The sequence below is a fragment of the Pseudomonas sp. HB05 genome (assembly GCF_016756915.1).
In the GTDB taxonomy this organism is placed as follows: domain Bacteria; phylum Pseudomonadota; class Gammaproteobacteria; order Pseudomonadales; family Pseudomonadaceae; genus Aquipseudomonas; species Aquipseudomonas alvandae.
Window position 1 is genome coordinate 57,672 of sequence record NZ_JAESPG010000027.1, and the last position, 40,514, is coordinate 98,185.

Genomic DNA, 40,514 nt, shown 5'->3' on the forward strand with positions numbered 1-40,514 from the left:
GTCGCACAGGGCGGCGTATTGCTGGGCCAGCTCGTCGGCGTTCTTTTTCTCGCCTTTGTTGAAGCGCACGTTTTCGAACAGCACGACGTCGCCAGCCTTGACGTCGACACCGCCCAGGTAATCGGCCACCAGCGGCACATCACGGCCCAGGGCCTTGCTCAGGTAATCGGCCACAGGCTTGAGGCTGTTTTCCGCCGAAAACTCGCCTTCGGTCGGACGGCCCAGGTGCGAGCAGACCATCACGGCCGCGCCTTTTTCCAGGGCCAGCTTGATGGTCGGCAGCGAGGCCAGGATGCGCGCGTCGCTGGTGACAACACCGTCCTTGACGGGGACGTTGAGGTCTTCGCGGATCAGTACGCGCTTACCTTGCAGATCGAGGTCGGACATCTTCAACACGGTCATGGGTCGCAATTCCTGGGTAACTGTTTAGAGAGCAGGTTTATTGGAAGCTGTTTGCAGGTAATGCTCGGCAACGTCCAGCATTCGATTGGCAAAACCCCATTCGTTGTCGAACCAGGCCAGGATATTCACAAGCCTCGGCCCGGAAACGCGGGTCTGGCTGGCATCGACGATGGCCGAATGCGGGTCGTGGTTGAAATCACAACTGGCGTGAGGCAACTCGGTGTAGGCCAGGAGGCCTTTGAGCGGGCCACTGGTGGCGGCTTCGCGCAGGATCCGGTTGACCTCGGTAGCGTCGGTATCGCTCACGGTCTGCATCGTGATATCGAGGCAGGACACGTTGACCGTCGGCACCCGCACGGCTTTGGCCTGAATTCGCCCGGCAAGTTCCGGCAACAGCCGTTCAATGCCACGCGCCAGACCAGTGGACACCGGAATCACCGATTGGAACGCCGAGCGGGTACGCCGCAGGTCCTCATGGTGATAGGCGTCGATCACCGGCTGGTCGTTCATTGCCGAGTGGATCGTGGTGATGGACACGTACTCCAGGCCAATGGCCTGGTCCAGCAGGCGCAACAGCGGCACGCCGCAGTTGGTGGTGCAGGACGCGTTGGACACCAGCAGCTCTTCACCGGTCAGGCAGTCCTGGTTCACGCCATAGACAATGGTGGCGTCGACGTCCGCCTCGCTGGCCATCGGCTGGGAAAACAGCACCCGTGGCGCGCCCGCGGCGATGAACCGCTGGCCATCGTCGCGAGTGTTGTAGGCGCCGGAGCATTCAAGCACCAGGTCGACGCCCAGGGACGCCCAATCGATGCCTTCGGGGGTGGCGCTGCGCAGGACCTTCACGCAGTCGCCATTGATATGCAGACAATCGCCCTCGACCCGCACTTCGCCGGGGAACCGGCCATGGGTGGAGTCAAAGCGTGTCAGGTATTCGATGCTGGCCATGTCGGCCAGATCATTGATGGCCACGATCTCGAACCCAGCCTTCGCCCCTCGCTCGAACAACGCACGCAAGACGCAACGACCAATGCGGCCGTAGCCGTTGAGTGCAACTTTGTAGGGACGCGGTTGGGGCATGGGGGTTCTCTGATCGGGTGAATCAGTTAAGACCAGCATTGTCTGCACCACCGCTATCGCGAGCAAGCTCGCTCCCACAGGGTCGGTGGAGATCCTTGTGGGAGCGAGCTCACTCGCGATGGCGTCAGCACAGACAACCTTTTACAGATCAGTCTTCCAGCAGCTCTTCAGCCTGCCCCAGGATGTTCTCCAGGGTGAAGCCGAATTCTTCGAACAACGCTGGCGCAGGAGCCGATTCGCCGTAGGTGGTCATGCCGATCACGCGACCTTCCAGGCCCACGTACTTGTACCAGTAATCGGCGTGAGCGGCTTCGATGGCGATGCGCGCGCTGACCTGCAGCGGCAACACCGCTTGCTTGTAGCCGGCGTCCTGGGCGTCGAAAACGCTGGTGCATGGCATGGACACCACGCGCACGTTGCGGCCCTGCTCGGTCAGCTTGTCGTAGGCCTGGACGGCCAGGCCGACTTCCGAACCGGTGGCGATCAGGATCAGTTCAGGCTCGCCGATGCAGTCCTTGAGCACATAGCCGCCACGGCTGATGTCGCCGATCTGGCCGGCATCGCGGGATTGGTGTTGCAGGTTCTGGCGAGAGAAGATCAGCGCCGATGGACCGTCGTTGCGCTCGATGGCGTACTTCCAGGCCACTGCCGACTCCACGGCGTCACATGGGCGCCAGGTGTCCAGGTTCGGCGTGCAGCGCAGGCTCGCCAGTTGCTCGATCGGCTGGTGAGTCGGGCCGTCTTCGCCCAGGCCGATGGAGTCGTGGGTGAACACGTACAGCACGCGCTTCTTCATCAGGGCCGACATGCGCACGGCGTTGCGGGCGTATTCCATGAACATCAGGAAGGTCGCGCCGTAAGGCACCAGGCCGCCGTGCAGGGCTACGCCGTTCATGATCGCACTCATGCCGAACTCGCGAACGCCGTAGTACATATAGTTGCCGCTGGCGTCTTCGGCCGTGACGCCTTTGCAACCTTTCCACAGGGTCAGGTTGGAGCCTGCCAGGTCGGCCGAACCGCCCAGCAGTTCCGGCAGCAGCGGGCCGAAGGCATTCAGGGTGTTCTGGCTGGCCTTGCGGCTGGCGATGGTTTCGCCCTTGGCGGCAACCTCGGCGATGTAGGCAGAGGCTTTCTCGGCGAAGTCGGCCGGCAGCTCGCCGCTGAGGCGACGGACCAGCTCGTTGGCCAGCTCAGGGAATTCAGCGGAGTAGGCAGCAAAGCGCTGGTCCCACTCGGCTTCGGCCGCGCGGCCTTTTTCCTTGGCGTCCCATTCGGCATAGATGTCGGCCGGGATTTCGAACGGACCGTGCTCCCACTTCAGCGCGGCACGGGTCAGGGCGATTTCCTCGGCACCCAATGGCGCGCCGTGGCAGTCTTCCTTGCCCTGCTTGTTCGGCGAACCAAAACCGATGGTGGTCTTGCAGCAGATCAGGGTTGGCTGAGCGCTCTTGCGAGCAGTCTCGATGGCGATCTTGATTTCTTCCGGGTCGTGACCGTCGACGTTGCGGATCACCAGCCAGTTGTAGGCTTCGAAGCGCTTGGGCGTGTCGTCGGTGAACCAGCCTTCGACTTCGCCGTCGATGGAGATGCCGTTGTCATCGTAGAAAGCAATCAGCTTGTCCAGGCCCAGGGTGCCGGCCAAAGACGCGACCTCATGGGAAATGCCTTCCATCATGCAGCCATCACCCAGGAAAACGTAGGTGTGGTGGTCGACAACGTTGTGGCCCGGGCGATTGAACTGCGCGGCCAGGACTTTTTCCGCCAGGGCGAAGCCCACGGCGTTGGCCAGGCCTTGGCCCAGCGGGCCGGTGGTGGTTTCCACGCCAGGGGTGTAGCCGTATTCCGGGTGGCCCGGGGTGCGGCTGTGCAGTTGGCGGAAGTTCTTCAGGTCATCGATCGACAGGTCATAACCGGTCAGGTGCAGCAACGAGTAGATCAACATCGAGCCGTGGCCGTTGGACAGCACGAAGCGGTCACGGTCGGCGAACGAAGGGTTGCTCGGGTTGTGCTTGAGGTAGTCGCGCCACAGCACCTCGGCGATATCCGCCATACCCATGGGGGCGCCGGGATGGCCGCTGTTGGCTTTTTGCACGGCATCCATGCTGAGGGCACGAATGGCATTGGCACGCTCACGACGGCTGGGCATCGCTGATCTCCTGGGTTTTGAATAACGAAACTGAAAAAAGGCGAGCATTTTCCCTCACCCACCCGCCCCGGGGCAATCAGATACTCGTCCAAAGGCGATATTTGCGGTGGATAAAGTCGCATTGGCCAGGTGAAACCTTTCCGCTGATGGTGGGTAGAGTCAAGCACGCACTTGGAAGTGCCATTTATCGAGCAATATCAAAACTTTTTGATATTGACCTTGCGATGCGCCAGACCCGTCACTAGACTGCCGACCTATGAATTTACGCGTGCCTTCCATTCGCCATGATGACAGCGATGAGCTGGCGGCCCTTTGCAAGGCCGGCGGCGATCCGTTGCGGCTGAATGTATTGCGCGCCTTGGCCAACGACTCGTTCGGCGTACTGGAACTGGCGCAGATCTTCGGCATCGGCCAATCCGGCATGAGTCATCACCTCAAGGTCCTGGCCCAGGCCGACCTGGTGGCGACACGTCGCGAAGGCAATGCGATTTTCTATCGGCGCGCCCTGCCCCACACCGAGCTGCTAGGTGGCAAGCTGCACGCCACGTTGCTCGAAGAAGTGGACGAGCTGGACCTGCCGATGGATGTGCGGGAGCGCATTGCCCAGGTCCACGGGCAACGCGCCGCCGCCAGCCAGGATTTTTTCGCACGGGTGGCGGAGAAATTTCGCGCCCAGCAGGATTTGATCGCCGGGCTGCCGCAATACCGTGACAGTGTGGTGGCGCTGCTCGATAAACTGAGTTTCGGACAGGCTGCCACGGCGATAGAAGTCGGTCCCGGCGACGGCGCTTTCCTGCCGGAACTGGCGCGACGCTTCAATCAGGTCACCGCGCTGGACAACAGCCCGGCGATGCTAGAACTGGCCCGCCAGGTGTGCGAACGCGAATCCCTGGCTAATGTCAGCCTGCAACTGGCCGATGCCCTGAACGGCGTCAGCCTGCGGGCCGATTGCGTGGTATTGAACATGGTGCTTCACCATTTTGCCGCACCGGCCGACGCGCTCAAGCACATGGCCAACCTGCTGCAACCGGGCGGTAGCCTGTTGGTGACAGAGTTATGCAGCCACAACCAGAGTTGGGCCAAGGAGGCCTGCGGAGATCTCTGGCTGGGGTTTGAACAGGACGATCTGGCCCGTTGGGCCACCGCTGCGGGCCTCGTGCCCGGGGAAAGCCTCTATGTAGGCTTACGTAATGGTTTCCAGATTCAGGTCCGCCATTTTCAGCGGCCGGCTGGCGACACTCACCATCGGTAACTTGTAGGAAAACATCGAGATGAGCGAATACTCCCTTTTCACCTCCGAGTCCGTGTCTGAAGGGCATCCGGACAAAATCGCCGACCAGATTTCTGATGCGGTGCTGGACGCCATCATTGCTGAAGACAAGTTCGCCCGCGTGGCGTGCGAGACTCTGGTGAAAACGGGCGTGGCGATCATCGCCGGCGAAGTCACCACCTCGGCCTGGGTCGACCTGGAACAGATCGTTCGCGACGTGATCCTCGGGATCGGCTACAACAGCTCCGACGTCGGCTTCGACGGCGCGACCTGCGGCGTGATGAACATCATCGGCAAGCAGTCCCCGGACATCAACCAGGGCGTTGACCGTGCCAAGCCGGAAGATCAGGGCGCTGGCGACCAAGGCCTGATGTTCGGCTACGCCAGCAACGAAACCGACGTGCTGATGCCAGCACCGATCACCTTCTCGCACCAGTTGGTCCAGCGCCAGGCCGAGGCCCGCAAATCCGGCCTGCTGCCTTGGCTGCGCCCGGACGCCAAGTCGCAAGTGACTTGCCGTTACGAAGGCGGCAAGGTCGTCGGCATCGACGCGGTCGTGCTGTCGACCCAACACAACCCGGAAGTGTCCTACAAAGATTTGCGCGAAGGCGTGATGGAGCTGATCGTCAAGCACGTGCTGCCTGCCGAACTGCTGTCCAAGGACACCCAGTTCCACATCAACCCGACTGGCCAGTTCATCATCGGCGGCCCAGTGGGCGACTGCGGCCTGACCGGTCGCAAGATCATCGTCGACAGCTACGGCGGCATGGCCCGTCACGGCGGCGGCGCGTTCTCCGGCAAGGATCCGTCCAAGGTTGACCGCTCGGCGGCGTACGCCGGTCGGTATGTCGCCAAGAACATCGTTGCCGCCGGCCTGGCCGAGCGCTGCGAGATCCAGGTTTCCTACGCCATCGGCGTCGCCCAGCCTACGTCCATCTCGCTGAATACCTTCGGCACCGGCAAGATTGGCGACGACAAGATCATCCAACTGGTGCGCGAAGTGTTCGACCTGCGTCCATATGCGATCACCACCATGCTCGACCTGCTGCACCCGATGTACCAGGACACCGCAGCCTACGGCCACTTCGGTCGCACGCCGCAGACCAAGACCGTGGGCGACGACACCTTCACCACGTTCACCTGGGAAAAAACCGACCGCGCCGACGCCCTGCGCGCCGCTGCTGGCCTGTAACACCGGCGTATAAAGAAAAGCCCCTGGCGACTCGGTCGCCAGGGGCTTTTTCATGCCCTGAAGATCACCACAAAGGCTTAGCGCAATATTCAAGCCCGCCGTGCCACCAGCAAAAACGCCGCACTGGCGAGCAGCCCCGCACACGCCCGATTGAACAAGCGCTTGCCGCTCGGCCGGGCAAACAATCGCCGCGCATAAATGCCCATGTAGCAATACAAGCCGATCGCCACGCATTCCAACGCCAGGAACAGCCCGCCCAATACGGCGAACTGCTGAGCGACAGTGCCAGTACGGTCAACGAACTGCGGCAGGAAAGCGGTGAACAACAGAATCGCCTTGGGATTGCCGATTGCCACCAGGAACTCCTGCCGCGCCAGGCTGGCCATGCTCATGGAAACGGTCGTCGCCTCGCCGCTGGCTTCAGGCTGCGCGCGCCACAACTGCACGGCGAGGTAGAAAAGATAACCGGCGCCCACAAGCTTGATGCCGAGGAACAATAGCTCCGAGGTGTGCAGCACCGCCGTCAGCCCCACCGCCGCCAGGGCAATCATGATGGCAAACGCCACCAAACGACCGATGCCGCCGCTGCACGCCTGGACAAAACCATAACGCGAGGCATTGCTGATCGACAGCAGGTTGTTCGGGCCCGGCGCCATGTTCAGCGCGAAGCAGGCCGGGATGAAGACAGCGAGGGTCGTCAGGTCCATCGGTTGCACTCCTGGCAGAGCGGATCAAGCGTCCATTCTGCACCACTCATCGATGGGTTCAAGGGACAGTTGCACAGCCAAAGCGGCCAGGATTGTACCTTCGGCACTTTGCCCCCAGGCTTCGCAAAACGCGGTAACGCTCTGGGTCTCGCAACTTTACGCACAGTGGCTAGCCTTCAGGAACTCAACCAAGCAAGGATGCTTCAATGCCACCGTTTTTTTATGCAATCGCCGGTCTTTTATTCATCGCCGTACCCGCAATGGCCACGCCTTGTCCCAACTGGCCCACGGAGCGTGCCCACGCCGAGGTCGCCGCCCTGCAAAAGCAAATCGACACGTGGGACGACAGCTATCACCGCCTCGGCCAATCCCAGGTGGCCGACGAACTCTACGATCAGTCCCGCACGCAGTTGAGCCAGTGGCGCAGTTGCTTCAGTCTTCCGGCAATCGATAATCCCCTGCGCTCAGCGGGCGGGACGGTGCGACACCCGGTCGTCCATACCGGCCTGGAGAAACTCAAGGATGCCGAAGCCGTCGGTGCTTGGCTGCACGGTCGCGAAGACGTCTGGGCCCAACCGAAAGTCGATGGCGTGGCGGTGACGCTGGTGTATCGAAAGGGCCAGCTGTATCAGGCGATCAGTCGCGGCGATGGCGTTCTGGGCCAGGACTGGACCGTTAACGCGCGAAAGATCCGCGCCATCCCCCAGCGACTGCGCCAGCCCCTGGACCTGGTCGTCCAGGGTGAGTTGTACTGGCGCCTGGAGACTCATGTCCAAGCCGACAGCGGCAGCGTGAATGCCCGCGCAACCATGGCGGGCCTGATGGCACGCACCAACCTGACGATACACGACGGGATCTATATAGGCCTGTTTGTCTGGGAATGGCCTGAAGGGCCCGACACCCTGAGCGAGCGGATGGCCGCGCTGGGTGAGCTGGGCTTCGCTGATTCCCTTGACTACAGCCAACCTGTCCGGGACCTGGCCGATGCCGAACGGTGGCGTAACCACTGGTATCGCACCCCGCTGCCATTCGCCAGCGACGGGATCGTTCTACGCCAGAGTCGCCGCCCTCCCGCCGACCGCTGGCAGGCCCGGACGCCGTTCTGGAGCGTCGCCTGGAAATACCCGTACGCCCAAGCCATGGCTGAAGTCCGCAAGGTCAACTTCAAGATCGGTCGCACGGGACGCATCACCCCGTACTGGAACTTGAACGCATCCGGCTTGACGACCGATGGATTCGCCGGGTGAGCGTCAGCTCCCTCCAGCGCTGGGAAGAGATGGACATTCGCCCCGGCGATCGGGTCGCCATCAGCCTGGCCGGCCTGACCATTCCGCGCCTCGATGAGGTCGTGCTTCGCAGCCTCGAACGCCAGGAAGTCAACCCACCTGCGGCAGCCGACCATCATTTCCTGAGTTGCTGGCAACCGACGCCCGGCTGCGAAAGCCAATTCCTCGCGCGCCTGGACTGGCTCAGCGGCAAGAATGGCCTCGCCCTGCCCCACGTCGGCCCCGGCACGTGGAAAAAGCTACTGGCCGCCGGTCAACTCGACGGATTGCTGGATTGGTTGACCCTCGATGCCGCCGAGCTTGCTACCATTGCCGGCTTCGGCGAACGCAAAAGTGCCCGTCTGCTTGCCAGCCTCGACAGCGCCCGGCAGCGGCCCTTTCGTCAATGGCTCAAGGCCCTTGGCTTGCCGCCCACTGCAAATGCGCGGCTGGACGGACCGTGGCAAGCGCTGGCCGAACGCAGCACTGAACAATGGCAAGTCGAAGCCGGCATCGGGCCGGGACGCGCCGCGCAACTGAGCGCTTTTTTTCGCGACCCGCAGGTGCTGGCCTTGAGTGAGATATTACGCACCGCCGGGGTCGATGGTTTTTAATCCGCCCCCCACGGTTGAACCCAAGGGGCGACTACGCGTTCCAACTGCACACCTGTACCGACCGCCCGCGAGTTTTTATGGAGTTGTTATGAATTTCCTGCCTCCTGTTGCCCTGCTGGTGCTATGCAGCGCCATGGCCACCTTTTCATTGGCGGACGAGCAAACCCCGGAGCTCACCGGTTGCGCAGCCAAACGCCAAGGCATCATCAATCAGATCGAACTGGCCAAGTCTCGGGGCAACCAGGACCAGCAGGCGGGCCTCGAAACGGCGCTGGACGAAGTCACGACCCATTGTACGGATGCCTCCCTGCGCAAGGAGCGGGAGAACAAAGTGCTCGAAGCCAAGCATGAAGTCAGTCGTCGCCAGGCCGATCTGGACAAGGCCATGAAAAAAGGCGACGCGGAAAGGATCAACAAACGCAAGGACAAATTGGCAGCGTCCCGCAAGGAATTGCAGGAAGCGGTGGATGAGTTGGATAAGTAGGTTCTAGCTGCAAGTTTCCAGCGGCAAGCTGCAAGTTCAAAGCGCCACACTTGCAGCTTTCAGCTTGACGCTTGCAACTGCTTCACAATCAATGATCCCGAAACTCTTTATGGCAGGCACTGCACGCATCTTCGACCTTCTGCACCGCTGGCCCCAGGTTGCTGGCTCGGTAGGGCTGGACCTTGCTGACAATCACCAATTCACCAGTGGCGGCTTCCAGGCTGCGGGCAAGCTCCTGGAAGCGCGCCTGTTTTTTCCAGACCTCATCCGTGGCGCTGGTATGGTCTTGCTCACGTACTGGCGGAAAATGCTTCCAAGGCTCGTGGGACAGCTGATCCAGCTTTACCGCACCCTCGGCAAAACGCGCGCCATCGAACGGGACGCGGCCGCGCAGCATGCCGCCCAAGTCTTCATTGGTCTTGAGCATCTGTTTGAAGATCGCCTTGCGCTGGCCCAGGGGAGAGTTGGGATCGACACCGCCACAAGCGGATAGCAGCAGGCAGGCCAGTACGGTCATGGACAATCGTTTTACGAACATTTCGGCCTCGGGACAGGAAACGGCCGTCAGTATCCTCGGGTCATTGGCAAAGGCCAATGGCCCTATCAACAATAGGGGTTGTCGAGCGCCTGAAAACGCTGGATGACCGCAAAGGAAATTTCATGAACAGCCGCATCAAGCCCTGGCACAAAGGCCTGGCATTGACCCTACCGCTGATGGCATTACTGACTGGCTGCAATCGCGGCGAAAAAGTCGAAGAGCCCCAGACGCACGCCGTCGCGACGTATGCCAGTGCCACTTGGGAAGCGCTGCCAGCGGTATCCGATGAGGACCTGCTGGCCGGCTTCGGTGCCTGGCGCAGCGCTTGCACCCGACTCAAGGCGGACGCAACCTGGGGCCCAACCTGCGCGGCTGCCGCCAATGTGCCGCAGACCGCAAAGGCCGTGCGCAATTTCTTGAAGCAGAACCTGGACGTCTTTGGCCTGCGCTCGGGCGATAACAGCCCCAATGGCCTGATTACCGGCTACTACGAACCGGTCTACCCTGGCAGTCTCACCCAGACCGCGAAGGCGAATATTCCGGTCTATGGCGTACCGGACGACATGATTATCGTGTCCCTGGACAGCATTTATCCTGAGCTGAAGGGCAAACGCCTGCGCGGGCGCCTCGAAGGCCGGGTGCTCAAGCCTTACGACGATGCCGCCGCCATCGAAACCAAGGGCGTGAAGGCGCCGGTTATCGCCTGGCTGACGGACCCGATGAACCTGCAATTCCTGCAGATCCAGGGTTCGGGACGCATTCGGCTTGATGACGGCCGCCAGGTGCGCATCGGCTATGCCGACCAGAACGGCCACCCGTATCGACCCATTGGCCGCTGGTTGGTTGAGCAGGGAGAGCTGAAAAAGGAAGACGTGACCATGGGCACCATCAGCGCCTGGGCCAAGGCCAACCCCCACCGCATTCCTGAATTGCTGGGCAGCAACCCCAGCTATGTGTTCTTCAACCGCAACCCCGACAGCAACGAAGGCCCGCGAGGCTCGTTGAACGTCCCGCTCACCGCCGGCTACAGCGTAGCGGTAGATCGCAAGGTCATTCCGTTGGGCAGCCTGTTGTGGCTGTCCACCACACGCCCCGACGGCAGCGCCTTGAACCGCCCCGTCGCCGCCCAGGATACGGGCGGGGCCATTGCCGGTGAAGTGCGGGCCGACTTGTTCTGGGGCACGGGCGAAACGGCCGGGCAACTGGCGGGGGACATGAAGCAACAAGGCCAGATCTGGATGCTCTGGCCCAAGGGCATGGCGTTGCCCCAGGTGCCGCAGGTGGCGAATGCGGTGACCGCAGCCCCCTAGGAATGTGTTGACTGTGCGGGCCATTTCGCGAGCAGGCTCGCTCCCACAATGGGTTTCGATGAATACAGATTTTTGTGCATACACTCGATCCAATGTGGGAGCTAACCTGCTCGCGGAGAGGCCAGCACCGGCGCGTTCATTCAAATACCAGGCTCAGACCGAAACAAAGAAGAAACTCAGCACCAACCCCACCCCCACGAACCACACCAGCGAACGCAGGACCGCCCAGTCGGCCAGGTAGCAAATGATGTAGAGCAGGCGGCTGGTGATGAACAGCACGGCCAGCACGTTGATAGTCACCAACTCGGCATTGCCGGCCAGATGCGCGACGATCACCGCCGCTGCGAAAAAAGGTGTGATCTCGAAGCTGTTCAGTTGCGCGGCGTATGCACGCCGGGGAGCGCCCTCGAGCGAGTCCAGGAAATCCCGCGGATCGTAGTTATCCCGTAGCCTGAACCGCCCGCCCGCCTTGGCGATCGCCACACACAGGTAAGGCAGCAGAAAGGCAATCAACACACACCACAGCGCAACCGTCATGACGCAGTTCCTTCTTTGAATTTATGGGAAATCGAGAGTCGGCCATTGTTTAGAATTTCATGACCAGCATGCCAACCAGCACCAGCCCGCAGGCTAAGAGTCGCGGCCGGCCGAAAGGTTCTTTCAGGTAGCGCATGCCGAAGAGCACCACCAGGATCACGCTGATCTCCCGCAGCGCCGCGGCTTCGGCGATCGAGCCCAATTGCATCGCCCATAGCACCAGAGCGTAGCTGAACAATACGCAGAACCCGACCGCCAGCCCCAAGCGCCATTGTTCACGCCAGAACAGCATGAACGCCGGTCGTTTGCCGACCAGCGCCAACAGAGGAAACGGCCAGGCACTGAGCAGCGTGATCCAGACCAGGTAATCCAGCGGATGAGGCCAGCGGCGCAGGGCCTGGCCATCGATGAAGGTGTAGCCGCCGATGCACAGGCCGATCAGCGCGACCACCGGCAGCATCGACCAGGGCAACCGCTCGCCACCACCGCCCTGCCACAACAGGCACAGCATGCCGAACGGTATCAGCAGGATGCCGATGATCTGTTGCGTCGTCAGGACTTCACCGGCAAACATCAGCGTCAGGGCCAGCACCACGAGCGGAGAGAGGCCGCGCATCAAGGGATAGACCAGCCCCAGGTCACCGACCCGATAAGCCTGGATCAGCAAATAGCGATACAACAGCTCGAATGCAGCCGACGCCAGGATCCATGGCCAGATTTCCAGCGGCGGCCATTCCACGAAGCCCACCGCCAATGCCCCGAACAGCAACGCGACAGTGTCCATGCACGCCACCACCAACAACCGCTCGCCACTGAACTTGATCAGCGTATTCCATGCCGCATGCAACAGCGCCGCGACCAATACCAACACCGTTGCCAGCACGGCACGCTCCTTGATTCCGCCCGTAGAATTGACTCGCGATCCTTCAACAGCTGTTTATACTGCACGCAACCACGCCGCACTTCAGTTGCGCATAGATCAATACCAATAATTCTGCCTGCCGCCCGTTCGATCGAACCAAGGCGCCGGCATGCGTATGCCTGATCCGAGCGTCAAGACTACAGACAGAGACCTTGCGCATGCCACTTGCTTTGCTTGCTTTGGCCGTCGCCGCTTTCGGCATCGGCACGACTGAATTCGTCATCATGGGGCTGCTGCCCGATGTCGCCCGTGACCTGGCCGTGAGCATTCCCCAGGCCGGGTTGCTGATCACCGGTTATGCCCTGGGGGTGGTATTTGGCGCACCGATCCTGGCGATCGGCACCGCGAACATGCCGCGCAAGGCCACGTTGCTGGGCATGACACTGATGTTCATCCTCGGCAATGTGCTGTGTGCCCTGGCCCCGAACTACACCACGCTGATGGCCGCCCGGGTGATTACCGCTCTGTGCCACGGAGCTTTTTTTGGTATCGGCTCGGTGGTGGCGGCCGGGTTGGTGGCGCCGAACAAACGGGCCCAGGCCATCGCGATGATGTTTACCGGCCTGACCTTGGCGAACGTCCTGGGTGTTCCCTTGGGCACGGCGCTGGGCCAATACGCGGGTTGGCGGGCGACGTTCTGGGCGGTTTCGGTGATTGGCATCATTGCCGCCGTTGCCCAATGGGTCTGGCTGCCCAGGGAAATCCCCATGGACAAGGCCAACCTCGCCAGCGAATTCAAGGTACTCGGCAAGGTCAATGTGCTGCTGGCGCTGGGCATGAGCGTGCTGGCCTCCACCAGTCTGTTCAGCGTGTTCACCTACATCGCGCCGATCCTGCAGGACATCACCGGGGTCAGTCCCCACGGCGTCACCGTCATGCTGCTGTTGTTCGGCGTTGGCCTGACGGCGGGCAGTTTCCTCGGCGGACGCCTGGCCGACCGGCGCCTGCTACCGTCCCTGGTGGGCATGGCGCTGGCCGTGGTGCTGGTGCTTGCCGCGTTCAGCCAGACCAGTCAATCGGTGATTCCGGCGGCGATTACTCTGGTGCTGTGGGGCATCTTTGCCTTCGCGCTGTGCCCGATCCTGCAACTGCTGATCATTGACCAGGCCCACGAGGCACCGAATCTCGGCTCGACCCTGAACCAGAGCGCCTTCAACCTCGGCAATGCCGCCGGCGCCTGGATCGGCGGGCTGGTCGTCGCCAGCGGTGCCAACCTTGCCGATCTGCCGTGGACCGGCGCGCTGGTGGGCGGGCTCACCGTACTGGCAGCGCTCTACTTTATTTATCGCCAGCGTCGTCAGGGCGCCGTGGCAGGCTTTGCCGACTGAGGGGCGTATTGGTCTCGCTGCGCACCTGCGCATGGCTGATCAGCGCGAAGATGAAACTGCCACCGATGATGTTCCCCGCCAGGGTGGGCGCGGCGAACACCATCCAGAAATCTTCCCAGGACAACTGGCCAGCGAATACCAGATACGACACCTCGGCTGAACCGACCACGATGTGGGTGAAATCCCCGAGCGCCATCAAGTAGGTGATCAACACGATGATCAACATCTTGGCGCTTTCCATGGACGGAATCATCCACACCATGGTGGCAATCATCCAACCGGAAATGATGCCCTTGGCGAACATCTGGCCGCTGTCGTTCTCCATGACCTTGCGCCCGATATCCAGGAACGCCAAGTCGGTGCGCTGATCGAAAATCGGCAGGTGCAGCATCACGTAGGCCACCAGCAACGTACCGCACAGGTTGCCCACCAGCACCACGCCCCATAACCGGAACAATCGACCGAAATTGCCCAAGGTTGGCTTGCTCATGATGGGCAGCACAGCGGTCAGGGTGTTTTCGGTAAACAATTGCTGACGCGCCAGGATCACCGCCAGGAAGCCCGCGCAGTAGCCAAAACTGGCGATCACCTTGAAGCCGTCGTGGTCGGGCAGCCTGGAGTTGAGCAGTCCCATCGCCATCAGCGACAATCCCATGGTCAATCCCGCCGCCAGGGCCGACCACCACAGTGCCGCGACGCTGCGCTCCAGCTCCTGGTTGCCCTGGGTGCGAATGATCTCGTGCAGAACCGCCGCCCGCGGCGGCTGGTTGCGGTCGACCTCGTGCTGTTCCTCTGCCGAGAGGTCAGGGGTCTTGCCGTCTTCGTGAGTGTCCATACAGCTCCTGAACCGGTGGCGTGATGTACCTACGACACACGGCATCCGGAGCTGTTCAGTGATGCCGGCAAATCACAGGCGCCTGCAGAACCGCCTTCGCGAGCAGGCTCGCCCCCACAGAGTCTCCGTTGGCGTTCAATGCGGGCGAACCTGCTCGCGAGGAGGGGCGCGCCGCCGACGTCACTCGACGGTATCGTCCTTGAACTGATCCTTGACGTACTTGATCTCGGTCCTGCCGTGAGGGGCCGGCAGGCCGTCTTCGCCGAGATTGACGAAGACCATTTTCTCCACCGTCAGGATGCTCTTGCGGGTGATCTTGTTGCGCACTTCGCACGTCAGGGTGATGGAGGTGCGACCGAACTCGGTGGCGGTGATGCCCAGTTCGATGATGTCGCCCTGGCGCGAAGCACTGACAAAATTGATTTCGGAAATGTACTTGGTGACCACGCGCTGGTTACCCAGCTGGACGATGGCATAGATGGCCGCCTCTTCGTCGATCCAGCGCAACAAGCTGCCACCGAACAGCGTGCCATTGGGGTTGAGGTCTTCGGGCTTGACCCATTTGCGGGTATGGAAATTCATGATCACTCCTGGACGTCTGGCCGATGAATGCCCGCATCATGGCAGACGAGGCGCGCGGGCTCTACGTCGCCGCCCCTATAACGATCATCGGCAATTTCGATTTGCCGACAGAAACCCTTTGGAAGATCCGATTAGGCCGTTATAATCGCCCCCGTTTCATCGGCCCACGCTTTGGGCCGCTCCCGCCACCTGTCCGAGGGGCGCTGCAGCAGGCTCGACCTGTCAGGCTCGGATGGGGCGTTGCCCGTACGGGGCTCCTCGTACAGGCACTAAACGCACAACGGCGCCCATTCGCATACATTACGAATGGAGGCTCTTCATGAGCGCTGTTATCACGCCTGCCGCTTTTACCGACTACAAAGTCGCCGACATGTCCCTGGCTGCCTGGGGCCGTCGCGAAATCATCATCGCCGAATCCGAAATGCCAGCCCTGATGGGCCTGCGTCGCAAATACTCTGGCGAACAGCCATTGAAAGGCGCAAAAATCCTCGGCTGCATCCACATGACCATCCAGACCGCCGTGCTGATCGAAACCCTGGTTGCCCTGGGTGCCGAAGTGCGCTGGTCTTCCTGCAACATCTTCTCGACCCAGGACCAGGCCGCTGCCGCCATCGCCGCCGCCGGCATCCCGGTGTTCGCCTGGAAAGGCGAGACCGAGCAAGAGTACGAGTGGTGCCTGGAGCAGACCATCCTCAAGGATGGCCAGCCATGGGACACCAACATGATCCTCGACGACGGCGGCGACCTGACCGAGCTGCTGCACAAGAAATACCCGGCCGTACTGGACAAGGTCCACGGCGTGACCGAAGAAACCACCACCGGCGTACACCGTCTGCTGGACATGCTGGCCAAGGGCGAGCTGAAGATCCCGGCCATCAACGTCAACGACTCGGTGACCAAGAGCAAGAACGACAACAAATACGGCTGCCGTCACAGCCTCAACGACGCCATCAAGCGCGGCACCGACCACCTGTTGTCGGGCAAGCAAGCGCTGGTGATCGGCTACGGTGACGTGGGCAAGGGTTCGGCCCAGTCCCTGCGCCAGGAAGGCATGATCGTCAAGGTGTCCGAAGTCGACCCGATCTGCGCCATGCAAGCCTGCATGGACGGTTTCGAGCTGGTTTCGCCGTTCATCGACGGGATCAACGACGGCACCGAGGCCAGCATCGACAAGGCCCTGCTGGGCAAGATCGACCTGATCGTGACCACCACCGGCAACGTCAATGTCTGCGACGCCAACATGCTCAAGGCCCTGAAAAAGCGCGCCGTGGTCTGCAACATTGGTCACTTCGACAATGAAATCGACACCGCTTTCATGCGCAAGAACTGGGCATGGGAAGAAGTGAAGCCACAGGTCCACAAGGTTCACCGCACCGGCGCTGGCAGCTTCGACCCACAGAACGATGACTACCTGATCCTGCTGGCCGAAGGCCGCCTGGTTAACCTGGGCAACGCCACCGGTCACCCAAGCCGCATCATGGACGGTTCGTTCGCCAACCAGGTCCTGGCCCAGATCTTCCTGTTCGGCCAGAAATACGCCGACCTGTCGCCAGCCCAGAAGGCCGAGCGCCTGACCGTGGAAGTACTGCCGAAGAAACTCGACGAAGAAGTGGCCCTGGAAATGGTCCGCGGTTTCGGCGGCGTGGTCACCAAGCTGACCAAGCAACAGGCTGACTATATCGGCGTCACCGTCGAAGGCCCGTTCAAGCCGCACGCTTATCGCTACTGATCGGTGCTATTGCCTGCTCTCCTTGTGGGAGCGGGCTTGCTCGCGAAATAGGTTCATCATTCAACATTGATGCGCCTGACACTCCGCCTTCGCGGGCAAGCCCGCTCCCACATTGTGCTGCGCAAGGTCTCCAAGCCCACGAGTTTCCAAGGATATGACCATGTCCCAAGACCGTCGCTACAGCTTCGAGTTCTTCCCGACGAAGACCGATGCTGGGCATGAAAAGCTGATCGCCACTGCTCGCCAGTTGGCAAGCTACAACCCTGATTTTTTCTCCTGCACCTACGGCGCCGGCGGTTCGACCCGTGACCGTACGCTGAATACCGTGCTGCAGCTCGAAAGCGAAGTCAAAGTCCCTGCCGCACCGCACTTGTCCTGCGTGGGTGACAGCAAGGACGACCTGCGCAGCCTGCTGACCCAATACAAGGCCGCAGGGATCAAGCGCATCGTAGCCCTGCGCGGCGACCTGCCCTCGGGCATGGGCATGGCCAGCGGCGAGCTGCGCCACGCCAATGAACTGGTTGAGTTCATTCGCGAAGAAACCGGCGAGCACTTCCACATTGAAATCGCCGCCTATCCGGAGATGCACCCCCAGGCGCGCAATTTCGAAGACGATTTGCGCAACTTCGTGCGCAAGGCCAACGCTGGCGCCAGCAGCGCAATCACCCAGTACTTCTTCAACGCCGACAGCTATTTCTATTTCGTCGAGCGCGTTCGCCAGATGGGTGTCGAGATTCCGGTAGTGCCGGGAATCATGCCGATCACCAACTACAGCAAGCTCGCACGCTTCTCTGACGCCTGCGGCGCGGAGATCCCCCGCTGGATCCGCAAGCAACTGGAAGCCTACGGCGACGACACCGCCAGCATCCAGCGCTTCGGTGAAGAGGTCATCACGCAGATGTGTGAACGCTTGCTACAGGGCGGCGCACCGGGGCTGCACTTCTATACCCTGAACCAGGCAGAGCCTAGCCTCGCGGTGTGGAACAATCTCAAGCTGCCGCGTTAAAGCCAACTTGATGTGTACGCAAAGGCCCTGGCACAACCAGGGCCTTTTTTGATCCCGTCCAAGCAAAGCCCCAGCCCGCGTGCCAGAGCGCTCTAGCTATTTGACAGGCTCTCGTCGTAACCTCCGGTCATGCCTGTAATCGCCCGTTTAACGACACTTCTTCTCTTGTGCCTGAGCTTCGCTGCCCAGGCCGAGAAATTGCGCATTGTCACCGAACCCTGGGCACCCTATGTCTACGAGGAAAACGGCAAGATCCTCGGCTTGGACTATGAAACAACAGCCATCGTCTTCAAGCGCCTGGGCATCGACGTCGAATGGCAGTTGCTGCCCTGGAAGCGCTGCCTGGCGATGCTGGAACAGGGGTTGGCGGACGGTGCGCTGGACATCTTCCACAGCGACGAGCGCGACGCCCTGCTGCTTTACCCCAGCGAACCGCTGTCGGACGTCGAGTTTGTGATGTTCTATGCCAACGCCCGGCCTCATCCATTCCGTACGCTCGATGAACTCGATGGACTGACCGTGGGGACCTCGCCAGGCTATCTGTATAGCCAGGCCTTCAGGGAATCGTCCCGGTTCAAACGGGAGACTGCGCCCACTCACGAAGCCAACTTCGGCAAATTGCAATTGGGTCGGATCGACCTGCTCATTACCGACCGCCGGGTGGGCCGGCATGTGCTCAAGGCGCTGCAACTGGGCGACCAGATCACGGAGAACCCTTTGGTCGTCAGCCGTCAAAGCCAATACCTGGCGGTACGGCGCAAGGCCGGCATGGATTTGCTCGTGCAACGCTTCGGCGCTGAACTCAAGCGTTTCAAGCATGAGCCGGCCTACGCCGAACTGAGTGCCCGATATGGCGCAGGCTCCAGTGCCAACGTTGCGCCGCGCGACACCGTGCCACGCTGAAATACGCCGTTGAGCAGCAGGAAAGCAGCGCACGGCGATTGCTCTGTTATACTCCGGCCTTCCCGCCAGGCTCACGCCCGGACGCCCGGTCTTGCAAAAGGCATCCCGACACCGCTACAGCGCAGCTTCCAGCCCGCGCGAGCCCTGTCCGGACCCGCCTTTCAGACCCGGCAGGACCGGACGGGATGAGGTCTTCGATCGACCATCATTCGCGCCAGGCAAGACTATCCCATTGGGCCAGGCCCTCACTAAAAACAGGATTACTCATGTCCTTTGCTTCCCTCGGTCTCTCCGAGGCTTTAGTCGGCGCCATCGAAGCCGCCGGCTACACCCAGCCTACCCCGGTGCAACAGCGGGCCATTCCCGCCGTGTTGCAAGGTCGCGACCTGATGGTCGCCGCACAGACAGGTACGGGCAAGACCGGCGGTTTCGCCCTTCCGATCCTGGAACGGTTGTTCCCGAACGGTCACCCGGACAAATCCCAGCGTCATGGCCCGCGCCAACCGCGCGTACTGGTCCTGACGCCTACCCGCGAACTGGCGGCCCAGGTCCACGAGAGCTTCAAGGTCTACGCTCGCGACCTGAAATTCGTCAGTGCCTGCATTTTTGGCGGTGTCGGCATGAACCCGCAGGTCCAGGCCATGGCGCGCGGCGTCGACGTGCTGGTGGCCTGCCCCGGTCGCCTGCTGGACCTCGCCGGCCAGGGCAGCGTCGATCTGTCCCACGTGGAAATCCTCGTGCTGGACGAAGCCGACCGTATGCTCGACATGGGTTTTGTCCATGATGTGAAGAAAGTCCTGGCCCGCCTTCCAGCCAAGCGCCAGAACCTGCTGTTTTCGGCGACCTTCTCCAAGGACATCACCGACCTGGCCGGTAAGCTGTTGCACAACCCGGAACGCATCGAAGTCACGCCGCCGAACACCACGGTCGAGCGCATTGAACAACGCGTATTCCGCCTTCCAGCCAGCCACAAGCGTGCCCTGCTGGCGCACCTGATCACCACCGGCGCCTGGGAACAGGTCCTGGTTTTCACCCGCACCAAGCATGGCGCCAATCGCCTGGCCGAATACCTCGACAAACACGGCCTGCCCGCCGTCGCGATCCATGGCAACAAGAGCCAGAACGCTCGTACCAAGGCCCTGGCCGACTTCAAGGCCGGCGAAGTGCGCATCCTGGTGGCCACCGACATCGCCGCACGCGGCCTGGACATCGATCAGTTGCCTCACGTCGTCAACTTCGAGTTGCCCAACGTCGATGAAGACTATGTGCACCGTATCGGCCGTACTGGCCGGGCCGGTCGTTCGGGCGAAGCGATTTCCCTGGTCGCGCCGGACGAGGAAAAGCTGCTCAAGAGCATTGAGCGCATGACCAAGCAGAAGATTCCCGACGGCGACCTGATGGGCTTCGATGCCAGCACGATCGAGGCCGAGAAGCCTGAAGTGCGCGAGCGTCCGGACGTCCGCAACCCGCGTAACCCAAGAGGCCCGCGTGGCGATGGCCCGAATGGCAGCGGTGGCGGTCGCAAGGACAAAGGAAAAGACAAGGGCAAGGAAAAGCCGGCCAGCAACGGTCGCGGCGAACGCCCGGCCCGCGAACAGAAACCCCGCGAGGGCTCCCCGGCCCGCGAACAGAAACCCCGCGAGGGCTCCCCGGCCCGTGAGCAGCAGCGCCCGGCACCTCGCGCCGCATCTGATCGCGCCCCAGACGAGTTCCTGGACGACGATATCGACAATTTCGGCAACCGCGTCGACTACGTACCCCAGCAGAAACCGGCCGCAGGCCGCGGTCGCCGCCCAGGCGCCCCGGCACAAGGCGCAGGTTCAGGCGCACCGCGCAATGGCCAGCCCCAAGGGCGCCAGAACGGACCGCGCAACAGCAATGGTTCGTCCACCGGCACCCCACCGGCCAAGCGCAACGGCCCGCGCAACGGTGCGCCACGTGACGGCCAGGCCCGTCGTGAAGACTCCCGTCCACGACGCCCAGCCCGTGGCGACGACCAGGCTCGCCAGGAGCCCGCGGTGCAGAACCCGCGTGGCAACCAGCCGAAAATCATCCACAAGGAATCGAAAACCGATCGTTTCCCGACGCCTGAACAGCTGGATCAACTGCCAAGCCGTCCGCGTGGCGAAAAACCGGCCTTGCTGACACGCAATCGCTGAGTTTTCCCAAGCCATGAAAAATGCCCCGGGTCTCGCGACCCGGGGCATTTTTTTTGGCCCGACACACTTCCAAATGTGGGAGCGAGCTTGCTCGCGATGGCGGCAGTCCTGTCACATTAAGGTTGGCTGATGCACCGCTATCGCGAGCAAGCTCGCTCCCACAGGGTCCTTTGTATCACCCGGAACCCGGTGCAATAAAAAACGCCCCTGGCCGCAAGACCAGGGGCGTTTTTTCGTCAGACGCGAACGTTACTTCGCTTTGACACCCTCAAACGAGATGTACAGCTCAACGGCGTCGGATTGCGGACCCAGGTCCATCATTTTTCCGAAGTCGGAACGCTTGATGGTGGTGGTGCCCTCAAAGCCAGCGCGGTAGCCGCCCCATGGATCCTTGCCCTCACCCAGGAATGTCGCTTTCACCACGATTGGCTTGGTGACGCCGTGCAAGGTCAGATCACCCGTCACGTCGGCAGTGTCCTTGCCGTCGGCGTTTTTACCAGTGGGCTTGACGCCGGTGGATACGAATTTGGCGTCAGCGTATTTGGCCACTTCCAGGAAGTCTTTGCTGGCAATGTGTTTGTCGCGCTCGGCGTGGTTAGTGAAAACACTGGCGGTACGAACGTTGAACTCGATCTTGCTGGCTTCAGGCTTGGCGGCGTCGAAGCTGAACTTGCCGTCGATGTCCTTGAAGGTACCGGTGATGTAGCTATAGCCCAGGTGGCTGATCTTGAAATCAACGAAGGCGTGCTGGCCTTCCTTGTCGACCACATAGTCGGCAGCCATGGCCTGGCCGGCGGACAGCAGGGCAGAACCGATTGCCAGGGCGGCGAGCGTCTTTTTCAACATGCTTTCTATTCCTTTGGAGTCGAGGTTGAACATCAGGCTTGGCGCCCCAGCATGCGCTTGAGGGTCGCGTCACGGTCGATAAAGTGGTGTTTCAATGCTGCCAACGCATGGAGGCCGGAAAAAATTACCAGCGCCCATGCGAGGTACAGGTGGATCTGGCCGGCGACGTCTGCCTGGTCGGGCAGTCCGGACACCAGCGCGGGCACTTCAAACAGACCAAACACCGAGATCCCGACACCGTCTGCGGTGGAAATCAGGTAGCCGGCGATCATCACGGCAAACAGCCCGAGATACAGTGCGCTATGGCCAACCTTGGCGCCTACGCGGGTGAGACGACCATAGGTTTCCAGGGTCGGTGGCGGTGGGCTGACAAAACGCCAGAGCACTCGCAGCACCATCACCGCCAACAGCACCAGGCCGATGCTCTTGTGCAGCTCCGGCGCGTCTTTGCGCCAGGAACTGTAGTAATCCAGCCCGACCATCCACAGGCCCAGCGCAAACAACCCGTACACCGCCAGGGCAACGGCCCAATGCGAAACGATGCTGACCCAGCCATAGCGAGAAGAAGAGTTGCGTAGCTGCATTGCTCATATCCTGTAAAAACTTCGACCAAGACTAGCGAGTTATCTATCGATTTAAAGCGGAAATTTTCGCTTTGAAATATCGAGAAATACGATCATCAGTCTGGGAGGGGTGCGTTAAGGAAAGATTAAAGCGGATGCGTTGCGTGGTGGCGAGGGGAAGCGGGCATGGATCCCGCACGGTGGAAGGGGCTCATCGCGAATGCTGTTCATTTTGAGGGCTTCGGTAAACCCGTGGCGAGGGAGCTTGCTCCCTCGCCACGGGGCCATCGTTTCTCTTGAATGAACCCGAATAAAAAAACGCGGCCCACGGGCCGCGTTTTTTTTACACCTGAACGTTACTGAGCCTTGGTCTCAGTAGCCGTCGCAGGTTTGGCCGCCGGCTTCTTCACCGGCTCGGCCTTTTTCGCCGGAGCCTTGGCCGGGGCTTTTTTAGCCGGTGCCTTGGCGGCCGGTTTTTTCGCCGCTGGCTTGGCCGCCGCTTTCTTGGCCGGCTCGACTTTCGCCGGGGCAGGCGCGGGTGGTTCTACCGGGGCCGGCGCTGGAGCAGGTGCGGGCGCAGGAGGCGGGGCTACCGGCTCGGGTGCCTTGACCGGCTCCGGCTTCTTGTCGTCATCCGAGCCACCGAACAGGTTGCTGAAGAAGTTGCCCTTCTTCGCCGCCACCGCGCCAGCGGCAGCCGCCGCGGCCGGGGCGACCTTCGGTGGTTCGAAGGATTTGCCTGCAGCCAGGTCTTCAACCTGGCTGGCGGCACGTTGACCGCTGCGCAGCGCGCCTTCCAGCGTGCCTGGGTACATGGCGTCGGTGTGTTCACCGGCAAAGGCTACGCGCTGCAAGGGCTTTTCCCACAGGCGCCAGTATTTGCTGATCTGGCCCGGACCAAACGCCAGGTACGCGCCGCCCATGGACGGGTCGGTGCTGTAGCGACGAATTTCATAACCGGTGAACGCACCACGGGCCTGCGGATAAAACGCGTGCAGGCGGATCAGCACCTGGTCGACCATCTGCTTGTCGCCGAAGGCCTGCATCACCCGGGCGTTGTCGCCGGACAGGTTGATGACCACGTTGGCCCCGCCCTTCAGGGCCGGCTCGATCCACATCATGCCCAGGCCGGTATTGCTGTAGATCTCGCCCGACATGCGCGCCTTGCTGTCCCAGACCGGGGTCTTGAACTTGAGCATGATCTGGTCGCGCCAGCCATAGTTGGTGCCTTTGATCGCGCCTTGGTGCTGGGCGTCCAGGGCCGGGGTCAATTGGATCTTGTTCAACGCCCGCAGCGGCACCGCGAGTACGACGTAGTCAGCCTGGTAGCCGACGCTGCCGACCTTGACGGTGACGCCGTCCTTGTCCTGGGAAATGGCCGAAACCGGGGAGCCGGTCTTGATTGTTTTCAGTTGCTTGACGAATGCCTGGGCCAACACCGGGCTGCCCCCGAGCAGGCGCGAGGCGCGCAGGTCACGGTCGGACACGCCGCGATAGACGCGGTTCTGCTGGGCGAAATACAGCAGAGAGAGGCGCGACGGTTCGTCATAGCGCGTACGAATTTCCTGGTTGACCAATTGCCGCGCGGTGGCAGGCAGTTGCAGGCGGTCGAGCCAGTTGGACACGGTGATCTGGTCGAGCGCATGCAGCGTGCTGGTGGCCGCCGGGTTCAGCGGATCGTCGATGGAGCGCGCCAATTCGTCCAGGGTGGTCTCGTAGCGCTTGAGCGCTTCGGCGGTGGCGGGTTGCTTGGTCGCCAGGTCAGCGGCGGTGAAATAAGTGCCGTCGATCAGGTAACTCGGGGTACGCACGAATTCCGGGGCCGGGGTGGTGCTCAGCTTGAACGTCGAAACGTATTTATTCAGCACAGGCTGAGTCTTTTCGTTGCCGATCCACTCACTGGTGGCCATGCCCGAACGGCCGCCCAGGCTCGGCTTGGCTTCCAGCAGGGTCACGGCCCAGCCCTTGTTCTGCAGCTCATAGGCCGCCGTCAGTCCGGCCAGCCCACCGCCAATGACGATGGCCGTCGGTTGCTTGTCCTTGGCCAGCGCCGAAACGCTGAACAGCCCTATCATCACCAGCGCACAGGCGCGCAGCCAACCAGCAGACATTCAGCGAACTCCGGAATAAAGCGTAAGAATTTTCGATTTTTCGAGCCAGTCGGCTCTCGGTCTTTCGAGCCAGTCGGCTCAGGAACGGCGAAGAATACGTCAGCCATCAAAACGCCGCCAGCGACGTCTATCGCCTGGCTCAAAGTAGCGACAACGACACAATGGGTTGTCCGCCGGGCCGCCATTGCATAGGCTTGCGCGATTGTTTTGCCCGCGCCCGCCGCGAGCCGCCTCGAGGAGACTGTACATGGGCCTGAATAACCAGTGGATGCAACGCGATCTCGCGGTACTGTGGCACCCCTGCACCCAGATGAAAGATCACGAACAGCTGCCGCTGATCCCTATCAAGCGCGGCGAAGGCGTGTGGCTGGAAGACTTCGAAGGCAAGCGCTACCTCGACGCGGTGAGTTCGTGGTGGGTCAACGTATTCGGCCACGCCAACCCGCGCATCAACCAACGCATCAAGGATCAGGTCGATCAGTTGGAGCATGTGATCCTCGCCGGCTTCAGCCACCAGCCGGTGATCGAGCTGTCCGAGCGCCTGGTGAAGATGACGCCCGAAGGCCTGACCCGGTGCTTCTACGCCGATAACGGCTCGTCGTGCATCGAAGTGGCGATGAAGATGAGCTTTCACTACTGGATCAATCGCGACCAGCCCGCCAAGAAACGCTTCGTCACCCTGAGCAACAGCTACCACGGTGAAACCATCGCCGCGATGTCAGTGGGCGACGTGCCGTTGTTCACCGAGACCTACAAGGCGCTGCTGCTGGACACGATCAAAGTGCCGAGCCCCGACTGTTATCACCGCCCCGAAGGCATGGGTTGGGAGGAGCATTCGCGGAATATGTTCGCCGCCATGGAGCAGACCCTGGCCGAGCACCACGACACGGTGGCGGCGGTGATTGTCGAGCCGCTGATCCAGGGCGCCGGCGGCATGCGCATGTATCACCCGGTGTACCTGAAGCTGCTGCGCGAGGCCTGCGATCGCTATGGCGTGCACCTGATCCACGACGAAATCGCCGTCGGCTTCGGCCGCACCGGGACGATGTTTGCCTGTGAACAGGCCGGTATCACACCGGATTTCCTTTGCCTGTCCAAGGCTTTGACCGGCGGCTACCTGCCGCTGGCGGCGTGCATGACCACCGATGACGTCTACAGCGCGTTCTACGATGACTACCCGACCCTGCGCGCCTTCCTCCATTCCCACAGCTACACCGGCAACCCGCTGGCCTGCGCCGCTGCCCTGGCGACGTTGGATATTTTCGAAGAAGACAACGTCATCGAAACCAACAAGGCGCTGGCCCAACGCATGGCGAGCGCCACCGCGCACCTGGCCGATCACCCGAACGTTGCGGAGGTGCGCCAGACCGGCATGGTGCTGGCCATCGAGATGGTCAAGGACAAGGCCAGCAAAACCGCTTATCCGTGGCAGGAGCGCCGTGGCCTGGCGGTGTTCCAGCATGCCCTGGAGCGCGGCGCGTTGCTGCGGCCGCTGGGCAGCGTGGTGTATTTCCTGCCGCCGTATGTCATCACGCCGGAGCAGATTGATTTCCTGGCTGAAGTGGCCAGTGAAGGCATCGACATCGCCACCCGGGACAAGGTCAGCGTGGCAGTGCCGAAGGACTTCCATCCGGGCTATCGCGATCCGGGCTGACGCTGCGATGAACGGTTGGAACACTGTTGTGGCGAGGGGATAAATCCCCTCGCCACAGGTTTAACTATTTAGAGATTCGAAATGAGACTGTCCCGCTTCTTCATCGACACCCCCCTGAGCCTCGGCGATCACGAATTGCCCGAAGCCCAGGCCCACTACATCGGTCGGGTGCTGCGTATGGCCGAGGGCGATGCGGTGCAGGTATTCGACGGCTCCGGCCAGGAATTCCGCGGCACCTTGGCCGAGGTCGGCAAGAAACGCGTGCGCGTGCAACTCGACGAGCAGTTTGCCGGACAGCCTGAATCGCCCCTGCGCATCCACCTCGGCCAGGGTCTGTCCCGGGGCGAACGCATGGACTGGGCGATCCAGAAGGCCACTGAACTGGGGGTCAGCGAGATCACGCCGATCTTCACCGAGCGCTGCGAAGTACGTCTCAAGGACGAGCGCGCCGACAAGCGCCTGCTGCATTGGCGCCAGGTGGCGATCAGCGCCTGCGAGCAATGTGGGCGCTCCACCGTGCCGGTGATCCATCCGCCACTGTTGCTGGCCGACTGGTTGAAGCAGGCCGAGGCCGAATTGAAGCTGGTGCTGCACCCGGTGGCCGATCCACTGGTCAGCCATGCCAAGCCTTCGACCCTGGCGTTCCTGATCGGTCCCGAAGGCGGGTTGTCGGATGCCGAAGTCGAGCAGGCCAAGACCGCCGGCTACCACGCCGCCCGCCTCGGCCCCCGCGTGCTGCGTACCGAAACCGCGCCGGTGGTGGCGTTGGCGGTGGCGCAGCAGTTGTGGGGGGATTTCTGAGACTCCGCGACCACTGAAGATCAACTGTGGGAGCGAGCTTGCTCGCGATTGCGGTGAATCAGTCGACACTTGCACAGGCTGACCCACCGTTATCGCGAGCAAGCTCGCTCCCACAGGAATCATCGGTGCAGCGCGATCACTGCACCGGCTCACTCGTCGGCTTGGCAATGATCGCCTTCAACTCGCTGGTCATCGGGAATTCCAGGTTCAAGCCCTTGGGCGGGATCGGCTGCTGGAACCAACGCTCATAGATCGCATTGATTTCCCCTGACTTGTACAGGTCCGCCAGGGTCGCGTTGACCAATGCGAGGAATTGCGGATCGTCCTTGCGCACCATGCAGCTGTAGATTTCCCGCGACTGTTCTTCCCCGACCACGACCCATTTGTGTGGATCGCGCGCCTTGGCCCTTTCACCGTAAAGCAGCGCGTCGTCCATGTAGAAAGCCGCTGCACGCCCGGTCTCGAGCATCTGGAAGGCTTCGCCGTGGTCCTTGGCACTGATGACGAACATGTCGACCTTGTTGTCCTGGTTGTAGCTCTTCAGGAACCGCTCGTTGGTCGTGCCGGCGGTGGTCACCACATTCTTGCCGCGCAGGTCGGCGAAGCTGTGGATGCCGCTGTCCTTGGCCGTCAACAGTTGGCCCTTCACGTAAATGAAACCGTAGGAAAACGCCACTTGCTTCTGCCGCTCGGCGGTCACGCCGGTGGAACCGCACTCCAGGTCCACGGTGCCGTTCTGCACCAGCGGGATGCGTGTCTGGGACGTGACGAGGTTGTACTTCACGTTCAGTTGCGGCAATGCCAATTGTTGCTGGATGCGCGCGACAATCTTGCCTGCCAGCTCCACCGAATAGCCCATCGGCTTGCCGCTGTTGTCCGCGACGTAGGAAAACGGCACCGAAGCGTCGCGATAGCCCAGGGTGATGCTCTTGCTGCTGGCGATCTTGCCCAGCGTGCCGGCCGGCGGCGCTTCATTGGCGAATGCCGCAGCGCTCAGCAGCAGGCTCAGGGTACAGCCGATCAACGTGATTTTTTGCATTGTTATTCTCCGTTGCGGGTGGGTCAGGCGGCGCGGGGCGTGAGGCCTCGCATGTCGATGGAAGGTGTACGTTGGCGGATCAGCTCACTGAGCAAGCGGCCGCTGCCGCAGGCCAGGGTAAAGCCCAAGGCACCATGGCCCAGGTTGAGCCACAGGTTGCGGTAGCCGGTGGCACCAATCAGGGGGACGCCGCTGGGCGTGGCCGGACGCATGCCCGCCCACTCGATAGCGCGTTCGTAATTCCCGGCCAGCGGCAAGGTGTCCATCGCCTGGCGCCGGATAAGGGCCAGGCGCCTGGGGTCCGGTGCCGGGTCGAAACCGACAATGTCGACCATCGCCGCCACCCTCAATTGTTCACCGATGCGAGCGTAGACCACCTTGCGGTCATAGTCGGTGATGCTCAGCTCCGGCGCCCGGTGCCGCGCCTCGATCGGTACCGTCAGGCTGTAGCCCTTGAGGGGATACAGCGACAATCGCAGCCCGGGTAATGCGAGCGCTGCGCTGCGATGACCCGCGGCGATCACCAAGGCGTCTACGTCCAGGCGATGTCTGCCCAGGTCGATTGCCTGCACCGTGCCATTGGCATGATGGAGAGCGGTCACCGCACGCCCTAGCAAAAACTCGCAGCGCCCCGAAGCCCGGAGCCGCGCCGCCAATTGCAGGCAGAACGCATGGCAATCGGCGGCCTCCTCGTCCGGCGTATAGATCCCGCCCACGAACGGCACGTCAGCCAGTGCCGGCTCCAGGCTCGCGCACTCCTCGGGGCCCAGTACTTGTTGATGATCAAGGTCAGACAGGCGCCGGCGGGCGTGCTCGAAATGGCCGGCATTTCGAAACGTCACCAACTTGCCGTTGCGCCGCCAGTCGAAGCCGTCGAGGCGATCCTCTTCGCGCCAACTCTGCAATGTCGCCTGGCTCAGCAACGCCAGGCGCAACAGGTGCTCACCGTTGCGGCGGTTGACCGAGGTCCGGCACGCCCCGATGAATGCCGCCATCCAGCGCCATTGGCCCGGGTCGAGGCGCGGGCGCAACTTCAGCGGCGAATCCGCGCGCAACATCCAGCCCAGGGCTTGCCACGGCACCCCGGCATCCGCCAGCGGCGTGACGTAGCGATAGGACAACTGCCCGCCATTGGCGAAGCTGGTTTCGCTGCCCAACGCGTCCCGAGCTTCGACAAGCGTGACGTCGACGCCTTCGCGAACCAGTGCATAGGCCGTCGCCAGCCCGATCACGCCGCCACCGATGATGCAAACCCGCTGAGCCATGTCCGTCTCGCACCTGTTTCGAATGGCCCAAGGTTAGGATCGGATGACAGCGCTCGAACAATGAATAAAGATGGGTCTCCTATAAACAAAGGTTATGGACTCGCCATGCGCCTTCGTCATATCGAGATTTTCCAGGCCATCCGCCAGACCGGCTCCATCAGCGGCGCCGCGCAGTTGTTGCATGTCTCCCAGCCGGCGGTGACCAAGGTGTTGCAGCATGCCGAGCAGCAGTTGGGCTTTGCGCTGTTCCTGCGGGTGCGCGGCAAGTTGCAGGCCACGCCCGAAGCGCTGGAGCTGGAGCGCGAAGTAGACAAGGTCAGCGAAAGCCTGCAAGGCGTGCGGCGCCTGGCCCAGAGCCTGCGCCGCGAGCCGGGGCACAGCCTGCGGATCGGCGCCACGCCGGCCTTGGCGCTGTCATTGCTGCCGACGGCGATTCATCAATGGACCCAACGTTACCCAGACATCATCTGCGAGTTATCCAGCGCCCACAGCCGCGAACTGACGCAGAACCTGCTGATGCGCGAAATCGACGTCGCCCTGACCCTGCAACCGCCCGATCACCCCGGCCTCAAGGCCCAGCCCCTGGCCAGCGGGGTGTTGGTTGCCCTGGCCCCCAGCGGCCATTGGCCCGAGGCGGCGATCGGCACGCCCATGCCGTTGCAGGCCCTGGCCGGCGCGCCGTTGATCGGCTTGTCCAGCACCGACCCGCTGTCAGCCAGGCTGGACGGCTACCTCAAGTCGGTGGAACCACCGCCACGCGTCAGCATTTCCGTACAGACCTATTCACTGGCCCGGGCCATGGTCGAATCCGGCGCCGGGCTGGCGGTGATCGACCCGTTCACGGCTTTAGGCGCTTCGCGCTCCTGCACGGCCATCCGGCCCTTGTCGCCGCCGCTGCCCATTTCCCTCTACGCGGTGACCCGGGCCAACGAGGCCCCGGTCCATACGATGGGCGCCCTGTTGGAGATCTTCGCCAGCCAGGCCAAGGCGCAACTGGATCGTCTGTTTGCGAGTGCTCAGAGCACGTAGAACAGGATCGCCACGAAATGCAGCAGGCTGCCAGCGATGACGAACAGGTGCCAGATGCCATGGGCATGGCGCAGGCGCTGGTCGAGGGCGAAAAAAATGATGCCCACCGTGTAAAGCACGCCGCCCGAAGCCAGCCAGGCGAACCCGGCGCTGCCCAGCGCCGCCAGCAACGGCTTGACCGCCACCAGGACGATCCAGCCCATCACCGCATAAATGACGATCGACAGGATCCGTGCTTCGGAGCGTGGCTTGATTTCCTGGAGGATGCCGATCACGGCCAGCCCCCAGACGATCCCGAACAAGGTCCAGCCCCACGGCCCGCGCAGCGTCACCAGGCAGAACGGCGTGTAGCTGCCGGCGATCAGCAGATAGATCGAAAAATGATCGACCTTTTGCATGATCGCTTTCTTGCGCCCACGCACGCTGTGGTACACCGTCGAGGCGCTGTACAGCACCAGCAAGGTGAACCCGTAGATCGCCACGCTGACGATCTTCCACGGATCGCCCGCCATCCCGGCAATCACCAGCAACCACACCGCGCCAATAAACGCCGCGACCGCCCCCACCAGGTGCGTCCAGGCGTTGAGTCGTTCCCCGTGATACATCCAATCCCACTCCATATTCCGAAACTGGCGCCAAGGCTCAGGCTTGGCGGGGCAAAGTGCAATGCCTTGTTCTCAAACCTGAAGACATCTTTGTGGCGAGGGGATTTATCCCCGCTGGGCTGCGAAGCGGCCCCAAATCCTGTCACCCCGGTGTGTCAGGCCGGTGGCATTCAGATGTATTGGGGCCGCTGCGCGGCCCAGCGGGGATAAATCCCCTCGCCACAGATTAACCCTCCAAAAAGAGTCGATTGGGGCACAATCAGCCCATACGAATAAGAGTCCGCCCCCCCCATGCTGATCGACGAAGAATTGACCCTGAAGAAACTCGAGGTGTTCCTGGCTTTCATGCGCACCGGCAACCTCGCGCGGGCGGCGGCCGAGTTGCAGACCAGCAACGTCAGCGTGCACCGGGCCATTCATTCGCTGGAGAGCGCCTTGCGTTGCCCGTTATTCAAGCACGAGGGCCGCAACCTCACGCCCTTGGAAAGCGCCTATGTATTGGAAGAGCGAGCGCAGAAACTGATCCAGGACGTGATCGAAAGCGTGCGCCTGACCCGCGAGGCGGCGGGTTTTTCCGCCGAGCGCTTCAAGCTTGGCTCGCTGTACTCGCTGACGGTCAAGACCGTGCCGCAGCTGATCATGGGCCTGAAGATCCGCCGCAGCGAACTCAATATCGACCTGATCATGGGTTCGAACATCGACCTCCTGTACAAGCTCAAGAACATGGAAGTCGATGCGATCCTGGTGTCGCTGGACGACAGCGTCAACGACCCGGACTGCGAACAGATCCAGCTGTTTTCCGATGACATCTTCCTTGCCACGCCGGCCGACTCACCCTTCGCCCAGCGCAGCGAAGTCGACCTGGCCGAAGTGCGCGACGAAACCTTCATCACCCTGACCCAGGGCTTCGCCACGCACCAGGACAGCAATCGGGTGTTCAAGCAGGCGGGGTTCGAGCCGAAGGTGGCGATGCAAGTCAACGATATCTTTACCCTGCTGAGCATGGTCAGCTCCGGGGTGGGTTATGCCCTGCTGCCGGGCAGGATCGCGGCGGTCTACGAAAACCGGGTGAAACTGATCCCGTTGCAGGAAAAGTACCGGTTGCAGCAGCACATCGGTGTGGTGTTCCTCAAGGCCAAGGAACGCGACCCGAACCTGCTGGCGCTGTTGGCGGAGTGCCGGATGTATGCCAATCGCCAGGTTTGAAACCTAGTTGTCCCCAATCGCGAGCAAGCTCGCTCCCACAGGGACACGCGGTCAACTGTGGGAGCGAGCTTGCTCGCGATGGCGACTCTCCTTTCAATAAGGATTCAAGCCCTACCCCATCAACCCCCGCATGATCAAAAACAACAACGAAGGCCCCAACAAGCACCCAAGCGCCGTATAGAACGCAGCCGTCAGGCAGCCATAGGGCACCAGCTTCGGATCGGTCGCCGCCAAGCCACCGGCCACGCCGCTGGACGTGCCCATCAACCCGCCGAAGATCACCGCACTACGCGGGTTGTTGAGGCCGATGAACGGCGCCACGAACGGCGTCGCCACCATCACCAGGATCGCCTTGATCAGCCCGGCGGCAATGGACAGCGCCATCACCTCGGAACTGGCGCCAATCGCTGCCCCGGTCACCGGCCCGACGATATAGGTCACCGCCCCGGCGCCGATGGTGGTCAGGCTCACCGAATCGGTATAACCGAAGGCCATCGCCACGCCGACACCGGCAATAAACGAAGTCCCGACCCCGACGAACAAGGCCAGCACGCCAACGAAACCGGCGCGCTTGAGTTCTTCGATACTGACGCCGAACGCCGTGGCGACGATGGCGAAGTCCCGCAGCATCGCACCGCCCAGCAGACCAATCCCGGACAGCAACGGAATGTCCACCACGCCCTTCTGCCCGCCCGTCATGGCCCCGCCGATGTATGAGAGCACCAGCCCCAGCAGGATGGCGATGGCCGAACCGTGCAAGCGACCTTTGGTGAACGTATTGCTGATCCAGTAGGACACCCACATCGTGATGCCGACAATGGCGAAACCGCTGATCAGGCCGTAGCCGGTGATGACTTTCATCATGGATTCGTACATGGCGGTCACCCTACCGTTTTCACGGACACGTTGGATTGAGGGTCCTTGTTGCCGATGCGCACCAGCACCGGCACCAACGCAAAGGCAATCACTACCGCCAGGGTTCCGGCCAGGATCGCCATCGGCCCGCCCTTCAACGCGCCATAAACGTTTTGCTGCGCCGCCATCGCCACCACGATCGGGATATAGATGGCGCTCCAGAATTCCACGCCGGCTTCGGACTTGCCCTTGAACAGGCCGCGCTTGCTCAGGTAACTGCCCAGGCCGATCAACAGCAGCATCGCAATGCCGACGCCACCGACGTTGGCCGGCACGCCAATCAGCTTGCCCAGCAGCTCACCGATGAAAATACCCGCCAGGGTACAAAAGGCCAGAAACGCCACACCGTAGATAATCATTGTCGTAGTCCTCAAAATGCATCGTCGAAGTTGTTGTTTTTGTGCTTCGCCAGCTTGAGTCGGTGTCTAGGGTTGGCGGAGTCCCTCCTCATGCAGCAGCGCTTGCAGCGTGTCGAGCCGCGCGCCGTCGAACGCCATGACGGTACCTTGCTCGAACACCCGGCGCGCCAGCCCGGTCAGCACTGCGCCGGGCGGCAATTCGATTTGCAGGCGCACGCCACGCTCGTAGGCGCTCTGCACCGTGCCGCGCCAATCGACGACCCGGCACATGTTGAACGCGAGATCGTCGCGCAACGCATCGGCCTTGATCACCGGACGAGCGCGGCTGCCGCTGAGATAGCCCAGCGCTGGTGCCTTCAACGGCACATCGGCGAATGCCTGGGCCAACGTCCGCGCCGGAGCCTCCAGCAACGGGCAATGGGATGGCACGCTCACCGCCAGTCGGCAGGCCTTGCCAGCGCCTTGCCGCCGGGCCTTCTCGGCGACGAGGCCCATGGCTTCGTCGCTGCCGGCAATGACCACCTGGTTGTCGGCGTTGATATTGGCCAGGTAAACCGGCGTTGTTTCACTGTGCACCTGCGCCAGCAAGGTTTCCACGGCGGCGAGGTCCAGGCCGATCATCGCCGTCATGCCGTAGCCTTGCGGGTAGGCCTGCTGCATCAGTTCGCCACGCAAGCTGACCAATCGCAGCGCATCGGCAAAATCCAGCGCACCGGCCACGACCGCCGCCGGATACGCGCCGATGGACAGTCCCGCGACGTAATCCGGCGCGAGGGCCTGCTCCAGCAGTCGACGAGCCGCCGCCACGCCGGCGATCAGCAGGCACAGCTGCACGGCGCGCGTCGATTGCAAGGCCTCGGCACTGTCCAATCGCAAGACGTCTTCATCCAGCACATCCCCCGCCTCGTCGAGAATCAGCGGCGCCAAGCCATGGAGCATGCCCACGCGCTGCGCACCCTGGCCGGGGAAGACGAAGAGGCTGCTCACGCGACCTGCTCCAGCGAAGATTGCCAAGGGTCATTCACCAGGCGCGCCTGGGTATCATCCTTGAGCAAGACCCGCCGCGATGAACCCGCCCACTCGCGCAGGGCCACGGCGCCGCAAGGCGTTTGCAACTGCATGTCCACGGCGCAGACCGAGGCATCCAGCAGCGCCAGCACTTCCTTGGCCTGGAGACGACCCAGACGCCGCGGCGTGCGCAGGATCAAATCCAGGTCGCTGCTTTCATGCAGCGCCTCGACCCCCGTGGCAAGCTCGAACCCAGCGCTGCCGCCCACACCCCAGGTCCAGCCACTGGCGTCGAGCAATGGCCGGAGCTGCGCCAGGGCGATCAGTGCCGGCAGGTCACGACGGGATTCGACACGGCAAAGCTCTTCCGGGCGCACCCGGCGCTGCACCGCAACCAACGGCATCGACGTGGCGTAACGCTGTTCGCGGGAGCGACCGCGCACGCCCACCGCGACATGCCCAGGCGAGGAAAGCGCACGGCGCACCACCACCGGTTGCCCGAGGTCCAGCGACTCGACGGCCCAGCCCGGCGCATCCGCAGGCAACTGCGAGGCAGTCATCCCCCAGAGCAGGTCATGGGCCAGGAACGTGCTCACCACTGCGCCCTCAGCAATTGGCGAACGGTGCTCGAAGCGGCGCGATGGGTCGAGCCCAGGCGATTGGTCAAATCCCGAGGTGCACCAGCCAGGTCATTGATCGCTTGTTGCAGGCAATCAATCACCCGGCCCAGATCCGCCGCCGTCGGCTGCTCGATCTGTTCCACCGACAGGGTTTCCCAGAGCAGCCCCAGGCTGGCGTAGCTGTCGATGTCATAGGCCATCGGCGGCACGCTGGCGGCCAGGGCTTCGAGTTCTTCGACACTGCGCAGGGTCACTCGCGCCGCCGAGGCCTTGCCCATGGCATGAACCATCACGCCCGGGTCGCGCAGGGCGATCAACCGGTTGGCCTGGTAGCCGTGGGCGAGGAACGCACCGGACATCGCCTTGCCCACCAGCAAGCCAATCACCGGATGCCCGGCCAATCGGGCGCGGGCATAACTGTCCGCCGCGCCGGCCAGCGCCTGGTGAATGCCGAGGGCTTCTTCGCGACGGCCGTAAGCCTGGCTGGGCACGTCGACTATGGCGACCAGCGCACGTTTGCGCGGCGCATTGCGGTCGGCTTCAATGGCATCGTCCACCGCCTTGGCGAGGCCCCAGCCTTCGAGCAAGCCGACTTCGCCGTTGCGTGCTCGAGGAAAACGGTTGGCGGGATCGGCCACCACGGCGAACAGGCGCGCAGTTTGTTCGCCCAGTTGGACATCGGCGACTTTCAGCGAAGCCGGCAGGCCGGCCAACGCCTCGGTACCACCGCTCAGGGCCTCGAACCAGCGCAGGCCTCTCAATGAATACGAAGTCATGGACGTTCTCCCTGATACAGCTGGCGAACCGCTGCCGGTTCGATTTGCACTTCGGTGTCCAAGCGGGCCAGGCGTTGCAGGAACAGTTCGGCCTGACCGCTGCGATGTTTGTCGGGCACACCCAAGTGCAATAGTTCTTTGACCTGCTGGCGAATCTGCGCGACGTCGTCGGCAGCGTATCGGTCCACCAATCCAGTGGCGTAACGCTGTTCGCCGCCGGTCAGGCTCCAGATGAACGGGCGATCGCGGGAGTCGTATTCTTCGAGGCCGGCTTCCTGCTCGATCACCTGAGGGCCGTTCAGGCCCAGCCGTGCTTCCTGGGTCACCAACAAGTAACTGCACAACCCGGCTGCGATCGACATGCCGCCAAAACAGCCGACGCTGCCGGCGACCACGCCCACCACTGGCTGGTACTGGCGCAGGTCGACGATTGCCGAGTGAATCTCGGCAATCGCCGCGAGCCCGAGGTTGGCTTCCTGCAACCGTACGCCGCCGGTTTCCAGCAGCAACACGGCGCGGGTCGGAATACCGTTGCGGTTGTCTTCAGCAGCCAGCTCCAGCGCCCCGGCGATTTTTGCCCCGCCGACTTCACCGAGGCTGCCACCCTGGAACGCGCCTTCGATGGCAGCCACGACAACCGGCAGACCGTCGAGGTTGCCCTTGGCGATCACTACGCCGTCGTCGCTCTGCGGCACCACGCCCTGGCGTAGCAGCCACGGCGACATGACGCGCTGGAACGGATCGAGCAGTTCACGGAACGTTCCCTTGTCGAGCAAGGCCCTGGCCCGTTGCCGGGCACCGAGTTCGACGAAGCTGTGCTTGTTGAGCAACGCTGCGCTGTTAGTCATGGCCGATCTCCTCGAAACCTTGCTCCAGGCGCAGACGCACCACGCCGGGGGTGGCGCCGAAATCATGGATGTCGATGCTCATTGCCGGCGGCGTCTGGCCGTCGAACATGCGGGTGAACAAATGCTGCCAGCGTTGCTCGCTGCCGTTGACCGAGGTCTGCACGTGGATGGTCAATTTGCCCGCCAGTCCCGGTTCGATCAGCACTTCCAGGTCGCCCGAACCGACGCAACCCACCAGCGCCCGGCCCCGTGGCGGCTGCCCGGCGGGGAATTCAAAGGATAAGATTTCCATCAGCAAGCTCCTGGGAAGAGGCCATCGCCGCGTTCGATACGGTCGAGAAACAGGCAGGCGGCGAGCAAGTCGGCAGCACCGCCGGGCGAGGCGTTCAAGGCAATCAGTTGTTGGTCCAGCGCATGAAGTTGGCGACGACCGCCCAGGCTCGCACTGCCACCGGCATCGAGCACCGCTTTGGCGCCGTGCTGCATGGCCTGCAAACCGGCTTCGCCAGCGCGGTAGAGCACGCAGGTGTCGGCCAGGGTGGTCATGATTGCCAGCAAAGCATCGAGCCGGGCGTTCTGTTCGCCCGCACCCGCCGCGCGACTGCGCTTGAGTTGCGGCAGGCCCAGGCCGGTCACCGCCGGGAATGCCAGTTGCGCTTCCTCCCGGGCACCGCGCACGCCGTAGCGTTGGGCGACCTGGGCGCCATGGCTGAGGGGTTGCGGTGCATAACGGTCATTGAGCAAGGCCAGGCGTGCGGCACGTAAAGTGACGGCACTGGCAACACTGGATTCAGCTTCCAGCGCCGCCGCCGCTACGAGCAGGCCCAAGGCCCAGATTGCGCCACGGTGGGTATTCACGCCGCCCGTGGTCACCAGCATCGCGGCTTCACCTTCCCGGCCGATCCGGCCGAGGGCTTCGCGCAGTGGCAGGCCGATCTCGCCGCAGTCGAGGGCGGCCTCGGCCATTTCCTTGAAAGCCGGCCACAATGACAACGCCGAAGCGTGCATCAGGCCCAGGTGCAAATCGGTGTGGGCACCGCTGCCGCGACGGTCCACCAGCGCCGGTTTCGGCGAGAGGTCGGCCTCGTCGATCAACGCGTCCACCGCGAGGTCGGCCAGACGTTCAGCCAGGGAGATTGGCTTGGGTTGCAGATTTAAGGCGCGCATTTACCAGCTCCTGAACTTGGCGGGCGGGTTGTAGAGGCCACCGGACCACTCCACCAGGTCGGCCACGCTCTTGGCCGCGAGCAATTCGCGGGTGGCGTCGGTGCGGCGGATTCCGAGGTCTTCGGGCAAGGCGATCAGCCCTTCGCGGCGCATGCGCGCGGTGTCTTTCGGATCATGGCGCAAGCCGATGGCCGTCACTCCGGCCACGGCGGCGATCATTGCCTGGCGCTCTTCGAGAGAGCGGGCCTTGTACAGGTAGGCGATGCCTTCCTCGGTCAGCAGGTGGGTAACGTCGTCGCCGTAGATCATGATCGGCGCCAACGGCATGCCGGCTTTCTTCGCCACGTCCACCGCGTCGAGGGTGTCGACGAAGGTCGGCTTGCCGCCCTCCTGGAACGTCTCGACCATCTGCACCACCAGCTTCTTGCCGCGTTCGAGCAACGGCGCTTCACCGTCACCGTGACGCATATCGAGCCAGGCCGGCGTGCCGTGACGACGACCGCGCGGATCATGGCCCATGTTCGGCGCCCCGCCGAAGCCGGCCAAGCGGCCCCGGGTCACGGTGGAGGAATGACCGTCGCCGTCCACTTGCAGGGTGGCGCCGATGAACAGGTCCACCGCGTACTGCCCGGCCAGTTGGCAGACCATGCGGTTGGAGCGCAGCGAGCCGTCATGGCCGGTGAAGAATACGTCGGGCCGGGCGGCGATGTAGTTTTCCATGCCCAATTCGGTGCCGAAGCAATGCACACTTTCGACCCAGCCGCTTTCGATGGCCGGAATCAGCGTCGGATGCGGATTGAGCGTCCAGTTGCGGCAAATCTTGCCTTTCAGGCCGAGGGATTCGCCGTAGGTCGGCAGGATCAACTCGATGGCGGCGGTATTGAAACCAATACCGTGGTTGAGGGACTGGACGTTGTGTTTTTCGTAGATCCCGCGGATCGCCATCATCGCCATCAGCACGTGTACAGGCTTGATATGACGCGGGTCGCGGGTGAACAGCGGCTCGATGTAGAACGGCTTGTCGGCCACCACCACGAAATCCACCCAGGACGCCGGGATATCCACACGCGGCAGCTCGCTGACGTCGTCCACCAATTGGTTGACCTGGACGATGACGATGCCATCGCTGAAGGCCGCCGGCTCGATCAGCGCGGGCGTGTCCTCGGTACTCGGGCCGGTGTAGATATTGCCGGCGCGGTCGGCCATGAAACCGGCCGAGAGCACGACGTTGGGAATCAGGTCCACCACCAGCCGCGCATAGAGCTCGATGTAGGTGTGGATCGCGCCGATTTCCAGCAAGCCGTCTTCCAGCAATTGGCTGATGCGCAGGCTCTGGGTACCGGCGAAGGAGAAATCGAGCTTGCGGGCGATGCCGCGTTCAAACAGGTCCAGGTGCTCGGAACGACCGACACTGGGCATGATCATGTGCAGATCGTGCAGCTTTGACGGATCGGCCTTGGCGAGGGAGCGGGAAAGGAAATCCGCCTGCTTCTGGTTATTGCCCTCCAACACCACGCGGTCGCCGGGCAGGATCAAGGCCTCCAGCGCCGCAACGATTTTATCGGTGGGCAACACCACGCCATCGGCAAGGCCCTTGACCAACGCCAGGCGCCGCTGCTTTTCGCTGCGCCGCCGCGTCCATCGCGAGTCGGGGGATATTGTTGTTGTCATGACCACTCCACGGGTTCGCTGTCGTGGAGGTCACATTAGGAGTGTTGTGGCGCGGGCATCAATCAAGCTCGACGGCGGATCGTTACGGTGGGAGTAACGAATTCCTGAGCGGGTACAAATTCTTGTGGAAGCGAGCTTACTCGCGATGACGATGGGTCAAGCATGCTGACTGTTCTGCCACCATCACGAGCAGGCTCGCACCACAGGAGTCCATGTGATTACAGCGAATTAGCGAAGCAGCCTCAAACCAACGCCTTTCATAAACAACCGCTGGTCGAATTGAGGCTTCAAACTGTCAGTCCTGACAGTAGCCAACCTGCCAGTTACAGCGCCGAATAGGCTGCGCCGCGATCTTTAATGTCCGGTTTCTTCGGCAAGGTCAAAAAAGCGCTGACTGGAGAGAAACACCATGAACGACAACGAATACGGGCACGACTTTGAAGATGGAAAACGCAACGGCTGGGAAAATGATATTGGCTCCCTGGATGGGACGCTCAAGTCGGAACAAGACCCAGGCGGCAAGAAGAATACCTTCTGGTCCGGCAAGCTGGAATACAGACCCCCATCAACGTTTCAGCCATCTCTCGCCAAGATGTTTACCTTTCCAGAACCAAAGCAAGACAAAGGTTTTCTTCTCACATCCTTCAGATACCGCGTTCACCCACCGGAGGCGGGGGAAGCAGAAACGATCAGAGTCATAGTTACTGCAAACGTATCGCTGGGCTTTTCCGCTTTTTGGATATATCCGAGCACGCCAACCGGTACGTGGCTCCCGAGTGATCTAATTGCGGTTTCCTACTCTGGTACCGGGGCCCATGTCGTGATCGGTACGGATTTCGGGGAGTCTGGTGTGTCCCGTAAGCTGGACATCGATGACATCAAGGTCGAGCGGGTTCCCGATAAATAGACAATCACGAAAGGTCGCCTGGCTTTGCAGGTTTTTACCCAGGGGGACCCGTTCCCCCGTCGCGGTTTTTGGTAACCCGATATATCAAGTTGAATAATTACCTTGTGGGAGCGGG

Annotated in this window: 37 protein-coding genes, 2 pseudogenes and 1 riboswitch (1 of these 40 only partly in view); of the genes and pseudogenes, 15 read left to right on the forward strand and 24 right to left on the reverse strand. The window is 62.2% G+C overall.

Features of this window, described 5'->3' with window-relative positions:
* The 3 genes from JMN22_RS21465 to tkt form a co-directional block, all read right to left on the reverse strand.
* Positions 1 to 402, reverse strand: partial view of a phosphoglycerate kinase gene (locus tag JMN22_RS21465; RefSeq protein WP_198796856.1) — the 5' end (the start) only. Its footprint begins 762 nt before the window's first position; 402 of the gene's 1,164 nt are visible here — the first part of the coding sequence; it begins with the start codon at positions 400 to 402; its stop codon lies off the left edge, out of view.
* Between the two features lie 24 nt (positions 403 to 426).
* Positions 427 to 1,482: an erythrose-4-phosphate dehydrogenase gene (epd, locus tag JMN22_RS21470; protein WP_030137857.1), complete on the reverse strand. Its 1,056-nt coding sequence runs from the start codon at positions 1,480 to 1,482 to the stop codon at positions 427 to 429.
* Positions 1,483 to 1,630: 148 nt separating this feature from the next.
* Positions 1,631 to 3,628: a transketolase gene (gene tkt / locus JMN22_RS21475; protein WP_030137858.1), complete on the reverse strand. Its 1,998-nt coding sequence runs from the start codon at positions 3,626 to 3,628 to the stop codon at positions 1,631 to 1,633.
* Positions 3,629 to 3,884: 256 nt separating this feature from the next.
* On the opposite strand from tkt, the gene JMN22_RS21480 reads away from it, so the two are divergent.
* Both JMN22_RS21480 and metK read left to right on the forward strand, forming a co-directional pair.
* Complete coding sequence (locus tag JMN22_RS21480) at positions 3,885 to 4,880, forward strand: ArsR/SmtB family transcription factor (protein ID WP_030137859.1); 996 nt, start codon at positions 3,885 to 3,887, stop codon at positions 4,878 to 4,880.
* 19 nt (positions 4,881 to 4,899) lie between these two features.
* On the forward strand, positions 4,900 to 6,090 hold the full coding sequence (gene metK / locus JMN22_RS21485; RefSeq protein WP_030137860.1) for a methionine adenosyltransferase: 1,191 nt from the start codon (positions 4,900 to 4,902) through the stop codon (positions 6,088 to 6,090).
* A gap of 89 nt (positions 6,091 to 6,179) precedes the next feature.
* Here the strand turns inward: metK and JMN22_RS21490 are convergent, their stop codons facing one another.
* Entirely contained in the window at positions 6,180 to 6,797 is a 618-nt protein-coding gene (locus JMN22_RS21490) for a LysE family translocator (protein WP_198796857.1), read from the reverse strand.
* 206 nt (positions 6,798 to 7,003) lie between these two features.
* On the opposite strand from JMN22_RS21490, the pseudogene ligB reads away from it, so the two are divergent.
* Together ligB and JMN22_RS21500 are read left to right on the forward strand one after the other, a co-directional pair.
* Positions 7,004 to 8,676: pseudogene (gene ligB / locus JMN22_RS21495) on the forward strand (NAD-dependent DNA ligase LigB).
* Between the two features lie 88 nt (positions 8,677 to 8,764).
* A complete protein-coding gene (locus JMN22_RS21500) occupies positions 8,765 to 9,160 on the forward strand; it encodes a DUF1090 domain-containing protein (RefSeq protein WP_030137863.1) in 396 nt (131 codons plus the stop codon).
* A gap of 88 nt (positions 9,161 to 9,248) precedes the next feature.
* On the opposite strand, the gene JMN22_RS21505 is transcribed toward JMN22_RS21500, so the two are convergent.
* Complete coding sequence (locus tag JMN22_RS21505) at positions 9,249 to 9,698, reverse strand: c-type cytochrome (protein WP_198796858.1); 450 nt, start codon at positions 9,696 to 9,698, stop codon at positions 9,249 to 9,251.
* Positions 9,699 to 9,820: 122 nt separating this feature from the next.
* On the opposite strand from JMN22_RS21505, the gene mltA reads away from it, so the two are divergent.
* Entirely contained in the window at positions 9,821 to 11,008 is a 1,188-nt protein-coding gene (mltA, locus tag JMN22_RS21510) for a murein transglycosylase A (protein WP_198796859.1), read from the forward strand.
* Positions 11,009 to 11,161: 153 nt separating this feature from the next.
* On the opposite strand, the gene JMN22_RS21515 is transcribed toward mltA, so the two are convergent.
* Both JMN22_RS21515 and JMN22_RS21520 read right to left on the reverse strand, forming a co-directional pair.
* Positions 11,162 to 11,545: an MAPEG family protein gene (locus tag JMN22_RS21515; protein WP_030137866.1), complete on the reverse strand. Its 384-nt coding sequence runs from the start codon at positions 11,543 to 11,545 to the stop codon at positions 11,162 to 11,164.
* Between the two features lie 49 nt (positions 11,546 to 11,594).
* A complete protein-coding gene (locus JMN22_RS21520) occupies positions 11,595 to 12,428 on the reverse strand; it encodes an EamA family transporter (protein ID WP_030137867.1) in 834 nt (277 codons plus the stop codon).
* 197 nt (positions 12,429 to 12,625) lie between these two features.
* Here JMN22_RS21520 and JMN22_RS21525 point away from each other — a divergent pair, with 197 nt between their 5' ends.
* Positions 12,626 to 13,795 carry an MFS transporter gene (locus JMN22_RS21525; protein ID WP_030137868.1) on the forward strand — a complete coding sequence of 390 codons (1,170 nt, stop codon included), beginning with the start codon at positions 12,626 to 12,628 and terminating at the stop codon, positions 13,793 to 13,795.
* On the opposite strand, the gene JMN22_RS21530 is transcribed toward JMN22_RS21525, so the two are convergent.
* Entirely contained in the window at positions 13,746 to 14,630 is an 885-nt protein-coding gene (locus JMN22_RS21530; RefSeq protein ID WP_030137869.1) for a formate/nitrite transporter family protein, read from the reverse strand. The two genes, JMN22_RS21525 and JMN22_RS21530, sit on opposite strands and share 50 nt — an antisense overlap.
* Before the next feature lie 180 nt (positions 14,631 to 14,810).
* Entirely contained in the window at positions 14,811 to 15,212 is a 402-nt protein-coding gene (locus tag JMN22_RS21535; protein ID WP_030137870.1) for an acyl-CoA thioesterase, read from the reverse strand.
* Between the two features lie 189 nt (positions 15,213 to 15,401).
* A riboswitch (S-adenosyl-L-homocysteine riboswitch) is annotated at positions 15,402 to 15,508 on the forward strand.
* 23 nt (positions 15,509 to 15,531) lie between these two features.
* Between JMN22_RS21535 and ahcY the strand changes: the two genes are divergently transcribed.
* The 4 genes and pseudogenes from ahcY (at position 15,532) to JMN22_RS21555 (ending at position 21,009) form a co-directional block, all read left to right on the forward strand.
* The gene (ahcY, locus tag JMN22_RS21540) at positions 15,532 to 16,941 is read left to right on the forward strand and encodes an adenosylhomocysteinase (RefSeq protein WP_030137871.1); all 1,410 of its coding nucleotides are present in this window, start codon (positions 15,532 to 15,534) and stop codon (positions 16,939 to 16,941) included.
* A gap of 160 nt (positions 16,942 to 17,101) precedes the next feature.
* Complete coding sequence (metF, locus tag JMN22_RS21545) at positions 17,102 to 17,947, forward strand: methylenetetrahydrofolate reductase [NAD(P)H] (RefSeq protein ID WP_030137872.1); 846 nt, start codon at positions 17,102 to 17,104, stop codon at positions 17,945 to 17,947.
* 129 nt (positions 17,948 to 18,076) lie between these two features.
* A pseudogene (locus JMN22_RS21550) lies at positions 18,077 to 18,885 on the forward strand (substrate-binding periplasmic protein); the annotation flags it as partial.
* 231 nt (positions 18,886 to 19,116) lie between these two features.
* Positions 19,117 to 21,009 (forward strand): DEAD/DEAH box helicase, encoded by a 1,893-nt coding sequence (locus JMN22_RS21555; RefSeq protein ID WP_198796860.1) that lies wholly within the window; start codon positions 19,117 to 19,119, stop codon positions 21,007 to 21,009.
* A gap of 249 nt (positions 21,010 to 21,258) precedes the next feature.
* Here JMN22_RS21555 and JMN22_RS21560 read toward each other — a convergent pair whose 3' ends face one another.
* The 3 genes from JMN22_RS21560 to JMN22_RS21570 all read right to left on the reverse strand — a co-directional run bounded on the left by JMN22_RS21560 (position 21,259) and on the right by JMN22_RS21570 (position 24,529).
* Positions 21,259 to 21,855 carry a YceI family protein gene (locus JMN22_RS21560; RefSeq protein ID WP_030137875.1) on the reverse strand — a complete coding sequence of 199 codons (597 nt, stop codon included), beginning with the start codon at positions 21,853 to 21,855 and terminating at the stop codon, positions 21,259 to 21,261.
* A gap of 32 nt (positions 21,856 to 21,887) precedes the next feature.
* Positions 21,888 to 22,439 (reverse strand): cytochrome b, encoded by a 552-nt coding sequence (locus JMN22_RS21565; protein WP_030137876.1) that lies wholly within the window; start codon positions 22,437 to 22,439, stop codon positions 21,888 to 21,890.
* Positions 22,440 to 22,774: 335 nt separating this feature from the next.
* The gene (locus JMN22_RS21570; RefSeq protein WP_198796861.1) at positions 22,775 to 24,529 is read right to left on the reverse strand and encodes a flavin monoamine oxidase family protein; all 1,755 of its coding nucleotides are present in this window, start codon (positions 24,527 to 24,529) and stop codon (positions 22,775 to 22,777) included.
* A gap of 247 nt (positions 24,530 to 24,776) precedes the next feature.
* Here JMN22_RS21570 and JMN22_RS21575 point away from each other — a divergent pair, with 247 nt between their 5' ends.
* Entirely contained in the window at positions 24,777 to 26,183 is a 1,407-nt protein-coding gene (locus JMN22_RS21575; protein WP_198796862.1) for an adenosylmethionine--8-amino-7-oxononanoate transaminase, read from the forward strand.
* Between the two features lie 81 nt (positions 26,184 to 26,264).
* Positions 26,265 to 26,984, forward strand: coding sequence for a 16S rRNA (uracil(1498)-N(3))-methyltransferase (locus tag JMN22_RS21580; RefSeq protein WP_030137879.1), 720 nt, complete (start codon positions 26,265 to 26,267; stop codon positions 26,982 to 26,984).
* Positions 26,985 to 27,120: 136 nt separating this feature from the next.
* Here JMN22_RS21580 and JMN22_RS21585 read toward each other — a convergent pair whose 3' ends face one another.
* Both JMN22_RS21585 and JMN22_RS21590 read right to left on the reverse strand, forming a co-directional pair.
* Entirely contained in the window at positions 27,121 to 28,023 is a 903-nt protein-coding gene (locus JMN22_RS21585) for a transporter substrate-binding domain-containing protein (RefSeq protein ID WP_030137880.1), read from the reverse strand.
* A 23-nt stretch (positions 28,024 to 28,046) separates the two neighbouring features.
* The gene (locus tag JMN22_RS21590; protein ID WP_198796863.1) at positions 28,047 to 29,288 is read right to left on the reverse strand and encodes a D-amino acid dehydrogenase; all 1,242 of its coding nucleotides are present in this window, start codon (positions 29,286 to 29,288) and stop codon (positions 28,047 to 28,049) included.
* A gap of 105 nt (positions 29,289 to 29,393) precedes the next feature.
* Between JMN22_RS21590 and JMN22_RS21595 the strand changes: the two genes are divergently transcribed.
* A complete protein-coding gene (locus JMN22_RS21595; RefSeq protein WP_198796864.1) occupies positions 29,394 to 30,317 on the forward strand; it encodes a LysR family transcriptional regulator in 924 nt (307 codons plus the stop codon).
* Here JMN22_RS21595 and trhA read toward each other — a convergent pair.
* The gene (gene trhA / locus JMN22_RS21600; RefSeq protein ID WP_030137883.1) at positions 30,305 to 30,922 is read right to left on the reverse strand and encodes a PAQR family membrane homeostasis protein TrhA; all 618 of its coding nucleotides are present in this window, start codon (positions 30,920 to 30,922) and stop codon (positions 30,305 to 30,307) included. The genes JMN22_RS21595 and trhA overlap by 13 nt on opposite strands.
* Before the next feature lie 291 nt (positions 30,923 to 31,213).
* On the opposite strand from trhA, the gene JMN22_RS21605 reads away from it, so the two are divergent.
* A complete protein-coding gene (locus tag JMN22_RS21605) occupies positions 31,214 to 32,128 on the forward strand; it encodes a LysR family transcriptional regulator (protein ID WP_198796865.1) in 915 nt (304 codons plus the stop codon).
* A gap of 111 nt (positions 32,129 to 32,239) precedes the next feature.
* Here the strand turns inward: JMN22_RS21605 and madM are convergent, their stop codons facing one another.
* The 9 genes from madM to mdcA all read right to left on the reverse strand — a co-directional run bounded on the left by madM (position 32,240) and on the right by mdcA (position 39,492).
* The gene (madM, locus tag JMN22_RS21610; RefSeq protein WP_030137885.1) at positions 32,240 to 33,004 is read right to left on the reverse strand and encodes a malonate transporter subunit MadM; all 765 of its coding nucleotides are present in this window, start codon (positions 33,002 to 33,004) and stop codon (positions 32,240 to 32,242) included.
* A 5-nt stretch (positions 33,005 to 33,009) separates the two neighbouring features.
* Entirely contained in the window at positions 33,010 to 33,402 is a 393-nt protein-coding gene (madL, locus tag JMN22_RS21615) for a malonate transporter subunit MadL (protein ID WP_030137886.1), read from the reverse strand.
* 66 nt (positions 33,403 to 33,468) lie between these two features.
* Positions 33,469 to 34,389 carry a malonate decarboxylase subunit epsilon gene (gene mdcH, locus JMN22_RS21620; RefSeq protein ID WP_198796866.1) on the reverse strand — a complete coding sequence of 307 codons (921 nt, stop codon included), beginning with the start codon at positions 34,387 to 34,389 and terminating at the stop codon, positions 33,469 to 33,471.
* Positions 34,386 to 35,009, reverse strand: coding sequence for a malonate decarboxylase holo-ACP synthase (locus tag JMN22_RS21625; protein ID WP_198796867.1), 624 nt, complete (start codon positions 35,007 to 35,009; stop codon positions 34,386 to 34,388). The genes mdcH and JMN22_RS21625 overlap by 4 nt, the downstream gene beginning before the upstream one ends.
* Positions 35,003 to 35,806 carry a biotin-independent malonate decarboxylase subunit gamma gene (gene mdcE, locus JMN22_RS21630; protein ID WP_198796868.1) on the reverse strand — a complete coding sequence of 268 codons (804 nt, stop codon included), beginning with the start codon at positions 35,804 to 35,806 and terminating at the stop codon, positions 35,003 to 35,005. Before mdcE ends, JMN22_RS21625 begins: the two co-directional genes overlap by 7 nt.
* Positions 35,803 to 36,654 carry a biotin-independent malonate decarboxylase subunit beta gene (locus tag JMN22_RS21635; RefSeq protein WP_198796869.1) on the reverse strand — a complete coding sequence of 284 codons (852 nt, stop codon included), beginning with the start codon at positions 36,652 to 36,654 and terminating at the stop codon, positions 35,803 to 35,805. The genes mdcE and JMN22_RS21635 overlap by 4 nt, the downstream gene beginning before the upstream one ends.
* Positions 36,647 to 36,946: a malonate decarboxylase subunit delta gene (locus tag JMN22_RS21640; RefSeq protein WP_198796870.1), complete on the reverse strand. Its 300-nt coding sequence runs from the start codon at positions 36,944 to 36,946 to the stop codon at positions 36,647 to 36,649. The genes JMN22_RS21635 and JMN22_RS21640 overlap by 8 nt, the downstream gene beginning before the upstream one ends.
* Positions 36,946 to 37,821, reverse strand: coding sequence for a triphosphoribosyl-dephospho-CoA synthase (locus JMN22_RS21645; protein ID WP_030137892.1), 876 nt, complete (start codon positions 37,819 to 37,821; stop codon positions 36,946 to 36,948). The genes JMN22_RS21640 and JMN22_RS21645 overlap by 1 nt, the downstream gene beginning before the upstream one ends.
* Complete coding sequence (mdcA, locus tag JMN22_RS21650; RefSeq protein ID WP_198796871.1) at positions 37,822 to 39,492, reverse strand: malonate decarboxylase subunit alpha; 1,671 nt, start codon at positions 39,490 to 39,492, stop codon at positions 37,822 to 37,824. It lies immediately after the preceding gene.
* 409 nt (positions 39,493 to 39,901) lie between these two features.
* Between mdcA and JMN22_RS21655 the strand changes: the two genes are divergently transcribed.
* The gene (locus tag JMN22_RS21655) at positions 39,902 to 40,399 is read left to right on the forward strand and encodes a hypothetical protein (protein ID WP_198796872.1); all 498 of its coding nucleotides are present in this window, start codon (positions 39,902 to 39,904) and stop codon (positions 40,397 to 40,399) included.
* Positions 40,400 to 40,514 lie beyond the last annotated feature (115 nt).

What these genes read in the sequence shown, in the direction of transcription:
- madL (WP_030137886.1), bottom strand. Translation starts at nt 33,402, where the DNA reads ATGATTATCTACGGTGTGGCGTTTCTGGCCTTTTGTACCCTGGCGGGT.
- JMN22_RS21585 (WP_030137880.1), bottom strand. Translation starts at nt 28,023, where the DNA reads ATGCAAAAAATCACGTTGATCGGCTGTACCCTGAGCCTGCTGCTGAGC.
- metF (WP_030137872.1), top strand. Translation starts at nt 17,102, where the DNA reads ATGTCCCAAGACCGTCGCTACAGCTTCGAGTTCTTCCCGACGAAGACC.
- JMN22_RS21515 (WP_030137866.1), bottom strand. Translation starts at nt 11,545, where the DNA reads ATGACGGTTGCGCTGTGGTGTGTGTTGATTGCCTTTCTGCTGCCTTAC.
- metK (WP_030137860.1), top strand. Translation starts at nt 4,900, where the DNA reads ATGAGCGAATACTCCCTTTTCACCTCCGAGTCCGTGTCTGAAGGGCAT.
- JMN22_RS21575 (WP_198796862.1), top strand. Translation starts at nt 24,777, where the DNA reads ATGGGCCTGAATAACCAGTGGATGCAACGCGATCTCGCGGTACTGTGG.
- epd (WP_030137857.1), bottom strand. Translation starts at nt 1,482, where the DNA reads ATGCCCCAACCGCGTCCCTACAAAGTTGCACTCAACGGCTACGGCCGC.
- JMN22_RS21645 (WP_030137892.1), bottom strand. Translation starts at nt 37,821, where the DNA reads ATGCGCGCCTTAAATCTGCAACCCAAGCCAATCTCCCTGGCTGAACGT.
- JMN22_RS21655 (WP_198796872.1), top strand. Translation starts at nt 39,902, where the DNA reads ATGAACGACAACGAATACGGGCACGACTTTGAAGATGGAAAACGCAAC.
- mltA (WP_198796859.1), top strand. Translation starts at nt 9,821, where the DNA reads ATGAACAGCCGCATCAAGCCCTGGCACAAAGGCCTGGCATTGACCCTA.
- trhA (WP_030137883.1), bottom strand. Translation starts at nt 30,922, where the DNA reads ATGTATCACGGGGAACGACTCAACGCCTGGACGCACCTGGTGGGGGCG.
- JMN22_RS21480 (WP_030137859.1), top strand. Translation starts at nt 3,885, where the DNA reads ATGAATTTACGCGTGCCTTCCATTCGCCATGATGACAGCGATGAGCTG.
- JMN22_RS21535 (WP_030137870.1), bottom strand. Translation starts at nt 15,212, where the DNA reads ATGAATTTCCATACCCGCAAATGGGTCAAGCCCGAAGACCTCAACCCC.
- JMN22_RS21640 (WP_198796870.1), bottom strand. Translation starts at nt 36,946, where the DNA reads ATGGAAATCTTATCCTTTGAATTCCCCGCCGGGCAGCCGCCACGGGGC.
- JMN22_RS21570 (WP_198796861.1), bottom strand. Translation starts at nt 24,529, where the DNA reads ATGTCTGCTGGTTGGCTGCGCGCCTGTGCGCTGGTGATGATAGGGCTG.
- tkt (WP_030137858.1), bottom strand. Translation starts at nt 3,628, where the DNA reads ATGCCCAGCCGTCGTGAGCGTGCCAATGCCATTCGTGCCCTCAGCATG.
- madM (WP_030137885.1), bottom strand. Translation starts at nt 33,004, where the DNA reads ATGTACGAATCCATGATGAAAGTCATCACCGGCTACGGCCTGATCAGC.
- JMN22_RS21490 (WP_198796857.1), bottom strand. Translation starts at nt 6,797, where the DNA reads ATGGACCTGACGACCCTCGCTGTCTTCATCCCGGCCTGCTTCGCGCTG.
- mdcA (WP_198796871.1), bottom strand. Translation starts at nt 39,492, where the DNA reads ATGACAACAACAATATCCCCCGACTCGCGATGGACGCGGCGGCGCAGC.
- JMN22_RS21580 (WP_030137879.1), top strand. Translation starts at nt 26,265, where the DNA reads ATGAGACTGTCCCGCTTCTTCATCGACACCCCCCTGAGCCTCGGCGAT.
- JMN22_RS21505 (WP_198796858.1), bottom strand. Translation starts at nt 9,698, where the DNA reads ATGTTCGTAAAACGATTGTCCATGACCGTACTGGCCTGCCTGCTGCTA.
- JMN22_RS21555 (WP_198796860.1), top strand. Translation starts at nt 19,117, where the DNA reads ATGTCCTTTGCTTCCCTCGGTCTCTCCGAGGCTTTAGTCGGCGCCATC.
- JMN22_RS21565 (WP_030137876.1), bottom strand. Translation starts at nt 22,439, where the DNA reads ATGCAGCTACGCAACTCTTCTTCTCGCTATGGCTGGGTCAGCATCGTT.
- ahcY (WP_030137871.1), top strand. Translation starts at nt 15,532, where the DNA reads ATGAGCGCTGTTATCACGCCTGCCGCTTTTACCGACTACAAAGTCGCC.
- JMN22_RS21560 (WP_030137875.1), bottom strand. Translation starts at nt 21,855, where the DNA reads ATGTTGAAAAAGACGCTCGCCGCCCTGGCAATCGGTTCTGCCCTGCTG.
- JMN22_RS21595 (WP_198796864.1), top strand. Translation starts at nt 29,394, where the DNA reads ATGCGCCTTCGTCATATCGAGATTTTCCAGGCCATCCGCCAGACCGGC.
- JMN22_RS21635 (WP_198796869.1), bottom strand. Translation starts at nt 36,654, where the DNA reads ATGACTAACAGCGCAGCGTTGCTCAACAAGCACAGCTTCGTCGAACTC.
- mdcE (WP_198796868.1), bottom strand. Translation starts at nt 35,806, where the DNA reads ATGACTTCGTATTCATTGAGAGGCCTGCGCTGGTTCGAGGCCCTGAGC.
- JMN22_RS21590 (WP_198796863.1), bottom strand. Translation starts at nt 29,288, where the DNA reads ATGGCTCAGCGGGTTTGCATCATCGGTGGCGGCGTGATCGGGCTGGCG.
- JMN22_RS21525 (WP_030137868.1), top strand. Translation starts at nt 12,626, where the DNA reads ATGCCACTTGCTTTGCTTGCTTTGGCCGTCGCCGCTTTCGGCATCGGC.
- JMN22_RS21500 (WP_030137863.1), top strand. Translation starts at nt 8,765, where the DNA reads ATGAATTTCCTGCCTCCTGTTGCCCTGCTGGTGCTATGCAGCGCCATG.
- JMN22_RS21530 (WP_030137869.1), bottom strand. Translation starts at nt 14,630, where the DNA reads ATGGACACTCACGAAGACGGCAAGACCCCTGACCTCTCGGCAGAGGAA.
- JMN22_RS21605 (WP_198796865.1), top strand. Translation starts at nt 31,214, where the DNA reads ATGCTGATCGACGAAGAATTGACCCTGAAGAAACTCGAGGTGTTCCTG.